The organism is Xanthomonas sp. D-109 (assembly GCF_017746095.1).
Taxonomy (GTDB): Bacteria; Pseudomonadota; Gammaproteobacteria; order Xanthomonadales; family Xanthomonadaceae; genus Xanthomonas_A; species Xanthomonas_A sacchari.
In genome coordinates this window covers 102,959-160,629 of the sequence record NZ_JAGHWV010000027.1, presented here as the reverse complement: position 1 = coordinate 160,629, position 57,671 = coordinate 102,959, and the positions used below count along the sequence as shown (strand labels likewise).

Sequence of the window (57,671 nt, the reverse complement as noted above, 5' to 3'; positions counted from 1 at the left end):
TCAGCGGCAGCCGCGGCGTGTGGCTGGGCGTCCTGCTGCTGCTGGTGGTCAGCGCGCTGTGCCTGCGCTGGCGCGACAGCGCGACCCGGCTGATGATCCTGGGCGCGTGCACCGTGCTGGCGGCGGTGCTGGTGCTGAGCGTGCCGGCGCTGACCAAGCAGACCCGCCTGGCCGAACTGCACCACGATGTGCAGCGCTACGAGCGCGGCGACAGCGATTCCTCGGCCGGCGCGCGCATCGAGCGCCTGCAGGTGGCGGCGGCGACCTTCGTCGAACACCCCGTGGTCGGGGTCGGCGTGGGCCGTTTCGACAACGCCATGCTGCGCCTGCCCGACTGCCGCAAGGGCTTCGTCGAGCGCTGCCACCTGGGCCACGCGCATAACGACCTGGCCGAGTGGAGCGCGACCCAGGGCCTGCCCGGTACCGTGCTGATCCTGATGGTGTACGGGGTGCCGCTGTGGCTGCTGCTGCGCCTGTACCGCCGCCGGCCGCAGCCGCAGTTCCATGGCGCGGCGGCGGCCGGGATCATGGTGGTGGCGGCCTACGTCCTGTGCGGCATGACCCAGTCGATGTTCGCGCACCAGGTGAGTACCGGTTTCTACGTCGCGCTGGTCGGCGTGCTGATCGGGTTGGCCGCACGCGAGGCGGAGCCGGGCCCGGGCGCTGAAGGCGCCCCGCGAAGCCGGTAGACTGCCGATCCCGCATCGCCGGGCGGCTAGGCGCCGGGCGCCGACCGCCGGCACCGCGCCTGACTTCCGGATACCGCGCGCCATGGCCGACGCTGCCGCCGCCACCCTGCCGCTGAGCCTGGTGGTGATGACCTACAACGAGGCCGCCAACATCGCGCGCTGCCTGGACAGCGTGCCGTTCGCCGCCGACAAGCTGGTGGTGGACTGCGGCAGCACCGACGATACCGTGGCGATCGCCCGCGCGCACGGCGCACGCGTGGTCGAGCAGGCCTGGCTGGGCTTCGGCCCACAGCGCAACTTCGCCTCCACCCAGGCCGCGCACGACTGGATCCTGGTGCTGGACGCGGACGAGTTCCTGTCCGACGCGCTGCGCGCCGAATGCCAGGCGAGGCTGCCGCAACTGCTCGCCGAGGACCGCGTGGATGCGGTGTGGCTGCGTCGCAGCACCTGGTACATGGGCGCGCCGATGCGCTGGTACAAACCGATGGTCGGCGAGCGCCTGGCGCGGCTGTACCATCGCGGACGCGCGCGCTGGAGCGATGCGCGGGTGCACGAGTCGCTGCGCTTCGACGGCGCCAGCGCCGCGTTCGCGCCGCCGTTCAACCACCTGCACAACCCGACCCTGGTGCACAAGCAGCTCAAGGTGCTGCGCTACGCCGAACTCAAGGCGCTCGGCTGGCGCGACAAGCGCAAGCCGGTGAGAATGTGGCAGAGCCCGTTCGTGTTCGCCGGCGCCTTCCTCAAGGACTATCTGCTGCGGCTGGCCTTCCTCGACGGCTGGCGCGGCTTCGTGGTGGCGCAGACCGCGGCCAGCTACGCGCTGTACAAGCGCATGCGCTACTACGAGATGCAGATCAACCCGGCCTCGGTGGAGCAGGCGCGGGCGCAACTGCAACGGCACGATCTGGAGCACTGATGAGCAAGCACTACCTGCTGTACGGATCCGAGCGCTATGCGCTGGCGATCCTGCGCCCGCTGCAGGCGGCGATCCGCGCGCGCGGCGACCAGGCGGCATGGTTCTTCGACGGCCCTGGCGCCGAGGACCTGAGCGCCGACGAGCGCCACCTGGCGACGGTGGAAGAAGTGCTGGCGTGGGATCCGTACGCGGTGATCACCTCCAGCAACGCGGTGCCGCATTTCTTCCCCGGGGTGAAGGTCGAGACCTTCCACGGCTTCGACGCCGGCAAGCCACGGCACATCTACGTGCGCGGCTTCTTCGACCTGTACTGCACCACCGGCCCGCGCGACACCGCCGCGTTCGGCGCGCTGGCGCGCAAGCTCGGCCACTTCGCGGTCAAGGAAACCGGCTTCCCCAAGATCGACCCGTTCATGCGCGAGATCGGCGCGGAACTGGCGCCGGTCCGGCAGCCGCCGGTGATCCTGTATCACTCCACGTTCTCGCCGTCGTGGAGCGCAGCCGGCATCCTCCACGACGAGGTCGCGCGGCTCTCGCGCAGCGGCGAATGGCGCTGGATCGTCACCTTCCATCCGAAGATGGACCCGGCGATGGTCGCGCGCTACCGCGCGCTGGAGAGCGAGTACCTGCGTTTCGCCGACAACGACAACATCCTGGAACTGTTCCCGCAGGTGGACATGATGTGCTCGGACACCTCGTCCGCGCTCAACGAGTTCCTGCTCACCTACAAGCCGGTGGTGACCTTCAAGAACCGGCGTCCGGGGCCGCAACTGATCGACATCGACGATCCGGCGCAGTTCGAACCGGCGATCCGTCGCGCGCTGCAGCGGCCGCCGGAACTGATGGCGGCGATCCGCGAATTCGCCGATGGCCTGCATCCCTACCGCGACGGCCAGTCCAGCGAGCGCGTGCTGCGCGCGATCGACGACTTCGTCGCCGAGGGCGCGCGCAACCCGCGGCGCAAGCCGCTGAACCTGTGGCGCAAGCTGAAGATCCGCCGCCGCATCGGCTACTGGGGCCGCGGCGCGCGGCGCTGACGCGTACTGCCGCCGCGCCCGCTCACCAGCGCAGCCGCCGCTGCGCCAGCGCCTGGCCCAGTTGCCGGTACAGCGCCCGCGCCTGCGCGTCCGGCAGCAGCCGCACGCGCAGCGGCGGTTCGCCGTGGCGGGCGCCGGCGGTGTCCAGCCACAGCGTCGCGGTGCCGCAGCAGCGGTCCAGCGGCGAACGGCTCAGGTGCAGCGTCTGTAGCTTGTCCAGTTCGGCCAGCCGCCACCAGCGCCGCCACCAGCCGCCGCGCACCGCCACGTAGCGCGCGTCCAGCGCGTAGCCCATGCGCTGCGCCTGACGCCAGGACTTGAACGCCGACCACGGCAGCCACAGCAGGCCCAATGCGGCCCACGCGCCGAGCGTGGGCCACAGCCCGGCGCACAGCAGCGGCACCAGCAGCAGCGCCGGCAGCGACAGGCGCCACCAGTGGCGCGTGGCGATGCCGTGCCACTGCGCCGGCGGCCAGGCGATCTGCGGCAGCAGCCGCTGCAGCAGCGCATCGCAGGCGGCCGGCGTGGCCAGCGGTGCCAGTTCCGTCAGTGCGTGGTCGTGGCCGTGCCCGTGGTGCGACTGGATCACCGCGGTGTCGATGTGCAGGCTGCGCCGCCGCAGCAGCCGCTGCAGCACGCTCTCGTGCAGGGTCCAGGCCTGGATCCGGCGCCGCGCCACGCTGCTGCGCAACCGCGTCAGCAGGCCGCGCTCCACGGTCAGCCGACGCTCGCTCTCGCTCAGCCGGAAGCCGTGGTACTGCACGATGGCCAGCCCCATCGACAAGGCGCGCATCAGCAGCAACAGCGTCGCCAGCATCAGCGCGAAGGTCACCGCGCCGGCCATCCAGCCCAGTTGCAGGTGCGTGGCGTAGCCGAACAGTTGCCGCCCGTAGTGCTCGATCGCGTTGGAGATCATGCGCTCGGGGAACAGGTGGTAGGTGGCGCCGAACGCGGTGAGCAGCACCACCATGCCGCGGTTGGAGATCAGGCCCTGGCGCAGCACCTCGGCGGTGGGCAGGGCCAGCAGCAGCTCGCTGTCCGGCACGGCGGGCGCGGCGCCCGCGTCGTCGCCGGCCTGGGCACGCTCGCCGGCAGGCGCGCGGTGGCGGATCTGCTGTTCCAGCGCCAGCGCCTGGTCCAGCCGCAGCACCCGCATCTGCGCCTCGGGCTTGGTGCCGCCGGCCGATTCCAGCCGCACCTCGGCCACGCCGAACAGCCGGTGCAGCAGCGACTGGTGCACCACCACGTTGTGGATGCGCGCGAACGGGATCTCGCGCAGGCTGCGTTCCAGCCAGCCGCTGCGGATGCTCAGGCTGTCGTGGCCGATGCGGTACTGGTAGGTGAGATAGCGCAGCAGCGACACCGCCACCAGCCCGCTGCACACCGCGAGCATCACCAGGTGATCGGCGTGATCGCGATGGCCGTCGCGGCTGCCGAACACCAGCAGCGCCAGCAACGGCAGCAGGAAGTGCCTGAGGTGCTGCAGCAGCACGAACAGCCACGACCACGGATGCAGGCGCCGCACCGGCGTGGCGTGCTCGGTGTCGGCGAGGTCGCTCACAGCGCGTCGTCGTCGTGGTCGAGCTGGTGCGCCAGGCGCTCGCGCAGGCGCTGCGCGTCGGCCTGGTCCAGCCCGGGCACGGCGACGGCGGTATGCCGGGTGCCGGCGGTGTGCACGACCAGGGTGGACAGGCGCAGGGCGCGTTCCAGCGGACCGCGGCGCAGGTCGAGGTGCTGCACGCGCGAGATCGGCACGTGCGTCTCGCTCTGCCACAGGCGCCCGCGGAACACGTCCAGGCCCTGGGCATTCAGCCGCCAGCGGATGCGCCGGTGGCGGACGAAGCCGACCCAGGCGCCGCACAGGCTGCCCACCGCCGCCGCCACCGCGCCCAGGGCCAGCGCATGCAGGCTGTGCAGGCTGAGCCCGACGATGCCGGCGGCGATCACCAGGCTCAGCCCGAGCATGCAGCCGCCGCCGAGCGCGGCCAGCCAGGCACCGCGCAGCGGCACCGGCTGCCAGTCGGCCGGCGGCCAGTCCGCGGGTGCCAGGGCGGCGGCGCGCGCGCTGGGCGCGGGCGCGGCGGGGGAGTCGTCCATGGGCGGCGGTGCGATCACGTCGGGGTCTCGGGGCGCGGGCGCGCGGCGTGGCCTGCGATCCTAACGCGGCGATGGCGGGCGTGCGCTGTCCGCTGCGCGGTTTCCGTCCCGATTCGATCAGGTGGTGTGAGGCACCGACCTGCGTCCGTGCGTCAGCGCGCCGCGCGCAGCAGCGCGTCCACGTCCAGCGCGTGGCCGGCGCGGGCGGCCTTGGTGCGCAGGTAGCCCTCGTTCTCGGCGGTGATGGTGCCGGTGACCGGGATGCGCTCGGTCACCTCGATGCCGGCCGCGCGCAGGCGCTCGGCCTTGTTCGGGTTGTTGGTGAGCAGGCGCACGCGGCTGATGCCGAGTCCGCGCAGCATCGCCACGGCACTGCCGTAACGGCGCTCGTCGGCACCGAAGCCTAGTTGCGCGTCGGCATCGATGGTGTCCAGGCCGTCGTGCTGGTAGCCGTAGGCGCGCATCTTGGTGGCGATGCCGGTGCCACGGCCTTCCTGGTCCAGGTACAGCAGCACGCCGCCGCCCAGCGCCTTGAGCTTGGCCAGGCCGTGCCGCAGTTGGTCGCCGCAGTCGCACTTGAGCGAGCCGAACAGGTCGCCGGTGAGGCAGGAGGAATGTACGCGCACCGGGACCGGCGCGCTCAGGTCAGGCTGGCCGATCACGATCGCGACCTGGTCGCGCTGCGCCACGCCGCCGCGGAACACCACGAATTCGCCAGGGCCCAGGTCGCGCAGCGGCACCTGGGTGCGGGTGACCAGGGTGTAGCTGTCGGAGGCGGCGAGGGCGCAGCCGTGTTCCAGATCGTCCAGGCGCAGCGACTGGCAGCCCTGGAAGGCGCTGCTGTCCGCGCCCAGGTCGGCCGCGACCATTGCCGGCAGCAGCAGGCCCAGGCGCGCGATCTCGGCGGCGCCGGCATCCAGCGCGTCGCCGGGCTGCCACTGCGCCGGCACCGGTCCGTCGCGCAGGTAGGCCAGCGCTGCCAGCGCGTCGTAGGAGTGCCCGGCCAGGGCGATGCGCGCGCCCTGCGGCGCGTCCAGGCCCAGCACCTGCGCGCGCGGCGGCGTCACGAACAGGTAGTGCCGCTGCCCGGTGGCCTCGGCGAAACCGAGGTAGGACGGTTCGGTGCTGCTGTCCAGCGCCATCACCGCACGGGTGCGGCCGTTGCCGTCTTCGAGCAGGACCGGGCGCCCGGCACGCAACTCCGATGCCGCGCGTTCGCTGCGGATCGCGGCAGGATCGCCGAAGGCGTGCGCGGAAGGGGCGGTGGGGCTGGTCATGCACGACTCCAGATGGGGGATCGGCGGCGCCGCTTCAAGGCTGCCGCATCCGGTCGCGGCGGCACCGGCGCGGCGCCGGCAGGCGCATGGCGCCCGACGCCATTGTCGCGCGCTTTGCCTGTCTCGCCAGCCCGCGGGCGATGGAACGCACTGTGCCCGGCCGCACTGCATCGCCGATGCAACCGGATGCGGCGTTCCCGGCAATGCCGCCGGCGCTGGGCGGGTGTGCACGTGCCGCTGGTTGCTTGCTACTGTGCGGCCTCGCGTCCCTCCGGCCCCCAACCGCATGCAGCTCGTCGATTGCACCGAACCGCGCCACGCGATGGCGATCCTGGAGATCTTCAACGACGCCATCGTCCATTCCACCGCGCTGTACGACTACCGGCCGCGCCCGCCGGAGAGCATGGCGGCCTGGTTCGCGACCAAGCGCGCCGGCAACTTCCCGGTGCTGGGCCTGGAGGACGCCGACGGCACCCTGCTCGGCTTCGCCAGCTACGGCACCTTCCGCGCCTGGCCGGCGTTCAAGTACAGCGTCGAGCACTCGGTCTACGTGCACCGCGACCATCGTGGCCGCGGCGCGGGGCGGCGCTTGTTGCAGGCGCTGATCGAGACCGCGCAGGCCCGCGGCGTGCACGTGCTGGTCGGCGGCATCGACGCCAGCAATGCCGGCAGCATCGCCCTGCACGAGCAACTGGGCTTCGTGCACGCCGGCACCGTGCGCGAGGCCGGCTTCAAGTTCGGCCGCTGGCTGGACCTGGCGTTCTACCAGCGCATCCTCGCCGGCCCGGCGCAGCCGCACGACGACTGACGCGGGTTCCGCCTCGGGCGAACGCGCTAGTGCGGATGGCGCTCGGTGGCGTAGGGATTGGGCTCGGCCGGGTCCGGGCGCAGGGTGTAGCGCTTGTAGGTCCACTGGTACTGCGCCGGATCGCGCCGCGCCACCCGCTCCACGCCCGCGTTGAGCGCGGTGGCCGCGCGCAGCGGGTCGGCATCGGCGATGTCCGGCGGCGCCGGCTGCACGTGCAGGGCGAACTCCAGGTCGTTGCCGACGCGCTCGCACCAGGCGAACAGCACGGTGGCGCCGGTGCGCTCGGCCAGGCGGTTGACCAGGGTCATGGTCAGCGCCGGCACGCCGAAGAACGGTGCGAACACGCCGTCGCCGGCCTTGGGCTGCTGGTCGGGCAGGATGCCGACCGCGCCGCCGTCCTTGAGCGTCTTGAACAACTGCCGCACCGCCGGGCCCTCGGCGCGCACCTGGCGCACCCGTTCGCCGCTGCGCACCAACTGCAGGAAGGCATCGCCGACCGCCGACTCCGGCGCCCGGTAGACGATGGCGATGTCGCCGCGCGAGGCCAGCCACTGGTTGAGCAGCTCCCAGTTGCCGAAATGCGGCGCGGCCACGATCACCCCGCGGCCGGCGGCCAGCGCCGCGTCGTACAACTCCTGGCCGTGGCGCAGGCGCAGCCGCGCCAGGTTCTGTTCCGGTGGCCGGGTCCACAGCGCCAGGGTCTCGAACGCCTGCCGCGCGGTCGAGCGCAGCACGTCGCGCTGCAGGGCGACGCGCTCGCTGGGCAGCAGCTCCGGATAGGCCAGCTCCAGGTTGCGCCGGACCACCCGGCTCTCGCGCGCGTCCAGGCGCAGCCACAGCCCGGCCAGGCCGTCGGCCAGGCGGCGCAGCCACGGCCACGGCAGGCGCGCCACGGCGGCGGCGCAGCGATACAGCAGAGAAGCGAGCGTGGCGGGTTTCATCGGCCCAGTTTATCCGCTCGGCGCATCTGGCCTGCCCGACGGGTGTCGCGGATCGCGCCGCCTGCGTGCCTTGTCGCTTTCTCAATCTCCCCCATTCGGCGATGATGCCGCACGATCGCAACCGTTCGTCGCGGCGCGACCAATGACGAATCCCTAATCCCCAATCCCCAATCCCCAATCCCCGCCCAATGCTCTCGCTGATCCAACGCGTCACCCAGGCCTCGGTCAGCGTCGATGGCGAGGTCGTGGGCCAGATCGGCCCCGGCCTGCTGGCGCTGGTGGCGGTGGAGCCGGGCGACGACGAGGCCAGGATCCGGCGCATGGCCGAGCGCCTGCTCGGCTACCGGGTGTTCTCCGACGCCAGCGGCCGCATGAACCGCTCCCTGCGCGACACCGGCGGCGGCCTGCTGCTGGTCAGCCAGTTCACCCTGGCCGCCGATACCGGCTCCGGCATGCGGCCGAGTTTCACCACCGCGGCGCCGCCGGCGGAGGCTGAACGCTGCTTCAACCGATTGGTGGAGGTGTGCCGCGCGCAGCACCCGCCAGGGGTGGAAACCGGTCGCTTCGGTGCCCATATGGTCGTCAGCCTGGTCAACGACGGCCCGGTCACTTTCCTGCTCCGGCCGTAGACGCCGGCGCGTTCCTGGCGGAGCCGTTCAGGCTCCTCGTCCGGCAAGCGGCGGTCCGGGCTGTTATAATGCTAGGTTCACTCATTCACCTACCTGCCGGTGGCGCGAGCACTCATGGCCAACGAACGTCCTGCCCAGCAATCCGACATCAAGCAACTGATCAGCAAGGGCCTGGAACAGGGCTATCTGACCTACGCGGAAGTCAACGACCATCTTCCCGACGATCTGGTCGACCCAGAACAGATCGAAGACATCATCGGCATGATCAACGGCATGGGCATCGATGTCCATGAAGTTGCGCCCGATGCCGAAACCCTGCTCCTCAACGACGGCAACACCGGCAACCGCGAAGTCGACGACACCGCGGCCGAAGAAGCCGCCGCGGCGCTGACCGCGCTCGACACCGAAGGCGGCCGTACCACCGACCCGGTGCGCATGTACATGCGCGAGATGGGCACAGTAGAACTGCTGACCCGTGAAGGCGAGATCGCCATCGCCAAGCGCATCGAGGAAGGCCTCGGCCAGGTGCAGGCCGCGCTGGGCGCGTTCCCGCTGGCGGTGGAGACCCTGCTCGAGGACTACGAACAGCACAAGGAAGGCAAGAAGCGCCTGGCCGAGATCGTGGTCGGCTTCAACGACCTGATCGAGGAAGAGCCGGCGCCGCCGGTCGCGGTGTCCGACGACGACAGCGCCACCGATGCCGATGCCGACGAGGATGACGACGACGACGTCGACACCGCCGAAGAGGACGCTGGCCCGACCGGTCCGGATCCGGCCGAGGTCGCGCGGCGCATGGAAGTGCTGGCCACCGAGTACGCCAAGTTCAAGAAGGCCCACGCCAAGAACGGCGCCGAGCACAAGCTGGTCACCAAGCTGCGCAACGACATCGCCGAGGTGTTCGTCACCCTGAAGCTGCCGCTGCCGCTGACCGACGTGCTGGTGCGCAAGCTGCGCGACACCATGGCCCAGGTCAAGGACCACGAGCGCCGCGTGCTGCACCTGGCCACCCACGTGGCACGCATGCCGCGCAAGGACTTCATCCGTTCCTGGGAAGGCAACCAGACCAACGTGGCCTGGGTCGACGACGCGCTCAAGCGCAAGCAGAAGTGGTCGTCGGCGCTGCGCGACGTCAAGGACCAGATCATCGCCGAGCAGGAAGCCACCGTGGCGGTGGAGCAGGCCACCTACCTGAGCCTGGCCGAGCTGAAGGAAATCAGCCGCGCCATGGCCTACGGCGAAGCCAAGGCGCGCAAGGCCAAGAAGGAGATGGTCGAGGCCAACCTGCGCCTGGTGATCTCCATCGCCAAGAAGTACACCAACCGCGGCCTGCAGTTCCTCGACCTGATCCAGGAAGGCAACATCGGCCTGATGAAGGCGGTGGACAAGTTCGAGTACCGCCGCGGCTACAAGTTCTCGACCTACGCCACCTGGTGGATCCGCCAGGCGATCACCCGCTCGATCGCCGACCAGGCGCGCACCATCCGCATCCCGGTGCACATGATCGAGACGATCAACAAGTTGAACCGCATTTCCCGGCAGATGCTCCAGCAGTACGGCCGCGAGGCCACCCCGGAGGAGCTGGCCAAGGAAATGGACATGCCCGAGGACAAGATCCGCAAGGTGATGAAGATCGCCAAGGAGCCGATCTCGATGGAAACCCCGATCGGCGACGACGAGGATTCGCATCTGGGCGACTTCATCGAGGACACCAACGTGGAGTCCCCGATCGAGAACACCACCAACATCAACCTGTCCGAGACCGTGCGCGACGTGTTGGCCGGCCTCACCCCGCGGGAAGCCAAGGTGCTGCGCATGCGCTTCGGCATCGACATGAACACCGACCACACCCTCGAGGAAGTCGGCAAGCAGTTCGATGTCACTCGCGAGCGCATCCGCCAGATAGAGGCCAAGGCGCTGCGCAAGCTGCGTCACCCGAGCCGCTCGGAACAGCTGCGCAGCTTCCTCGATATCGACTGATCGAGCGCGGTTCGCGGCAACGAAAAAGCCCCGCCACGTGCGGGGCTTTTTTGTGCGTGGAAGAGTGAGCCGCTACCTTGCGTGTGGATGCTGCCATGTGACGCGGCGCCGCCGCCCGGCCGCTCCTACGACCGACACATACGGCGCCGGATCGCCGGCGCCCCTGTGCAGGTCGCATCCGCTTACGCGAACGCCTTGCTGCCGCGCATCACCGCCAGCACGTCGTGGCAGGCGCCCATGGTGTGGTAGTCGGTCTTGCCGGCCGGGCTCTTCTCGTCGCTGTAGCTGCGGTTGTCGCGGCTGAGGATGCGGAACCAGGCGCCGTAGCGGTGGTCGACCAGGTGCTCCCAGGAGTACGCCCACAGCCTGTCGTAGGCGGCGCGATACGCCGCATCGCCGGTGGCGGCCAGCAGCCGCGAGGCCGCGGCGATGGCTTCGGCCTGCACCCAGAAGTACTTGTCGTCGTCGCAGAAGTAGGTCGGCGCCGCGGCCACGTCCGGCACGCCGACCACCGGCGCCTCTTCGGTGCCGGAGGCGAAGCCGTAGACGATGCCGCCATGCTGCGCGTCCCAGCCGTGCGCCAGGGCGGTGTCGAACAGGTGCCGCGCCGTCGGCAGCAGCCACGCCGGCGCGGTGCCGGTGGACGCCTGCAGGTGCCCGTGCAGCAGCACCAGCAGCTTGGACCACTCGACCTGGTGGCCGGGCTGGAAGCCCCATGGCCGGAACAGGTGCTTGGGGTTGTCGCGGTTGTAGTCCCAGTCCACCTGCCAGTCGGCGTCGTAGTGCTCCCACACCAGGCCACCGGCCAACGCCGCCTGGCGGCGGGTGATGTGGTCGGCCAGCAGCAGCGCGCGCTGCAGGTAGCGCGGCTCGGCGCTGGCCTCGTAGGCGGCGATCAGTGCTTCGCACAGGTGCATGTTGGCGTTCTGGCCGCGGTAGCTGGAGAACGTCCACTCCGGCGTGGCCTCGTCGCGGTACAGGCCGGCGGCGGCATCCCAGTAGCGGGTTTCCAGCAACTGCCAGGTCTCGTCCATCCACGCGTCGGTGTCCAGGCCGGCCTTCTTCGCGGTGGCGTAGGCCAGCAGCACGAAGGCGGCGCCGTAGGCGTGCTGGGTGCGGTCCTCGGCCACGCCGTCGCGCAGGGTCCACACGTAGCCGCCGCTGGCGGTATCGCGGTGCACCTCGCGCAGGTAGCGCAGGCCGTGGCGCGCGGCGTCCAGGTACTCGGCGGCCAGCGGCGAGTCGGCGAACTCGATCGCCGCCATCGCGTAGTTGAAGACGAAGCGGGTGCTGCTGACCAGGTGGCGATGGCCGGCGTCGTACACGCTGCCGTCGTCGCGGAAATAGTGGAAGAAACCGCCCGCCGGGTCGATCGCGCGCGGGTGGTAGAAGGCCATGGTGTCGGCGATGTGCGCGCGCAGGACGGCGGCGTCGGCGAAGTCGGGCAGGGGCGTGGCGGGCAGGTTCATGCGGTTGGCTGGCGAGCTGGGTGAGGGAAGGGAAGACGGCGGCGCACGGCGGCAGCGTGTGCGCCGCCGTGCCGGGAACGGATCGGCGGATCAGTGCATCACGCGCGCGGTGGGCGCGGTGGTCGGCGTGGTCGCCGCCAGCTCCGCCGACAGGCGCGAGCCACGCAGGCCGTACCAGACGATGTAGGCGTAGCACAGCAGCGGGATCACGAAGGCATGCTGGATGCCGATGGCGTCGGCCAGCGCGCCCTGCGCCAGTGGCACCAGGGCGCCACCGACAATGCCCATGATCAGCAGGCTGGAGGCCTTGCTGGTGAGCACGCCCAGGCGCTCGATGGCCACGGTGAAGATGGTCGGGAACATGATCGAGTTGAACAGGCCGATCGCGATCACGCTCCACATCGCCACATGGCCGGTGCTGAGCATGGTGGCGATCAGCAGCAGCGAGGCGATGCCGGCGAAGGTCGCCAGCAGCTTGCGTGCCGGGACGAACTGCAGCAGGGCCGCACCGGCGAAGCGGCCGACCATCGCGCCGCCCCAGTAGAACGGCAGATAGTGGCTGGCAGCGGCTTCGGTCAGGCCACCGGTGGTGGGGCCGGAGATATAGTTGATCAGGAAGCTGCCGATCGACACTTCCGCGCCCACGTACATGAAGATCGCCACCACGCCCCACAGCAGGTGCGGGTGGCTCAGCGCGTCAGCGAAGCTGTGATGCGATTCGGTGCTGGCATCGTTGTCCTCGCGCAGCGACGGCACCCGCATCACCAGCACGAACACCGCCAGCAACAGCAGGCCGCCGGCCAGCATCAGGTAGGGGATTTCCACCGATCGCGCCTGCTCGATCCGATAGGCGGACAACTGCTCGGGGTTCATCGCCGCTAGCTGGTCGGCGCCGAGCACCGCGCCGGCCAGGATCAGCGGGCCGATCAGCCACGGGAACACGGTGGTGCCCAGCGAGTTCAGCGCCTGGGCAAAGTTGAGCCGGCTCGGCGCCTTCTCCGGCGCGCCGATCAGGCTGATGTACGGATTGGCCGCCACCTGCAGCAGGGTAATGCCGCTGGCCAGCACGAACAACGCGGTCAGGAACAGCGGATAGGAGGGCAGGCGCGCGGCCGGGTAGAACATCGCCGCGCCGATCGCCGCCACCACCAGGCCGATGACGATGCTGGCCTTGTAGCCGGTCCGCGACACCACCGCGCCGGCCGGCACCGACATCAGGAAGTAGGCGCCGAAGAAGGTGAACTGGATGAGCATCGACTGCGCGTAGTTCATCTGGAACACGGCTTTCAGATGCGGGATCAACACGTCGTTGAGGCTGGTCAGGCCGCCCCAGGTGAAGAAGATCATGCTGACCACCGCGATGGCGGCGGTGTTGGACAGCGGGCGACGGCTCATGCAGCGACTCCGGGAACGGGCGAGAGGGCGACCCGGCTGCTGGCGCGCAGGCACAGCCGGGCGGGGGCGATGGTAAGCGCAGGCAGGGCCTGGCGGTGGCGCAGCGCGTCCAGCACCAGGCGCGCGGCCTGCATGCCGCGCTCGCGCGGGGCGACGGCGACGGTGGACAGCGGCGGGGTGGAGACGGCGGCTTCGGGGATGTCGTCGAAGCCGATCAGCGCGTAGTCGCGGCCGGCGATGCGGCCACGTTCGGCCAGGCCGCTGGCCAGGCCCAGCGCGACCACGTCGTTGTAGCAGACCAGCGCGGTCGGCAGCGGGTCGCGCGCGCACAGCGCGCCGGCCTGGCGCGCGGCTTCCAGCCGGGTCGGCGCGCATTCGATCAGCCACGCCGGGTCCACCGCGATGCCGGCGGCGGCCAGCGCCTCGCGGTAGCCGGCGCGGCGCTCGGCGCAGGAACTGGACTGGCGGTGGCCGCCGAAGAAGGCGATGGCGCGGTGGCCCTGCGCCAGCAGGTGCTCGGTGGCCAGGCGCGCGCCGCGGCGGTTGTCCAGCGCCAGCAGCGGCCAGTCGCCGTCCAGCGCGCGGTTGAACAGCAGCACCGGCAGGCGTGGCCCCAGCAACTGGCGCAGCCGCGTCGCGTCGGTGTTCTCGGTGGGCGAGAGGATCATCGCCGCCGGGTGGTGTTCGATCAGCGAGGCCAACACGGTCTGCTGGCGCTCCGGCGATTCGCCGGTGCTGCCCATCAGCATCACGTAGCCGGCCTCGGCCAGCGCCGCGTCCACGCCACCGGCGAACTCGGCGAAGAACGGATTGGCCAGGTCGTTGACCACCAGCGCCACCGCATTGGACGCGCGGCCGCGCAGGCTGGCCGCGCCGCGGTGGTAGACGTAGCCCTGGCGGGCGATCTCCGCCGCCACCCGCGCGCGCGTGTCCGCATGCACCAGCGGGCTGTTGCGCAGCACCAGCGACACGGTCGCCCGCGACACGCCGCAGGCGGCGGCGATGTCGGACACGGTGACGCGTTTGTCGGCGGAAGACGGCGCCACGGCGCATTAGACCGGTTCAAAAAGGTCGCTCATCCTGCGCCGTCGTGATCCGATCCGCATTTTGCAGTGCAGCAAGGCATTGACGGGGCTTTGTGCTATCCGTTTGGATCGATTCGATACGGGGAGCCTGCCATGCGCAGCTCGAGGAAGCTGGGCGGCGCGGCCGCGCTGCTGCTGGCCGCGCTGTGGCCGACCGCACCCGCCGTCGCTGCAGCCGGCGCCACGGCCGGCGAGCGCGCGGTGGCCGCGGTGGACCCCTTCATCGGCACCGGCGGCGAGGGCCACACCTATCCCGGTGCCACGGTGCCGTTCGGCATGGTCCAGCTGAGTCCGGACACGCGCATCCAGCCGCGCAAGGACGCCTACGGCTGGGCGGCGGGCTACCGCTACGACGACCGCAGCCTGGTCGGCTTCTCGCACACACATTTCTCCGGCACCGGCCACTCCGACCTGGGCGACGTGCTGTTGATGCCGATCAGCGGCGCGGTGCGCCTGGAACGTGGCGACCCGGACAAACCCGGCAGCGGCTACAGCGCGCGCTTCCGCCACGACGACGAGCGCGCCGAGCCGGGCTACTACGCGGTGACCCTGGACGACTACAAGGTCCGCGCCGAACTCACCGCCAGCGCGCGCGTCGGCGTGCACCGCTACAGCTACCCGGCCGGCCAGCCGGCGCACGTACTGGTGGACCTGCGTACCAGCCTGTACGACTACCCGGGCAAGATCAGTTGGTCGCGGCTGCGCCTGCGCGCCGACGGTACCGTCACCGGCTTCCGCGAGACCCGCGGCTGGGCGCCGGGGCGGCAGCTGTACTTCGCCCTGCGCTTCTCGCAGCCGCTGCGCGGCCACGCCTTCCACAACACCGAGCAGGACATCCCCTACAAAGGCTTCCCGCCGCCGGGCGACAACGACCCCACCCAGCGCGCGCAGATCGAAGGCCGGCAACTGGTGGGATCGTTCGACTTCGGCGACGCCCTGCGCGGGCCGCTGCTGGTCAAGGTGGCGATCTCGCCGGTCAGCGAGGACAGCGCCATCGCCAATCTCGACGCCGAGGTGCCGGGCTGGGATTTCGATGGCGTGCGCCGCGCGGCGCGGGCGCAATGGGCGCAGGCGCTGGGCGCGGTGGAGGTGGAGGCGCCGCCCGCGCAGCGCACCCAGTTCTACACCGCGCTGTACCACAGCCTGCTCGGCCCGACCCTGTTCATGGACAGCGACGGCCGCTACCGGGGGCCGGACAATGCCGTGCACCAGGCGCAGGGCTACACCCACTATTCGACGTTCTCGCTGTGGGACACCTACCGCGCGCTGCATCCGCTGCTGACCATCGTGCAGCCGCCGCAACGCACCAACGACATCGTCAACTCGCTGCTCGCACACCAGCGCGAAAGTCCCTACGGCGTGCTGCCGGTGTGGGCGTTCCACGGCCTGGAGACCTGGTGCATGATCGGCTACCACGCGGTGCCGGTGATCGCCGACGCGTACATGAAGGGCATCCGCGGCTACGACACCGACGCCGCGCTCAAGGCCATGGTGGCCAGCGCCAACTACGGCCCCTACGACGGCATCGCCCAGTACCGCGAACTCGGCTACGTGCCGATCGACGAAGAAGGCGAGGCCGCCTCCAAGACCCTGGAATACGCCTTCGACGACTGGACCATCGCGCGCATGGCCAAGGAGATGGGCCGCAGCGAGATCGCCGCCACCTTCGCCAAGCGTGCCGGCAACTGGCGCAACGCCTTCGACCCGGACACCGGCTTCATGCGCGCGCGCAAGCGCGACGGCGCCTTCCGCACCCCGTTCGATCCGGATGCCAGCGGCTACGGCACCGACTACACCGAAGGCAACGCCTGGCAGTACTCCTGGTACGTGCCGCAGGACGTGGCCGGCCTGGCGCGTGCGCATGGTGGCGACGACAAGCTGCTGGCGCGGCTGGACCAGGTGTTCGACGCCAAGGTCGATCCCAAGGTGTTCGCGCACATGGAGGACATCACCGGGTTGATCGGCTGGTACGCGCACGGCAACGAGCCCAGCCACCACGTCGCCTATCTGTATGCCTATGCCGGGCAGCCGTGGCGTACCCAGGCGCGGCTGCAGCAGATCATGCGCAGCCAGTATGCGGCGCGCCCGGACGGGCTGGCCGGCAACGACGACATGGGGCAGATGTCGGCCTGGTACGTGTTCACCGCGCTCGGCTTCTACCCGGTGGCGCCGGCCAGCAACCAGTACATCCTCGGCCGCCCGTTCCTGCCGCGCGCCACCCTGGCGCTGCCCAACGGCAAGCGCTTCACGGTGATCGCCGACGGCCTGGACGATGCGCATCCCTACGTCGGCAGCGTCACGCTCAACGGGCGGCCGCTGAACCGTGCGTTCCTGCGCCACGAGGAACTCATGGCCGGCGGCGAACTGCGCTTCACCCTGCAGGCCACGCCCAACACCGCGTGGGCGGCGGCCGGCGCCGAGCGCGCCTATTCGATGAGCGAATGAAGGGCGCTCCACCTATTTCCGGGAGATGTCCCGTAAGAGCGGCTTCAGCCGCGACAGGGCATTCCCGGTCGAACTCTGTCGGCTGAAGCCGCTCCACTGAGGCTTGCGGCGAGCCCGCCCGGTGCACTGTGGTAGGGACTTCCGTCCCGACTGCTGTAGCAATCTTGCATCGGATGGCTTCACTCGTCGCGACTGAAGTCGCTCCCACAGGGGCTTGCGGCGAGCCTGCCGGGTGCACTGTGGGAGAGACTTCAGTCCCGACGCATTGCGCCATCGGAAAGCACAGCACTTCGCGTGTCGCGGCAGCATGACAGTTAGCTCCCAAAGCGCCAGCGGCATCCGGTTGGGGTGTAGCGGCAGCAAGGTCGGAGAAGCGTTGAAGCCGCGCTGGCGTGAGTCTGAGCATGGATGACGGCCACGGCCACGGCCTCTGCGCCGCGCCGCGCTGAGGCCTCGTGCGCGACGCAAGCGCGAGCGTCAGCATCGCGTGAATTCGGCGTGACCTGCATTGCGTTTGGCATCGCGCAGCGTGCGCCGCTACGCCCCGTCACCCCGCGTCGCATCACATGCACGCGTATTTAATGTCATCCACACATTCCATTTGCGGCGTTCGTGGTCTTGTAGCGCGGCTGCATCGCATCGCGCGGACCGGGTGCGCCGGCACCGTCGCGGGTTGTCGAAGCGCGACCGCGTGCAGGCCCATCCCATTCCGATGCCGCTGCCATGCGACGGCGCGATCGGCGCTGCCGGCAACGGCGCGCAGAGGCGACGTGTCCTTCTCATTCGTCGAACGGGATCTTCCGAATGCATGTCTGCCTGCTGTCCCTCTTTCCTCCTCACGATGCGGCCGCGCTGGACGCGGCCATGGCGGCGGCGCAGGCACAGGGCTGCGATCACATCGTCTTGCCCAATCCGTTCGCACAGGATGCGCAAGGCCGTCTGCACGACCCCGCAGCCGACGACGCGGCGGGTCAGACACAGTTGCGCCAATGGCTGCAGCGGGCCGAGCAGCATGGGTTGCGCGTGCTGCTGGATCTGCGCATCGACGAGATCGGCGGCGGCAGCCGCCTGCTGCAGGAGCACCCACACTGGTTTCGCGCGCGCAGCTCGGCGCTGCCGGATCCGCGCGCCGAACGCGCCGCGGCGGACATTGCGGTGGGCCGCTTCGCCTCCGCCGAAGAAGGGGCGGGTCTGGCGCAGTGGTGGAGTGCGCGCCTGGTCGACTGGCTGCGCAGCGGCGTGGCCGGCTTCCGCGTGCTGCAGCCAGAGCGCGTTCCGGCGCCGTTGTGGCGCACGCTGATCGACGAGGTCCACGCACAGGCGCCGCAGGCGCGGCTGCTGGCCTGGACGCCTGGATTGGGCCTGGACGCCTTGCGCGGGCTGGCCGGCGCCGGTTTCGATGCCGCGTTCTCTTCGCTGGCCTGGTGGGACGGCCGCGGTGACTGGTTCTTCGACGAGGACAGCGCCCTGCGTGCGCTGGCGCGTTGCGTGGTCGCCACCGTCGACGCCGAGACGGCCTCGGATACGCCGCTGCCCTTGCCGCGCGCGCAGCGGCAGCGCCTGGCCGCCGCGTTCGGTGGGGCCTGGGCGATCTCAGCACAGGACACATTGACGGAACACGGGCAGCCCGCGCCTGCGCAGCACGGCACCTCCGAGGGCGATGCGTCCACGTCGGCTGCGTCGTTGCCCGACGCCACCGCAGCGCTGCGCCTGCGCCCGCTGCTGCGCGACGGCGCGCTCACCGCGGTGGCGGTGGAGCCGCTGGACGCCGCGCCGTGGCTGGTGCTGCTCAACAGCGACCGTGACCACCTGCTGCCGGTGCCCGGGCCGGCGCTGCTGCGCCTGCTCGGCGACAGCGAGGGCCTGCTTAGCGACCACGGCGAGCCGATCCAGGGCGAGCAGGGTGGGACGCTGGAAGCGGGCGAGGTGCGCATCTACCGCAGCCTGCCGGCGCGTCCGGTGCTGACCGCGGCACGGGCACGCACGCCGGCCGAGGTCGCCGCGGGCGAGGCGCGGGTGTGCATCGAGGCGGTGACGCCGTCGGTGGACGACGGCCGCTTTCCGGTCAAGCGCACGGTCGGCGACCGCGTGTGCGTGGAAGCCGATGCGTTCTGCGACGGTCACGATCGCATCGCCGTGGCCCTGCTGTGGCGCGCCGCCGATGCGCGCACCTGGTCGAGCGCGCCGATGCGCGCGCTCGGCAACGACCGCTGGCGCGGCGAGTTCCCGCTGCAGCGCCTGGGCCGCTACGAGTTCCGCATCGAAGCCTGGCGCGATGTGTACGCCACCATCCATGCCGACCTGGAAAAGAAGCGCGCCGCCGGCACGCTGCTGCCGGTGGATGTGCAGGAGGCCCTGGCCCAGGTCGAGGCGGCGCGTGGGCGCAGCCGCGGCGCGTTGGCGACGCGCTTGAAAGCCATCGCCACCCGCATCGCCCGCACCGACGACCTGGCCGAGAAGGCGCAGCTGCTGCTCGAACCCGACACCGCCGACGCGATGGCGCGCGCCGACGCCAAGCCGTTTCGCACCGAATACCCGATGACCTTCCGGGTCGAGGCCGAGCGCCGCGCCGCGCACTTCGCCAGTTGGTACGAGTTGTTCCCGCGCTCGCAGAGCGGCGATCCGCAGCGCCACGGCACCTTCGACGACGTGATCGCGCGGTTGCCGCACATCCAGGCCATGGGCTTCGACGTGCTGTACATGCCGCCGATCCATCCGATCGGCGAGAAGAACCGCAAGGGCCGCAACAACGCGGTGACCGCCGAGCCGGGTGAACCCGGCAGCCCGTATGCGATCGGCTCGGCCGAGGGTGGGCATACCGAGGTGCATCCCGAGCTGGGCGGGCTCGACGGTTTTCGCCGTCTGCGTGCCGCTGCAGCCGAGCACGGCCTGGAACTGGCGCTGGACTTCGCCATCCAGTGCGCGCCGGATCATCCGTGGCTGCGCGACCATCCGGACTGGTTCACCTGGCGCGCCGACGGCTCCATCCCGTACGCGGAAAACCCGCCGAAGAAATACCAGGACATCGTCAACGTCGACTTCTACGCCAGCGGCGCGGTGCCGGCGCTGTGGAACGCGCTGCGCGATGCCGTGCTGTTCTGGGTCAACGAAGGCGTCACCCTGTTCCGCGTCGACAACCCGCACACCAAGCCGTTCCCGTTCTGGGAATGGCTGATCGCCGAGGTGCGCGGGCGCCATTCGCAGGTGGTGTTCCTGTCCGAGGCCTTCACCCGGCCCAAGCCGATGTACCGGCTGGCCAAGGTCGGCTTCTCGCAGTCCTACACCTACTTCACCTGGCGCCAGCACAAGGCTGAGTTGCAGGCCTACATCGAGGAGCTCAACAGCGGCGCGCCCAGCGAGTGCTTCCGCCCGCATTTCTTCGTCAACACGCCGGACATCAATCCGCTGTTCCTGCAGCACAGCGGGCGCAGCGGGCACCTGATCCGCGCCGCGCTGGCCACCACGCTGTCCGGGCTGTGGGGCATGTATCAGGGCTTCGAGCTGTGCGAGGCCACGCCGCTGCCGGGCAAGGAGGAATACCTGGACTCGGAGAAATACCAGTTGCGGGTGTGGCCGGAGCGCGCGCCGGGCGACATCGTCGAGGAGATCACCCGCCTCAACCTGCTGCGCCGCCAGCATCCGGAACTGCAGTCGCACCTGGGCACGCGCTTCTACGTGGCCCAAAACGACCAGGTGCTGTACTTCGGCAAGTTCCTCGACGCCGCGCACTTGGCGCGCAGCCGCAGCCTGGTGCTGGTGGCGGTGAGCCTGGATCCGCATGCGGCGCAGAACGCGCAGATCGAAGTGCCGCTGTGGGAACTGGGCCTGCCCGACCACGCCAGCGTCGCCGTGCGCGACCTGTGGGACGGCCACGACTTCGCCTGGCACGGCAAGACCCAACACATCCGCCTCGATCCGTCGCGGCCGTTCTCCCTGTGGCGCATCCGCGCCGGAGCTCCTGCATGAATGTCGCCGCGCCGTCGTCCCCACACCTCGAGCCGCGCGCACCGGCCGGCGATGCGCGCTGGTACAAGGACGCGATCATCTACCAGGTGCACGTCAAGTCCTTCTTCGACTCCAACGACGACGGCATCGGCGACTTCCCCGGGCTGATCTCCAAGCTCGACTACATCGCCGACCTGGGGGTGGACACCATCTGGCTGCTGCCGTTCTACCCCAGCCCGCGCCGCGACGACGGCTACGACATCGCCGAGTACATGGCGGTGCATCCGGACTACGGCAGCATCGCCGACTTCCAGCGCTTCGTGGAGCAGGCGCACGCGCGCGGCATCCGCATCGTCACCGAGCTGGTGATCAACCACACCTCCGACCAGCATCCCTGGTTCCAGCGTGCGCGCATGGCCCCGGCCGGCTCGCCGGAACGCGCGTTCTACGTGTGGTCCGACAGCGACCAGGACTATGCCGGCACCCGCATCATCTTCTGCGACACCGAGAAGTCCAACTGGACCTGGGATCCGGAGGCCGGCCAATACTTCTGGCACCGCTTCTACTCGCACCAGCCGGACCTGAACTTCGACAACCCGGCCGTGCTGGAAGCGGTGCTGGAAGTGATGCGCTTCTGGCTGGACCTGGGCGTGGACGGGCTGCGCCTGGACGCGGTGCCGTACCTGATCGAACGCGACGGCACCTCCAACGAGAACCTGCCCGAGACCCACGCCATCCTGCGCCGCATCCGCGCCACGCTCGATGCCGAATATCCCGACCGCATGCTGCTGGCCGAAGCCAACATGTGGCCGGAAGACACCCAGCAGTACTTCGGCGAGAACGCCGACGAATGCCACATGGCGTTCCACTTCCCGCTGATGCCGCGCATGTACATGGCGATCGCGCGCGAGGACCGCTTCCCCATCACCGACATCATGCGCCAGACCCCGGAGATCCCGGAGAGTTGCCAGTGGGCGATCTTCCTGCGCAACCACGACGAGCTGACCCTGGAGATGGTCACCGACTCCGAGCGCGACTACCTATGGCAGACCTACGCGGCCGACCGCCGCGCGCGCATCAACCTCGGCATCCGCCGGCGCCTGGCGCCGCTGCTGGAGCGCGACCGCCGCCGCATCGAACTGATGACCTCGCTGCTGCTGACCATGCCCGGCACGCCGGTGCTGTACTACGGCGACGAGATCGGCATGGGCGACAACATCCATCTTGGCGACCGCGACGGCGTACGCACGCCGATGCAATGGTCGATCGACCGCAACGGCGGCTTCTCGCGCGCCGATCCCGCCGCCCTGGTGCTGCCGCCGATCATGGATCCGCTGTACGGCTTCCAGGCGGTCAACGTGGAAGCGCAACAGCGCGACCAGTACTCGCTGCTGACCTGGACCCGCCGCGTGCTGTCGGTGCGCAAGCGCTACCGCGCCTTCGGCCGCGGCGCGCTGCGCTTCCTGTATCCGGGCAACCGCCGCCTGCTCGCCTATCTGCGCTGCCACGAGGACGAGACCGTGCTGTGCGTGGCCAACCTGTCGCATACGCTGCAGGCGGTGGAACTGGACCTGTCCGAGTTCGAGGGCCGCGTGCCGGTGGACATCCTCGGCGGCGGCAGCTTCCCGCCGATCGGGCGCCTGACCTATCTGCTCACCGTGCCGGCGTTCGGCTTCTACGCCTTCCAACTGGTCGGCAATGCCACGCTGCCGGACTGGCATGTGCCGGCGCCGGTGCCGCTGCCCGACTACCAGACCCTGGTGCTGCGCAGTGGAACCGACAGCGCCGGCCTGCAACCGCACCTGCCGACGCTGGAGCGCGACATCCTGCCGACGTGGCTGTCCACGCGGCGCTGGTTCGCGGCCAAGGACCGCGCGCTGCGCAGCGTGCGCATCGCCCGGCGCACGCCGCTGTCCGGCGGCGACGGCCTGACCCTGCTGGAGATCGAGGCGGAGCTGGACGACGGCGCCCACGAGCGCTACATCCTGCCGCTGGGCATCGTCTGGGAGCGCGATCAGCCGAGCGTGCTGGCCGAGCAACTGGCGCTGGCGCGCGTGCGCCACGGTCGCGAGGTCGGCTACCTCACCGACGCCTTCGCGCTGAAGCCCTTCACCCTGAGCATGCTCGCCGCATTGCGCGACAAGGCGGAACTGCGCGTGGACGGCGAGGCCGGCACCGAAGCGACCGCGGAGCGCATCCGTTTCTGCCCGACGCCCGCATTGCAGCGCGTGGACATCCCCGCAGATCCGGAGATCCGCTGGTTGTCGGCGGAGCAGAGCAACAGTTCGCTGATCGTCGGTGATGCGGCGGTGTTCAAGCTGCTGCGGCGCGTGTCGGCCGGCATCAATCCGGAGATCGAGATCGGCGAGCGCCTCACCGCGTTGGGCTATGCCAACGCCGCGCCGCTGCTGGGGCATGTCGCCCGCGTCGAGGCCGACGGCAGCGAGACCACGCTGGCGCTGCTGCAGGGCTTCGTGCGCAACCAGGGCGACGCCTGGCGTTGGACGCTGGACCACTTGTCCCGCGGTGCCGAGGAATACGACGCCGCCCAGGACGATGCCGCGCGGCTGGAGAGCGTGGCCGGCTACGACGCCTTCGCCGCTCTGGTCGGCCGACGCCTGGCCGAGCTGCACGCGGTACTGGCACAACCCACCGACGCGCCCGCCTTCGCGCCGCAGCCGGTGGACGCGGCCGCGGCGCAGCAGGTGGTGGATGGCGTGGTGCACGAAGTGCAGGCGATGTGGGACACGCTCATCGCGCATCGCGACGCCAACGACGACCCGGCCGAACATGCCGCGGTGGACAGCCTGCTGGCCGAGCGTTCGCGCCTGGATGCCTGGCTGCAGCAGGCGCCATCGCTGTTGTCCGGCGCGCTGCTGACCCGCGTGCATGGCGATTTCCACCTCGGCCAGATCCTGGTCGCGTTCGACGACGTGGTGCTGATCGACTTCGAAGGCGAGCCGGCCAAGTCGCTGGACGAACGCCGCGCCAAGGCCAGCCCGCTGCACGACGTGGCCGGCTTCCTGCGCTCGCTCGACTACGCCAGCGAAGTCTCCGCGCGCGGCGAGGAGGGCACTGCCGCACGCGTCGGCGCCGGCCTGGACACCGCGCAGGAGCAATACCTGGCCGCGTTCCGCAGCCGCGCCAGCGCCGCGTTCCTGGCCGCCTACCGCGCCGTGCTCGACGCCAGCCCGCACCCGTGGGTGGCACCGGCCGCGTTCGAGGCCACCACCTTGCTGTTCCTGATCGAGAAAGCCAGTTATGAAATCCGCTACGAGGCCGCCAATCGCCCGGCATGGATCATGGTGCCCATACAGGGACTGTTGCGCATACTCGAGCGCTTTCCCGCGCCCCAGGAGTCGATTCGATGAGTGATGCCGTCCACGTCTGGGACGACGCGACGCAACGCGCCTTTGCCACTGCCCGTCATGGCGACCCGTTCGCCGTGCTGGGCGCGCATCGCCTCGGCGAGGCGCGGGTGCTGCGCAGCTACCAGCCGGGCGCCGACGCGGTGCTGGCGGTGCTGGACGACGGCAGCGAAGTGCCGCTGCAGCAGGGGCCGGAAGGCTTCTTCCAAGCCGAACTGCCGGGCGAAGGAAGCTACCGCCTGCGCATCCGCTGGCCCGGCGGCGAGCAGGACACCGCCGACGCCTACGCCTTCGGCCCACAACTCAGCGACTTCGACCTGCACCTGATCGCCGAAGGCCATCACCTGCGCCTGGCCGATGCGCTGGGCGCCAACGTGGTCGAGGTCGACGGCGAGCGCGGCACCCGCTTCGCCGTGTGGGCGCCCAACGCCTCGCGCCTGGCGGTGATCGGCGACTTCAACAGTTGGGACGCGCGCCGCCACCCCATGCGCCTGCGCCACCAGGCCGGCGTGTGGGAGCTGTTCGTGCCGGGTGTCGGCCCCGGCGCGCGCTACAAATTCGCGTTGCGCGGCCCGCGCGGCGAAGAACTGCCGGCCAAGGCCGACCCGGTCGCGCGCCAGGCCGAACTCGCGCCCGGCACTGCCTCCATCGTCGCCGACCCCACGCCGTTCCAATGGCGCGACGACGCCTGGATGGCCACGCGCGCGCGCCGCCACGCCCCGCAGGCGCCGATCAGCGTGTACGAAGTGCACGCCGGCTCGTGGATGCACGCCGCCGATGGCAGCATGCTGGACTGGGACGCACTGGCCGAGCGGCTGATTCCCTACGTGGCCGACATGGGTTTCACCCACATCGAACTGCTGCCGGTCACCGAGCATCCGTTCGGCGGCTCCTGGGGCTACCAGCCGCTGGGCCTGTTCGCGCCGACCGCGCGCTTCGGCAGCCCGGAAGGCTTCGCCCGCTTCGTCGACCGCTGCCATCGCGAGGACATCGGCGTCATCGTCGACTGGGTGCCGGCGCACTTCCCCACCGACGCGCATGGCCTGGCCCACTTCGACGGCACCGCGTTGTACGAACACGCCGACCCGCGCGAAGGCTTTCACCGCGACTGGAACACCCTGATCTACAACCACGGCCGTCGCGAAGTCTCCGGCTTCCTGATCGCCAGCGCGCTGGAATTCCTGCAGCGCTACCACGTCGACGGCCTGCGCGTGGACGCCGTCGCCTCCATGCTCTACCGCGACTACAGCCGCAACGCCGGCGAGTGGGTGCCTAACATCCACGGCGGCCGCGAGAACTACGAGAGCATCGCCTTCCTGCGCCGGCTCAACCAGGTGGTGGCCGAGCAGGCGCCGGGCGCCATGACCATCGCCGAAGAATCCACCGCCTGGCCCGGCGTCACCGCCGACCTCGCCCACGGCGGCTTGGGCTTCGACTACAAGTGGAACATGGGCTGGATGCACGACAGCCTGCACTACATCGAACTGGACCCGATCTACCGCCGCTACCACCACGGCGAGATGACCTTCAGCATGGTCTACGCGTATTCCGAACGCTTCATGCTCCCCATCTCCCACGACGAAGTGGTGCACGGCAAGCGCTCCCTGCTCGGACGCATGCCCGGCGACGACTGGCAGCGCTTCGCCAACCTGCGCGCCTACCTCGGCTATATGTACACCCACCCCGGGCGCAAACTGCTGTTCATGGGCTGCGAGATCGCCCAGCCCACCGAGTGGAACCACGACGCCGCGCTGCCCTGGCACCTGCTCGACCAGCCCAACCACCGCGGCATCCAGCGCCTGGTCCGCGACCTCAACCGCCTCTACGCCGAACACCCGGCGCTGCACGCCCGCGACGACGAACCCGAAGGCTTCGCCTGGGTCATCGGCGACGACGCCGGCAACAGCCTGTTCGCCTACCTGCGCAAGGCCCGCAGCGGCGACACCCCGCTGCTGGTGGTGGCCAACCTCACCCCGCAGGTGCACCACGGCTACCGCATCGGCGTACCCCGCGCCGGCCGCTGGCGCGAACTGCTCAACTCCGACAGCGAGATCTACGGCGGCAGCAACACCGGCAACGGCGGCAGCGTGCGCGCCGAGAACGTCGGTGCGCATGGGCATCCGGCGTCGCTGGTGCTGACGGTGCCGCCGCTGGCGGTGCTGGTGCTGGGGGTCGAGGAGTAGGGCGAGAAAGCAGAAGGGGCCGCGGCGAGAGGGCGGAAACAGCCGGCTGTTCGGAGAGAAGCCGGCTGTTGTGGGAGGGACTTCAGTCCCGACGCTGTCCCGATCCACTGTCGGCACCCGAGCCGCAAGCACCCGAGATGCCAAGGATGCGCACCGATCACGTGCAGTCCTTGGCGCTCAGTTCGCTGAGGCCACAGGCGAGAGCAATTCTCGGCCCCGTCTACCGCCCCGGGCAGACAGCCCACCTCCCCGACCGGTAAACTCACGCCCGCCTCGGCGCCTTCCTCTGCATGCACGCCAGAGGCGCCAAGCCGGCGGCCGACGCATCGCCCGCCCGCTCCGGACGCGTCCGGGCCTATAGCTCAACGGTTAGAGCAGAGGACTCATAATCCTTTGGTTCCAGGTTCGAATCCTGGTGGGCCCACCAGTTAATTCAATGACTTGCTCCTCTAGGGCCCTTGGTGTAACCCGCGGACTCCTGTCGGTGCCATCTGTCCAGCGAGCGCTAGCTTGTGCACACAGTAGCTCGCACCTGTCTGTGCTCCGTGTTCAGGCTATTGAAGCAAGCAAATAAATTTTTCTTGTGCTTGCTTTTGCTCTGCAGTTCTCGGATTATGCAAGCATAACAATGCGCGAGATGCTTGCAATGGCTAAAAAAAATCCGGCAAAGGTGGCATCTTCTGGGTCTGGGCGAGCGAAAGGGGGCGTTGCCGTTGCTAATAAGATGACGGCAGATGAAAGAACGGCGAGGGCGAAGAAAGGTAGTGCTGCGCGTTGGGGTTTGCGAGCTACGCACAAAGGCTCCTTCAAGCAGGAATTTGGCTTGGACGTAGACTGCTATGTGCTTAATGACGCCAAGAAGACGGCAGTGATCACACAGACTGGCATGGGCGAAGCCATTGGGCTGAGCGCCCGCGGCGATTCAATCCGGAAGTTCGCCAACGGCCGAGTGATGGCCTCCTTTGTCGGTGCCGAGCTGCTCCAAAAACTTGAAAAACCTCTTAAATTTCAATGGCGCCCCGTCGGCACCGAGAACCTAGTTGTTGAGGGCAACGGCTATGACGTAACGCTGCTGATCGATATCTGCAAGGCAATCATTTCTGCCGATCTGGAAGGGCGCCTGTCGGAGCGGCAGAGGCCCATGGCTCGTCAAGCTCAGATCATCATGAGCGCTTCGGCGAAGGCAGGTATCGAAGGGCTTGTGTATGCCCTTGCTGGCTACGACCGAACCAAGGAAGAAATCATCGAGGCGTACAAGATGTACGTCCGGGAAGAGGCACGTGAGTACGAGAGAGAATTCTCACCAGAGCTTTACGAACAGTGGTATCGACTCTATGGGCTTGCTAAGCCGGAGCGAGGCCGCCCTTGGGAATTCCGCTATCTCACGATCGATCACATCTACAAACCGCTGGCCAACAGCCAAGGAAAGGTGTTTGATCTGGCAAAAAGCAGCAAAGCCGCAAAAGGTGAGCCAGGGAACAAAATTCATCAGTTCCTTTCTGAGGTAGGAGTCAAAGCGCTTCGGACACAGGTTGGCAAGATCATTGGTATAGCGAGCGTGTCAAACAGCCGATCCGAGTACGAAAAGTTTATCGCCGAAAAGGTACATGGCCAAGGATCATTTCCCTTCTAGTGGATAGCGATACCCCGCTCCGGCAAGGTTTGCTTTAAGATGAGCAGGCGCAAGGCCGCGCCTGCCCGCTGGCTATGAACCGACAGCCATGAGCGCCAACATGGCGCTCGCCCGCCTTACGCAGATGCAGAATTCACTTGTCGCTTAGTCCTCACTTTGCGCGTCTGCTAAAAGCGGGGGGAATTACCGTGACTGCCCAACGATGATTATGACAAACAGAGTTGCTGGACGGAGCGGCGATTCAAGGGCATGTCCGAAGCGCTCCATCAAGCAAGCTCTGGACTGAGGCAAGATCTCATTGTGAGTCAGTGGGTAGTGCCAGCGCCGGTTTTGTAGCGCTTTGAGCTTAAATGCACTTCTGGCTGCCCGGAGATGGACATGTGCTAGCACATCCGCGTCGCTGTCAAGGCTTCCTCATCATTGGATCGAGACAAGGCCCAAAACTACGGGGGGCGGGTGAAGCTACGGACTAAAAATCACGCAGCGGCAGAAAGTGCCATTCCGAAGCCCGGGGATGTATAACGTTTTGCCTCCGTCTTCATCACGGCTTTGAGCTTGTCGCTACCAGGATTTGCCATCATTTCGCGGATAACAATATCGCTGGCTCTAACTCCTATATTCTGCTCGTCGCCTCTCCTCAACGAAGAGGCCGCCACGCTCCATGCCTTGCAAATCCATTTAAATACGAACTCACTGCATATTGCTAATGCAAAAATGCTGCTGAGGATCACTGATTTGGTAATGAGTAGACGCACCATATGTACCATCGCCTGCCGCATCACACCATCGACAAGCTTTCGCGCCTCGGGATCAAGGCGGTCAAATGCAGCATCCCATTCCTTTGTACTGACTTTTTGCTTGCGGACCTTCGCAACCAGCTGAGTGGTCAACATTTGCATCAGGCTCATATCATGCGCGTACCGAATGAACCCATTGATCATCTGACGGCACGCCTTGTAGCCAGGGCTCTTAAAGTCTAGCTTTCCTTCAGCGCCCAATGCGAACAACTCATCTCGCAGTTCGAAAAGGTTGTAGCGTGCTAGAGCGATTGCAGAATGCGGATAGACGTTGAATACAACGTGCCAGATCGCCGAGATCAGAGCGATTGCAAACACTGCAGTAATTAGGGTGATCATAGTCTGTCCCTTTCGTGGGTCTCTCCGTCGTGACCTAAGTTGCTGCTGGATCTTTCGGGATCGAGTTCGGTCTCATGGTCTCTTGTAACCTTCGAGCCCTTCTGAACGTGGCCGGCGATTACCATACGGAGTCGGCGGTTAGAGCGAATGAAGAAGGGCCAGGCCGCCAACGTCGCTATCTGGATCCACCATGCTGGTGCAAGTTCCTTAATTATGTCTCCTACGCTGCCACAGACATCAACGGCAGCATTCAGGATCGTTGTTTGCCCAGCAAGATACTTCACGCAAAGAACGGCCCCGCCACAGAGGAAGCCGTACTTGATCAAGTACCTGACGGTTGCGGCGATATTGCTGCTCAACCTAGAGGTCTGCATAGCTCGCAGCCTCTCCTTCAGGCGTTCGTTTTCCCTAACGAGGTCTTCTCGTGAAGACGGTCCTTGTCTCTTGCTCAAGCTATGCCCCCCGTGCGTGAGCGAACTCTAGCTGCTTCTATGGCAATTTTGTAAAAAAAACATTAAATTTACAAAATTAGCGACGGACGGTTGTCGGCGTCCTATCTGAGAGGGCTTCCCGTTGCGTTATGAAGGTGAAGCCGCCGGGCTTTCATACCTCAGACGTGAGTTAAGTCCAGTTGTGAAGCATCGCCTCCTCAAAGTACTCATACCCCGGATATCGGTGATCAGGTTCGCTTACATTCTCACCGGCAGGATGCTGCTACAGATGTCTACGGGCATCATGCTTTAAGGGTTGACAGCTTCTTTTGACCGAGTAACTATCCAGTAGCCACGGCAAATTCCGCGGCCGGGATTGGTCTCCCGAAATCTACAAGGCGCACCAGCGCCCATCTTCGATGTCCGGCGCTTTTTTGTTGCCCGGGTTTGAGACGGGGCAGGGCTTGCAGCTTTATGGCGGGCGGTGCGCGGGGGCCTTCGGGCCCGCCGGTTGCCTTGTGGCCGGTAGACCAACCCGCACCGTCCGCCACCTTTGATTGGTCTCGGGGATGGCGGACTCCACCACAAGGAGAACGTCATGCCCCGTCAGACTTCCGTTCGTTCGAACACTCCATCCTCACTCAGTAGTGGCAAGGCACCGCTTCGCCATTCCAAGGCCGAAGCGGCTGCGCCTATTTTGGTCGCGTCCAATGAGTCGCCCCAGCCTTGGCCCGATGTTGCTTCGGCATCGCCTGCGCCCACCGAGGCCGACGACGCCCCAGCCGCCAGGCGGCTCATCCCCCGCCGCCCCAAGCAATGCACCATCGGCTACCGATACTACGACGTGGAGCGCAATGGCATGCGGGTCGGCCGGCAGGTGCCGAGCCTGCGCTTGTACGGGCTGTGGCTGGAAGGCATCGGCTTTGCAGTGGGTGGCAAGGTACGGATCACCATGGCCAATGGCGCACTGCTGATCACGGCCGTTCCGGCGGTGTCGCCGCATGCGGCGAAGAAGCGACGCAGGTGCGAGGTGACACCGTAGCCGCTTGGTTTTGAGGTGGCTTTTGCCGGGAAAACGGTGGGCTTGTGTGGAAGCGTTTGACGGTGGAGACGGCGCGGTACCCGTCGCGTCGTCGCCACACGTCAGCCTCTTTAATGTAGGTTGCCTCCCATACGTGGGGCATCGGCTGTCCCGGTGGGCAATGCGGACGCCGTGCGGCGATTGGCCGGCACAATCACCGCAGAAAGTGCGGTGATTGTGCCAAGGAGGTGGAGGCGCCCGGGTGCCGATGCAGTAGGCCGAGGACATCGCCTATCGATTCCCAGCAAATTCCGCTATTGGCAGGCGCGTCATGCTAGCGCGCTTGGCGCGTTCGCCAACTCAGCCCGCCCCCGCCGTCCACTGCACCGCATCTCCTTCGTGAGGCATGCGCAGACCATTCGGCACCCGGCGTCTTCGCGGGAGGATCGTGCACATCAATCGAATTACCCGAATATCAGCTATTCGAATTTTATTCGCTTTGCAGGTATTTTTCGTTTAGCTGGATGACGGGTACACCCCAATGCCGACACGTCACGTTCTGGTCACCGCGACGCAACTAGGCGCGACACTGCAGTCCGCACGCAAGCCCAGGGGCTGACGCAGGCTGCACTGGCCGGCCGTCTCTGCCTGAGCCAGTCGCGGGTTTCCTATCTGTAGTTGAATGCTCATGCGTTGAGCGCCGAACAACTCTTGGCCTGGTGTGCGGCGCTGGGGTTGGAGCTGACCATTGGCATCCGCGATGACTCCACCGCCGCCAACGCGCAAACGGAATGGTGAGATGGGGCGCCGATCGCACAGGCGCAGCCTCTCCATCTGGGCCAATGGCGTTCGCGTGGTGCGATGGAAGCTGCCTGCGCGCGGGGAGATGGAACTGCACTACGACGTGGACTGGGTTGGCGCGGACATCGGCCAGCCGCTGTCGCTTTCGCTGCCGCGGCGCTCGAAGGGATGACTGCATAGCCAACGAAAAATGGGGAGAGGGCGTAGAGTGAACTTATTCGCATCAGTTCCGAATGAGCAAGGACCCAAGTCCATATGGTGTGAGATCTGCTCTGACCCCAGGCTTCTACCCGTAGGCCATACTGCGCAGATGAACATCCTTCGATTGATCTTATGCCTCAGCTGGCTCTTGATCGCTGGCCCCGCCTTCGCAGGGGCCAGCCGCTGCGATCTGCACGAATTCACCAGCTCGGGTGAGTTGCGCCGGTTCCTGAGCCTTCGCGCCGTTGACGTCCTCAGGCAGGCAGAAAATTCCGGTAGTGGACTCGCGGACCTGGTGGCCCCAATGGCCACTTTTAACCTCGGTGCTGGTGACGTGGGTCGTCCGTTGGGCACAGGCATCGACGGCGCTCGTGCGCTTGCGCGAACCATGCACGCCGACTCGTACCGTTTCCTCGGTTGGGACTACATGGACATGGCGCCGAATGTCTGCTCAGAGCGTGAGGTGGACGTCGAGGTCGAGTTCATCGACAGCCAAGGCAAGCGCGTTTCCCGCGTGAAGTTCACGTTCGAGGTGGAGCGCGTTCGCTTGGTGAGTGCCGTGGGCTGGGAAAGATCGTTCGAAGCGGGTCAGTTGTAGAAGCGATTCGAGCAGCGCTGATTAAACCGGGGTGTCACGACACTCATAACCCTGGTTGCGCGTAGCGCTGCTCACAGGCGGCAGGGGGAGGCCGCCGGTTGAACCAAGCGACATTTGTGGATGGTGACGGCCGTGGGAAGGCGCGCTCAGTCGCGCTCGAAGCGCTGCAATTCGTCCAGTTGCGCCAGCGCCTTGCGCAGGCAGCCGCCGCTCAAGGAGTCGTCCATCTTGCGGCCGAACTCGGCGCGTTGCGGGCGGCGTGCCCAGCGGTGGAACCACCAGGTGCCTAACAGGCCGGCGACGCCGATGCCGTAGCCGCTCCACACCAGCGCGGGGGCCTTGGCCAGCAGATCGACATCGCCCAGGCCAGCCAAGGTCTGCAAGACCGCGATCCACAGGAACCACCACGGTAGACCGGCGACCATGCCGCTGCGGATGTACAGCGTGCGTGCGCGCAGCAATTGCTTCTGGATGCCGACGACCGGTTGCGCATAGTCGATGTTGCCGAGTCGCCCCAGTACCACACCGGCCGCGACGATCGTCAGCACGCCATACGCCTGCACCAACACGCCGGCGACGATGGACGAAGCATGCGCCGGCTGGCTCATCCACAGCAGCGACGCGAGCAGGACGAACGCAATGCCGAACAGGATCTGCATCACCTGGCCCCAGTACAGCGGGCGCAGGCTGCCGCGCGTCCGGTCCAGTTTGCGCTCGCGCAATTCGTGCAGCTTCAACGTGTTGTCCAGTTGCAGCCGGCGGTCCAGCGTTTGCCAGGCCGATTTGAAGTCGTCGAGTTCCATCGTGGTCTCCATGGCGTGGTTTAGCGAAATTCGTCGCGGATGCGCTGTTTCAGGCGTCCGATCTTGGTGGAGACATTGCTTTCGGTGATGCCGAGGATCTGTGCGATCTCGCGTTGCGGGCGGTCTTCGAGGTAGAGCAGCAACAGGGCGCGGTCCAGCGGCGGCTGGCGGGCGATGACGTCCTGCAGCAGGCGAAGCCGCTGTTCGTTCTCCGGGTCCGCGGCGTTGCCGTCGGCCACGTCGTGGAGGGTTTCGTCCAGCGGCATTGCGTCGTGGCGCTGCCGCAGTTCGCGGTTGCGCAGGTGGCTGATCGCCACGTTCAGCGCGATCCGGTACATCCAGGTGCTGACGCTACGCGCGGGGTCGTACGTCGGCCAGGCGTGCCAGAGCTGTGCCGCGATTTCCTGGGCCAGATCGGCGCGGTCCTCGGCACCGCGCGCATAGCTGCCAGCGACCTTGAACACGATGCCTGAATGGCGCTGCAGCAGCGCGCTGAAGGCATCTCGGGCGTCGTTCGCGGTCATGGCGGTTGCGATGGTATCCATTGGTTCACCGGCGCGACCTTCGCGCCCCTCGACACCATGATTCGCGCCAGCGCACGGAATCTCACACCGCGCCAGCAAGAATCTTCAAGGAGATGCCGGCCCCGGGTCCATCGGTGATCACTTGCAGCACGCCGGCGATGCCGCTGGGGGCTTACTCCAGTGGCACAACTGCCAGGCGCGCCATGCGAACGCACCTGAGGCGGCCGTCGGCTCATCCCGCCTCCGCCGCCCACTGCACCGCATCCGCCCCGGCCGGCAGATACAGCGGCGTCGACGGATCGGTCGCCGCGCGCCACACGGCTTCGGCGACATCGTGCATGTGTGTCCCTGGGCCGGTGGACTCGGCCATCCGCGCGATGGTGTGGCGCATGAAGTCGCCATAGACCGCGTCGTCCATGCCGCGCAGGCGGGTGCGGGCGGTGTCGCGAAAACGCGTCTCGCCCGAGGATCCGGGCAGCACGAGGCGCACGCGCACGCCGAACGGTTCGACTTCGCTCGCCAGCGATTCGGTGAAGGCATTCACCGCCGCCTTGGCCGCACGGTAGATGCCGACCAGCGGCAACGGCTTGTAGGTGGCGCTGGAGGTGACGTTGACCACGACGCCGCCACCGCGCGCCCGCATCTGCGGCAACACCGCTTGGGTGAGCGCCATCGTGCCGAAGGTGTTGGTATCGAACAGGGCGCGCACGGTGTCCATGTCCATCAACTCGAACGGGGCAGGTGCGCCGAAGCCGGCGTTGTTGACCAGCACGTCGATCGGGCCGGCCGCCGCGACGGCGGCGCGGATGCTCTGCGCGTCGGTGACGTCCAGCGGCAGCACGCGCAGCTGTGCCGATGGCGGAAACAGGTCCTCGCGCGGGGTGCGCATGGTGGCGAGCACCCGCCAGTCGCGGGCGAGGAAGTAGCGGGCGGTTTCCAGGCCGAAGCCGGAGGAGCAGCCGGTGATCAGGACGGTCTTCAAGGGAATTCCTTTGCGCGTGGACGAGAACCCACGGTAGATTGCCGCGCCCGTACTCGCTACGATCCGGAGTCCCTGATTCGTTTGCGAGCGTCCAGCGATGGTGGATCCCCTTGCCGAGGTGGTGATGCTGCTGCAGCCGGCGGCCCGGTTCTCCAAGCACGTGGTCGGTGCCGGTGCCTGGCGCATCCGGCGCTCCGACGCCGGGCAGCCGTTCTACTGCGCGGTGCTGGAGGGCGGCTGCCACATGGCGCTCGATGGCGGCGCGCCGATCCTGCTGCAGGCAGGCGATTTCGTCCTGGTGCCCGCGGCTTACCGCATCACGATGTCCAGCCTTGCGCCGCACGCGGACGTGGCCGAGACCATGCCGGCCGCATTGGGGAACGGCGTGTTCCGGATCGGCGCGCAGGACGGCCCGACGGACCTGCGCATCCTGGCCGGCCACTGCAGTTTCGGCTCGCCGGATGCGGCGCTGCTGGTGTCGCTGCTGCCGCAGATGGTCTATGTGCACGGCGAGCACCGGCTCGCCACGCTGGTGCACCTGGTGAGCGAGGAGTCGCGCGAGGCGCGGCCGGCACGCGAGGTGGTGCTCTCGCATTTGCTGGAAGTGCTGCTCATCGAAGCGCTGCGCTCGGCAGCGGGCACGGCGGCGTCGCCGGGCCTGGCGCGCGGGCTGGCCGATGCGCGCCTGGCCGCGGCGATCCGCGCGATGCACGCGCAGCCCACGCGCGCATGGACGGTGGCGGCCTTGGCGAAGGAGGCCGCCTTGTCGCGCTCGGCGTTCTTCGAGCGCTTCGGCCGCACGGTGGGCATGGCGCCGATGGAATACCTGCTCGCCTGGCGCATGGCCTTGGCCAAGGACCTGCTGCGCCGCAACGAGTTCGGCATCGCCGCGATCGCCGAGCGCGTCGGCTACAGCTCCGCGAGCACCTTCAGCGTCGCGTTCGCCCGCCATGTCGGACAGCCGCCGACGCAGTACGCGCGTGCAAGCGGACGCGGCGCGGCGCGCGGCGAACCGTCGTTCTCCGAAGAGGTCGAGGGCGTGCAGTAGGCACCCGGCGGGCCTACCGCTTCCGGGCCGGCGGCTTCGTGGGAGGCGGTGCGGGTTGCGCAAGGATCGCGCCAGTCACGAGTTCGAACAGGCGCTCGGCGCGCTTGGCATGCGACGGCTGTTCCCGCAGCCAGGCCAGTGCCGCGATCAGGTCGAACAGTTCGTCGCCGTCCATGTCGGCGCGGGCCTTGCCATCGGCCTGCGCACGCGCCAGCAAGGCCGCGCCCGCGGAGCGCAGCCGCACGCACGAGGCGTGCAGCGCGGAGGCGTCGTCTTCGATGGCGGACATCATCGGGGCAAGGATGCCGCGCTGGCGATGGGTGAAGGCGATGATCTCCTCCAGCCAGGCCAGTAATGCCTGGTCCGAGGCCGCGGCTGTGCGCAGGGCGTCGGCCTTGGTCGCCAGGTCCTCGAAGTCGTTGCGCAGCAAGGCTTCGAGCAGGGCCTCGCGGGTGGGGAAGTGGCGGTACAAGGTGCCCAGGCCGACCTCGGCGCGGCGGGCGATGTCGCGAAGCGAGGTGTCCGCACCCGCTTCGGCCAGGGCCTCGCGGGCCACGTCCAGCAGGCGTTGGTAATTTTTCTGGGCGTCGGCGCGCATGTTGTCCTTTACAAGTGGAGCAGTGCTCCGTATATTCGGAGCACTGTTCCGATCAGGATACGTCATGCACAGTTCCAAAGAAACGCCGCTCACCATGAAAGCGGTCCGCCAGCGGGCGTTCGGCGGTCCCGACGTGCTGCAGTACGAGGACGCGCCCGTGCCCGTTGTGCGGCCCGGCGAAGTGCTCATCCGGGTTCACGCCATCGGGCTGAACCCGCCAGATCTCTATCTGCGCGAGGGCTACAGCCGCCTGCCGCCGGAATGGCGCCCGCCGGTGGCGTTCCCGCTGATCCTGGGCACGGACGTGTCGGGTGTGGTCGAAGCGGTCGCGGAGGACGTGGAAGGGCTGTCGCCAGGTGATGCCGTGTACGCGATGGTGCGCTTTCCGAGCGGACTGGCTGGCGGCAGTCAGGCGTATGCGCAGTACGTCGCCGTGCCCGCCAGCGAGGTCGCGCGCAAGCCGGTCGGGATCGACCACGTACACGCGGCGGGCGCGCCGATGTCGTTGCTGACGGCGTGGCAATTCCTGATTGCGCAGGGCCACGACGTGGCCAATCCGCTGCAGCCCATGCCGCATGTGCCGGTGCCGTTGCAGGGCAAGACCGTGGTGATCAACGGGGCGGCTGGCGGCGTCGGCCACTTCGCACTGCAACTGGCCAGGTGGCAAGGCGCGCGCGTGATCGCGGTCGCCTCCGGCAAGCACGAGGCGTTCGTGCGCGGGTTGGGCGCCGAGACCTTCGTCGACTACACCAAGACGGCGCCGGAGGATGTGCTGCACGACGTGGACCTGGTGGTGGACGCCGTCGGCGGCGCCGGGGCCGGCAAGTTCCTGCGCACGCTCAAGCGCGGCGGCGCACTGTTCCCGATCTTTCCGCTCGGCTTCGATGGGCACGATGCGGCGGCGGCGCTGGGCGTGACGGTGTCCACCACCCAGGTGCGCTCCAGCGGCGCGCAACTCGGCGAACTCGCGGCACTGCTGGACGCCGGTACGGTACGCGTGGCGATCGACAGCACCTTCGTGCTGTCGCAGGCGCGGCAGGCGCACGAACGTGCGGAGCGTGGGCACGTCCAAGGCAAGATCGTGATGACGGTTGAGTGAGGCCTGGATCGCGGCGTTGCCACCCGCATCGAATGGCTCAGCGACTCGGCGATGCGTCGATCGCCGAGCCGCGAATCACGTTGCCCTAGTCGCTACGGGTCGTGGTATTGCCGTAGGAGTCTGTGCTGCTGCGTGTCACGCTTCCGTCGTCGCCGCGGCAGGTTTTGTTGCCGTACGAGTCCGAAGAGCAGCGAATCGTGTTGCCCCGGTCGTCGCGGGTCGTGGTATTGCCGTAGGAGTCCGTGCTGCTGCGCGTCACGCTTCCGTCGTCGCCACGACAGGTTTTGTTGCCGTACGAATCCGAAGAGCAGCGAATCACGTTGCCCTGGTCGTCACGGGTTGTGGTATTGCCGTAGGAGTCTTTGCTGGTGCGCGTCACGCTTCCGTCGTCGCCGCGGCACGTTGTGTTGCCGTACGAGTCCGTCGAGCAGCGTGTTGTGTCGGCAAGTGCGCTCGATGTTGCCAGCAGTCCAGCCAACATTGCGAGTGTGGCGATTCTCATTTGAAACCCCCTGTGTGTGGAGCGATCTGACGCCGACGATTGTAGCCATTGATAAACAGTCAAGCAGGTCGCGCGCGCAATCGCCTTTCATTCGCTTCTTGCCGGGTGACTGCCAGGAAAATCGGGCCAGGAAAAATTGGGGTCAGATTGCACTTACCGCATCAATTTCCATAGGACAACGTCCAAGACAGATGGAGCAGGAGATGTACGTTGCCCCATGGTTTCCTGATCCCAGCGTCCGCAAGCGTCTGATCATCAACGTACCCCGCCGCGGAGCCTCGATAAAAGAAGATGCTCAGCGCGACTGGCCGTTGCGCGGAAGGTCAAGCCGCGCCGCAACGCGGCGTCGGCTTGAATGCAGCGTCAGGCCGCTTACCGGCAAGTCTCGACGCGATAGGCATCGGTCGTGCAGCGCGTCATGTTGCCCTTGCCATCGTTGCACGTCTTGACGCCGAAAGAATCGTTTGTGCAGCGCGTCTGGTTGCCCTGGGTGTCGAGGGTCGTGGTCGTGCCGTAGGCGTCTGTCGTGGTGCGCGTCAAGCTTCCGTCGCTGCCCTGGCACGCCTGGGTGCCGTAAGCGTCGGTAGTGCAGCGCGTCTGGTTGCCCTGGTTGTCACGGGTCGTGGTCGTACCGTAGGCGTCTGTCGTGGTGCGCGTCGTGCTTCCGTCGTCGCCGGTGCATGTCTTCACGCCGAACGCGTCGGTTGTGCAGCGTGTCCCGGCGAATGCGCTCGACGTTGCCAGCAGTCCGGTAAAAAGTACCAGTGCGACTGTCTTCACTTAAAAACCCCCTGATAGTGTGTGGAGCGATCTAACGCTTTGACAGTTTAGCCGTTGATACATCGGCAAGCAGGCCGCTCCATTGCCTCTAGCCGCTCCTCATCGCGGGACGGTTCAGCGTCATCTCTCTTCGTATTCAACGTAGCGCAGTGACGCTAGATCGCGTGTCCATCTGCAGACGAACTGTTGCGCAGCAGCATGCAACTCATCAAAAGGCGTGTTACTTCTAGCTCGGTTGGATCGATCCAAAGCCGTTGATGCAGCGCATCCTTGGGGAAAACGGCGGGTAGGGATCGCGTGCGACGAGTTTGCCGACGCCTGCTCTCCAGTCCGCATGCATCTGCGGTCGTGAAGCAGTGCTGGATGCCGACTTGAGCGGCGATCCCTCGGGGCGATCCGGTCCACGTTGCGTGCCTTCGCTGCACGCCGTTGCCACCGGAAGTGCGTGACGCCACGCGTCGCGGCACAACCGATCGAGAGAGTTGGGGAGCCTGCCATGCCAATCCGTCTGCGCTTCGCGCATCCGCCTGAGTCTTCGCGCCGGTGGTGGGCGTCCGTCGCTGCGTCGGCGCTGTTGTGCGCGAGTACCGGTGTGGCATGCGCGGCCGATACCGGCTTCGCGTCTTCGTTCGAGCGGGGCGAACCCGCGCCTGCATCGGCCACGCAACCCCACAACACAGGCGTCCAAGTCGCGGTCGGCACTGGGCCAGAGCAGCCCTACGCGGCCAAGGCTGGCGTGGGCTATACCGGTCTGCATGCACTGCACTATCGCGCCAATGCCGGCGGGCACGTGCAGTTGTTCGCGGTCGATCTGCCGGTGGAGCCGGACACGGTGCTGTCGTGGATGGTGCTGCCGGAGATCGTCGACGGCGATGCGGTGGCGTCGACCGGTGTGGCGGTGGATCTGCTGTTCGACGACGGGCGCCGCTTGTCCGAGTTGGGCGTGGAGGATCAGCACGGTGCGCTGGTCGGTGCGGCGGGGCAGGCGGCGTCGAAGACGCTGTATCCGCAGCAGTGGGCGCTCAAGCAGGTGCGGCTGGGTGATGTGGCGGCCTTGCGCGGCAAGCGCATCCTTGCCATCGAGTTGCAGGTGCAGCCTGGCGCCGGCAAGGTCGCATCGGGCTGGATCGATGATGTCGTGGTGCGCCGTGAAGCGGCGCTGCAGGCGGCGCGGCGGCCCAGCGACGAGGTGGTGACCACGCGCGGCACGCAGTCCAACGGTACGTTCTCACGCGGCAACAACATCCCGGCCACGGCGATGCCGCATGGCTTCAATTTCTGGGTGCCGGCGACCGATGCGGGGACGCTGAGCTGGCTGTACCGCTGGAACGAGCAGAACGGCGAGGACAACCGGCCGCGGTTGCAGGCGCTGTCGATCAGCCACGAGCCCAGTCCGTGGATGGGCGATCGCCAGACCTTCCAGGTGATGCCGTCGTCCGCGCGCGGGGTGCCGGAGGCGGATCGCGCCAAGCGCGCGTTGTCCTTCAGCCACGACCACGAGGAGGCGCGCCCGCATCTGTACCGGGTGGACTTCGACAACGGCATCCGCGCCGAACTGACGCCGAGCGAGCGCGCGGCGATCTTCCGCTTCCGCTTTCCCGAGGGCGGCGATGCCAATCTGCTGTTCGACAACGTCGATGCACGCGGCGGGCTGACCCTGGATGCGGCGACGCAGACGTTGCGCGGCTACTCGGATACGCGCAGCGGGCTGTCCAATGGCGCCACGCGGCTGTTCGTGTATGCGCGCTTCGATCGCCCGTGGACCGCCAGCGGCAAGATCGCCACCGGGCGCCCGACCGGCTACGTGAAGTTCGCGCCGGGCGCGGACCGCACGGTGGTGATGCGCATCGCCACCTCGCTGATCTCGGTGGAGCAGGCGCAGCGCAATCTGCAGCAGGAGATCGGCGACGCCGGGTTCGAGCTGGTGCAGGCGCGTGCGCAGGACGCATGGGACGCGGTGCTGGGCCGGGTGCAGGTGCAAGGCGCCAGCCACGACCAGCGAGTCACGGTGTATTCCAATCTGTACCGGCTGTTCCTGTATCCGAACATCGCCCACGAGAACGTCGGCGACGCGGCGCATCCGGATTGGCGGCATGCCGACCAGAACAATTGGTCCAAGGACAACATGGGCGGCGATGCCGAACGCACGTCCGCGCCGATCCTGCCGGGCAAGGTCTACGTCAACAACGGTTTCTGGGACACGTTCCGCACCAGTTGGCCGGCGTATGCGCTATTCGCGCCGGAGCAGGCCGGGGCGATGATCGATGGCTTCCTGCAGCAGTACCGCGATGGTGGCTGGGTGGCGCGCTGGTCCTCGCCGGGCTATGCGGACCTGATGGTCGGCACCAGTTCCGATGTGGCGTTCGCCGATGCCTGGCTGAAGGGCGTGCGCGGGTTCGATCCACACGAGGCCTATGCGGCGGCGCTGCGCAATGCCACGGTGGTGCCGCCGGTGTCGAATGTCGGCCGCAAGGGCCTGGCCCACTCGATGTACCGTGGCTACGCCGCCAACGATGTGCACGAGGGGTTGTCGTGGACGCTGGAGGGCGCGCTCAACGATTTCGGCGTGGCGCAGATGGCGCAGGCGCTGGCGGATCAGGAACAGGATGAGCAGCAGGCGCAGCGCTACCGCGAGGAGGCCGAATACTTCCGGGCGCGCGCCACCGACTACGTGTATCTGTTCGATCCGGCAACCCGCTTCTTCCGTGGGCGCACGCCGGCCGGCCAGTGGAGCACGCCTGCGTCGAAGTTCGATCCGCGCGTGTGGGGCGGCGACTACACCGAGGCCAATGCGTGGACCTTCGCCTTCACCACGCCGCACGACGCGGCGGGCCTGGCCGGGCTGCTCGGCGGCGAGGACGCCATGGCGGCGCGCCTGGACGAACTGTTCGCCACGCCGGAGACCGCAGACAAGCGTTTTGCCGGCAGCTACCGCGGCGTCATCCACGAGATGACCGAGGCGCGCGACGTGCGCATGGGCATGTACGCGCACAGCAACCAACCCTCGCACCATCTGCCGTGGATGTACGTGGCGGCGGGGCAGCCGTGGAAAACCCAGCGCCTCACCCGCGAAGTGTTGCGCCGTCTGTACCTGGGCAGCGAGATCGGCCAGGGCTATCCGGGCGACGAGGACAACGGCGAGATGTCGGCGTGGTACCTGTTCGCCATGCTCGGGCTGTATCCGCTGCGGATGGGCGCGCCGGAATACGTGATCGGCTCGCCGGCGTTCCCGCGCGCCGAGGTCGATCTCGGCAACGGCCGCAAGCTGGTGGTCATCGCGCGCAACAACAGTGCACGCAATGTCTACGTGCAGTCGCTCACGCTCAACGGCAAGCCGTGGAACACCGCCTGGCTGCGCCACCAGGACATCGCCGACGGCGCCACGCTGGAGTTCGTGATGGGCGCGACGCCCTCGCGTTGGGGCGCTGGTGACGATGCGCTGCCGCCGTCGCTGACGCCGCCGGGCAGTGCGCCGCGCGGGCTGGAGGATGTGGCGTCGCAGGCCGTGGCGGTGTCGTTGGAAGGACAACCCAAGGCCACGGTCTTGATCGACGACGATGCGACCACGGCGCTGTCGCTGCCGGCCGGGCGCAGTGTCGACCTGCGCTTCGACACGCCGATGCCTGCCACGTACTACACGCTGACCAGCGGCGATGCCGCCTTATCTGGCCTGGCGTGGACGCTGGAAGGGCGCAACGGCGATGGCGCGTGGACCACGCTGGACCAGCGGCGTGCGCAGACATTCGCCTGGGCGCGACAGTTGCGGCCGTTCCGCATCGCCACGCCGGGCGCGTACAGCGCGTACCGGCTGCGCCTGGACGCGGGCGAAGGCGTTGCGCTGGCCGAGATCGAACTGCTGCAGCCGGTGACACGGAAGGCCGTGCCGTGAGAGGGCGGCAACGTGGCGTGTGCGTGCTGCAGCGTGCATGCGGTGGGCGACACTCCATGCACTAGACCTGTTGCGCGGCAGCATGCGTTGCAAGGAAGGCTGTGGTACTTAGTTTTTCCACTGCATTAGAACGATCCAATTCAGTTTCTGCAGGACAGAGGGGGAAGCATCGCAAGGCCGGCTCGCCGCAATGGCGCCGGATATTTTCGTGTCACATCGCGCGGAGTTCTTGCCCGATCTTTGGATCGATAGAAACCCGCCGCAGCCGATCAATCTTTGGGAGAGGATGATTGAAATGAACTGCATGCCATTCGCACGCAATCGCAGCACGCTGTCTGCCGGCATCGCCATCGCCTTGTTCGCCAGTGCCGCGTCCACCACCGCCTTCGCCCAGCAGGCCGACGGCACGCCGGTCCCCACGGGTCAGGCGGAGGTCAAGGCCACCGACCTGGACGCGGTGACGGTCACCGGCTACCGCTACGCGATCGAGAAGAGCCTGGAGCAGAAGCGCAACGCCAATGCCGTGGTCGATGTGATCACCGCCGAGGACGTGGGCAAGTTCCCCGACAAGAACGTGGCCGATGCGCTGCAGCGCGTGCCCGGCGTGGTCATCACCCGCGACGGCGGCGAAGGCAAGAACGTCAGCGTGCGCGGCCTGTCCTCGGAGCTGGTGCTGACCGAATTGAACGGCAACTACATCGCCACCGCCGAGTCCAACGGCGACCCGACGCGCTCGTTCAACTACACGCTGCTGCCGTCGAACCTGCTCGGCAGCGCCGAGCTGTACAAGACACCGGAAGCGCGCATCGACGAAGGCGGCATCGGCGGCACGGTGATCCTGCAGACGCGGCGCCCGCTGGAGCTGGAGCCAAATTCCGGCTTCCTCTCTGCCGAGGGCGTGTGGTCGGACAGCAGCAAGAAGACCGATGGCCAGTTCTCCGGCTCGTACTCGTGGCACGACCAGGACAACCGTTTTGGCGTGTTCGTCGGCTATACGCAGCAGAAGCGCACCGCGCGCACGCTCAACGCCAGCACCGAGAGCTGGCAGTGGTACGGCCGCGACGAAGGCGGCCCGGCGGTCGACGTCAACGGCAATCCGTCGGACTTCAACGCCAACTGGTGGGGCGGCACCGGCTTCTGGGACCAGAACGGCAAGTACTACACCCGCTTCATGATGCCCACGGCCGTCAGTCTGGACGTCAAGCAGGAGGAGCGCGAACGCAAGGGCGGCCAGCTGACCTTCCAGTTCAAGCCGACCGACGACTTGACCCTGACCGCGAACTACTTCCGCTTCGACCTGTCGCAGAACTCGCAGACCAATACGGTCAAGATCCCCGAGTGGAACATCGCCCGCTACTACGGCGACGGCAACTGGCGCGGCGGCCGCCTGCTCGACGGGCTGCAGTTCGATCCCAGCGGCACCATCGTCACCGGCGCCAACTATAGTCTGCATCCGGGCAAGGCCTACTACTGCAGCGAGGCGCAGGCCGCCGCCGCCGGCCTGCCGCCGGGCGGCTGGGGCTCGGACGACTGCACGGTGCCGACGCCGCAGATCACCGGCAGCTACAACATCGAGAAGTCGCTGTCGCAGACAGTGGACCTGGGCGGCGAATGGCGTGGCGAGAAGGTGGACGTGTCGTTCAAGGCCGGCCGCACCTGGGCCAAGGGCGGGCCGGAACTGCAGTTCTCGCTGCCGATCAAGCCGCGCCGCCAGAACGCCGACGGCAGTTGGACCAATGGCAACTTCGCCAGCGCCTGGGACCTGACCGGCACGCCGACCATGACCTTCTCCCCGGAGCTGATGCAGAACCTGCGCGACGGCATCCTGCAGGTCGACCTGGGCTCGACCGGTTCGTCCTGGACCCGCAACACCAACCAGCAGCAGTACGCGCAGATCGATACCACCTGGCACATGGACGGCGCGTTCTTCGACTCGCTGCAGTTCGGCCTCAAGCGCCGCGACGGCGGTATCCACCGCAACACCGGCAACAACTACTGGGTGTGCCCGGGCACCGACCCGAGCGACTACAACAACCGCTACTGGAACGGGCGCTGCAACGCGCTGGCCACGCAGTTCTCGCCGGACCTGCTGTTCCCGCTGGACAACCTGGCCGGCGGGGTGAAGTCCAGCGCGTTCCCGGCGATCAACTTCCCCGGCTACATCGGCTATTTGAACCAGACCTACGGCGCGATGCAGACCCGCAACGAAGACAACTTCGTCTACAACGTCGACGAGAAGATCTATTCGACCTACCTGCAGCTCAACTTCCACACCGAGCGCCTGCGCGGCAACGTCGGTGTGCGGGTGGCGCGCACCGGTCAGCATGCCGATTCCACCGACAAGGTGACTGCCTACAACGATTATTTCTTCGACGGCGCCGACGGCAATCCGCTGGCCTGCCAGCAGGGTGCGGCCATGCCCGCCGGCGCGCCGGCCGATACCTACTGCGGCACCGAGGGCTATTGGCGGCTGTCCGACACCGAACAGCGCACGGAGTCGTTCGTGGTCAGTGCGCTGGACCGCAAGTACACCGACGTGCTGCCGAGCTTCAACCTGGCCTACGACCTGACCGAGAACCTGCTGCTGCGCGCGGCGGCGTCGAAGGTGATCGCGCGGCCCAGCTACAACGCCATCGCCGCGCCCGGCAGCCTGGAGTACTACAGCCCGGAATACGTGGCCGACCGGCGCCTGACCGGCGGCGCCAGCGAGCAGGGCTGGTACGGTTCGGGCAGCAACAAGAAGCTGGAGCCGTACAAGGCCAACCAGTTCGACCTGGGCCTGGAGTGGTACTTCCAGCCGGGCTCGGTGGCGGGCGTGGGGCTGTTCCGCAAGAACGTGGAGAACTTCTCGGTCGACGTGATCAGCGACGTCAACATGCTGATCAACGGCCAGACGGTCACGGTGCAGAACTACAGCACCAAGGCCGGCGGGCAGGATGCGGTCTCGCAGGGCGTGGAACTGTACGCGCAGCACACGCTGCCGTCCGGCCTCGGCGTGCAGTTCAACTACACCTACAACGATGCCAGCAAGGCCGCGGTGCGGCTGGAGGACGGCACCGAGGTCGGCAAGACCTCGATGCCGGGCAGCGCCAAGAACCAGACCAACCTCACCGTGTTCTACGAGACCGACCGGCTGCTGCTGCGCGCCTCGTACAACCGTCGCGGCGAGCTGGTGCAGGGCCTGGTCAACGGCTTGAACGTGTACGAGGAGCCGTACTACCAGATCGATCTCAACGCGGCGTACAACATCACTCCGGCGCTCAGCCTCACCGCGTCGGTGCTCAACCTGACCAAGCAGGAGTCGCGCCAGCACCTGGGCGACGACACCCGGGCGCGCTTCTACACCGGCGGCTACGCCGGGCGGCTGGCGTACCTGGGGCTGACCTACAAGTTCTAAGCTACCGCGTGTCGTGCCCATGCCTGCCGCGCGGCGGACGGCATGGGCGCGACGGCCCGGCGATGGCCGGGCCACCGTTTCCGCCGTCCACGACCGCGCCGTCGCGCCGGTCGTGGTCGTTCACCACAGGACCCATCGCATGACGTGTTCCCCGTTGCCTTCCCTGCTGCGCGCGCTCGCCCTGTCCTTGCTGCTGGTGACGCCGGCACTGGCCGCCGCGCCGCGGCTCAGTGCCGAGGTCAACACCTTCATCGGCAGCAAGGACGACGGCAACACCTTCCCGGGTGCGTCGGCCCCGTTCGGGATGATCCAGGTCAGCCCGATCGGCGCGCACTACGCCGGCTGGCGCTACGACGATCCGCAGATCCGCGGCTTCGGCCATTCCTTCCTGTCCGGCGCCGGCTGCTGGGAGCAGGGCGGCCAGGTCTCGGTGCTGCCGGTGACCGGGCGCATCGGTCCCGGCGGCGCGTTCGATACGGGCGACCCGAAGGTGTTCGACCACACCCGCTATGGCGCGCGCTACCAGCACGACGGCGAGCGCGGCCAGGCCGGCTACTACAAGGTGCGGCTGACCGATTACGGCGGCATCGATGCCGAAGCCACCGCGCTGACCCGCGCCGCGGCCGAGCGCTACACCTTCAGCACCTCGGGCGAGGGCCACGTGCTGGTCAATATCGGCCAGGCCAACGCCCGCCACACGGTCACCGGCAGCACCCTGACCGTGGTCGGCGACCGCGTGGTCGAAGGCAAGCTGGTGACCCAGAGCTTCTGCGGCGGCCACCAGTACACCACCTGGTTCCGCCTGGAGTTCGATCGCCCATTCAAGGCGTTCGGCACCTGGGGCGAGGCCGGCGGCGTGCCGGGCTCGCGCCATGGCATGGAGGGCGAGGGCAAGCCCAGCGGCGCGTGGCTGACCTTCGACCTGAGCAAGGGCCGCGCGGTGACCGCCATCTCGGCGATCTCGCACGTGGACGCCGAGGGCGCGCGCAACAACCTGCGCAGCGAGGGCATGGCCAATGGCCGCCTGCTCGGCTTCGATGCGATGCGCGCCCGCGCGCAGCAGGCCTGGGACAAGGAACTGGCCAGCGTGCGCGTTCAGGGCGCCAGCGGCGACGACCGCGTGGTGTTCTACACCGCGCTCTATCACGCGCTACTGCAGCCGCTGACCGGCAGCGACGCCGATGGCCGTTACCGCGGCTACGACGACGGCGTCCACCACGCCGACGGCTGGACCTATCACGAGTTCTTCTCGCTATGGGACACCTATCGTGCGCAGAACCAGTTGCTGGCGTTGCTGCGGCCGCAGCGCGCCGCCGACATCGGCCGCTCGATCCTGGCGATCAATGCACAAGGTGGCTGGCTGCCGCGCTGGGGCTATGCCAACTTCGAGACCAACGTGATGACCGGCGATCCGGTCACGCCGTTCCTGGTCGACCTGTGGCGCTTCGGCGCGCTGCAGGGGCGCGAGGCCGAGGCCTACACCGCACTGCACCGCAATGCGTTCGAGATGCCGCCGTTGAATTCGCGCCACGCCGGGCGTTCCGGCAATGCCAACTACCTGGCGCAGGGCTTCGTGCAGTACGACCGCGCGTTCCCGTCCAAGGGCATGGATGTCGACCCGCACCACGGCGGCTCGGCCACGCTGGAGTACGCACTGGCCGATTGCGCGCTGTCGACGATGGCCGGTGCGCTGGGACATGCCGAGGACGCGGCGGTGCTGAACCGCCGCGGGCGCAACTGGCGTTCGATCTGGGATCCGTCGGTGCGCGATACGCAGACCGGCTTCACCGGCTTCCCGCGGCCGCGCACCGAGGACGGGGCGTGGTACACGCCGCCGGACGGGCATTACGATCCGCGCTCGCAGCATGGCTTCCACGAGGGCACGGCCTGGCAGTACCAGTGGCTGGTGCAGCAGGACGTGCCGGGCCTGGTGGAGGCGATGCACGGGCCGGAGCAGACCGCGCGCCGCCTGGATACCTTCTTCGCCTACGACGCGTTGCTGGCCGACCCGGCCGGCGCCGCGCGCAAGGAATGGGTGATGGGGCCGTACAGCTACTACAGCCAGTTCCGCTACAACCCCAACAACGAGCCGGACCTGCATGCGCCGTGGATGTACACGCTGATCGGCCAGCCGTGGAAGACCAGCACCGTGCTGCATGCGGCGCAGACGCTGTTCACCAATGCGCCCAACGGCGTGACCGGCAACGACGACCTGGGCACGATGTCGGCGTGGTACCTCTTCAGCGTGATGGGCCTGTACCCGGCGGTGCCCGGCACCGGGCAGTTCCTGCTGCACGCGCCGCGCTTCTCGCGCATCGAACTGGATGTGGGGCCGGGCCGCACGCTGCGCATCGATGCGCCGCAGGCCGGCGACGGCAAGCTGCGCTACGTCGGTGGCGTGTCGCTGGATGGCCGCGCGCACGCGCCGGTGTGGCTGGACTGGGCGCAGCTGCGCCAGGGCGGGCGTCTGCGCTTCGACCTGCGCGATGCGCCGCAGCCGCAGGGCTGGGGCACACAGCCGCAGGACCTGCCGGTGTCGCCGTGCGCGGCGCCGGCGACCCCCACCGCCAGCCTGGGCTGGCGCTGAGCCCATGCCGTCGCGCGGCAGCGGCGTGCAGCCGATGGTTTAGGCTGCGCGTCTCGTCCGAAAGGAATCGATCCGATGCGCCAGAAGCGTCCATCCCGTGCCGGATCCGCAGGCTCCACGCCGACCAAGGCAGCCAAGGCCGCGTCGCGCAGGGCGGCGCCGGCTGCGGCAGAGCGTGCGGACAAGGCGAACAAGGCCACGAAGACCGCACCGGCCGCCGCCGCACGCGACCGCCAGCGGGTGGTGACCGTCACCGACATCGCCGATGCGGTCGGCGTCTCGCGCGCGACCGTGTCGCTGGTGCTGCGCGGTAGCCCGCTGGTGCATGCCGACACCCGTGCGCGGGTGGAAGCGGAGCTGAAGCGGCAACGCTACGTCTACAACCGCGGCGCCGCCAATCTGCGCCGGCGCACATCGACCTGCGTGGCCCTGGTCATCAACGACCTGGCCAATCCGTTCTTCGCCGAGTTCGCCGCCGGGGTGGACGAGGCGCTGGGCGAGCAGGGCTACGTGACCCTGCTCGGCAGCACCGGCGAATCGCCCGCGCGGCAGCAGGCGGTACTGGCCTCGCTGATGGAACACACTCCGGCCGGCGTGATCCTGTCGCCGGCCGAGGGCAGCGACGCCGCCGAACTGCACACGGTGCTGGACGCGCGCGCGAACGTGCTGCTGTTCAATCGCGAACTTGCCGGCGCCGACGACTGGGGTTTCCTCGGCCTGGACAACCAGCGCGGCGCGCAACTGGCCACCGAGCACCTGATCGCGCTCGGCCACCGCCGCATCGCCTTCTACGGCGGCCATGCCGATTCCAGTTCCTGCCGGCAGCGTCGCGCCGGCCACGCGCAGGCGATGCGGCAGGCCAGGCTGCCGGTCGACCCGGCCTGGCTGATCGAGTCCGCGCCCAATCGCCTGGAAGCGGCCGCGCGCCACGGCGAACTGTTCGCCCATGACGCACCGCCCACCGCGGCGGTCTGCTACAACGACACGGTCGCGCTCGGCCTGATGCTGGGCCTGCTGGCGCGCGGCATCCGCCCGGGCCAGGACTTCGCGATCACCGGCTTCGACGATATTCCCGAGGCCGCGGTGAGCACGCCCGCGCTGACCACGCTCGCCGCGCAACCACGCGCCCGCGGCCGCCAGGCGGCACAGCTGGTGCTGGAGCGGCTGGACGCGGCCGTACTGCCGCGCAGGACGATCGTGCCGGTGAGCCTGTCGGTGCGCGAGAGCAGCGGCGCGCCGCTCGTGCGCACGCGCACCTAACGCTGCGAACGCGGCGGCGGCCGCAGCGACGATGCGCGATGGCACTCGGCGCGCGCAGTGCCATCGCGACGCCCTCTAGACAGGGGCGGGCAGATAGTGGGTCGCACCCTCACAGCGGCACGTCCCGCGGGTTCGTGCTGAGCGAGCGCTTCGCCCCCTCCTTCCTTCGTCGAGAGCCGTCTCATGCATCTGCAGACTGCACCGCGCCGTTCCGTGGTGGCCAACGCCTTCTACGGCCTGCTCAATCCCATTCCGTTCGGCTGCTTCGTCGCCGCGCTGATCTTCGACATCGTCTATGCCCGCAGCGGCGTGATCCTGTGGACCAAGGCGGCGGCCTGGCTGATCGCGATCGGGCTGGTCATCGCCATCGTGCCGCGCCTGATCAACCTGGTGCAGGTCTGGATCACCGCGCGGCGCTCCACGCTGCCGGTGGAACGGCTCGACTTCTGGCTGAACCTGCTCGCCATCGTCGCCGCCATCTTCAATTCCTTCGTGCACAGCCGCGACGCGTATGCGGTGGTCCCGGCAGGGCTCTGGCTCTCGATCGTCACGGTCGCGCTGTTGGCGATCGGGCATGTGCTCATCGCCATCCGCACCACGCCGCGCGAGGGTTACGCCCATGGCTAAGCGCCTGTGTCTGTCCGTTTTCGCGCTGAGCGGCGCGGTGGCCCTGGCCGCCTGCAGCGGCAAGGCCGCGCTCGAGCCCAGCCAGCAGGCGGGCAACGCGCCGCCGCTGCCGCAGCCGCGCAACTTCCTGCTGCCGCCGATGCAGGTTCCCGAGGGTGTGGGCTGGAAGGAGGGGCAGGCGCCCACGGTGGCGGCTGGCCTGAAGATCGAGAAGATCGCCGGCGGCCTGAAACATCCGCGCCAGCTGTACGTGCTGCCCAACGACGACGTGCTCGTGGTGGAGGCCAATTCGCCGGGGATGGAACCCGTCACCACGCCCAAGCAACTGATCGCGGGGCTGGTCCAGAGCCGGTCCGGCAAGAGCGCCAAGGGCGGCAACCGCATCACCCTGCTGCGCAGGACCGCGGACGGCCGGTGGGAGCAGCATGCGTTCCTGAAGGGGCTGCACTCGCCGTTTGGGGTGCAACTGATTGGCGATGCGCTGTACGTCGCCAACACCGACAACATCATGAAGTTCCCCTACGTCCCCGGCCAGACCGAGATCACCGCGCCCGGCACGCTGTTCGCCGATCTCCCCGGCACGATCGAGCACCATTGGACCAAGGCACTGCTGGCCAGCCCCGACGGGCGCAAGCTGTACGTCGGCGTGGGCTCCAACAGCAACATCGGCGAGAACGGGCTGGATGTGGAATACCGCCGCGCGGCCGTCCTGGAAGTGGACGTGGCCTCGGCCAGCAGCCGCATCTTCGCCTCGGGCATCCGCAATCCGACCGGACTGCAGTGGGAACCGCACACCGGCAAGCTGTGGGCGATCGCCAACGAGCGCGACGAGATCGGTGCCGACCTGGTGCCCGACTACCTGACCTCGGTGCAGGACGGCGGCTTCTACGGCTGGCCGTACAGCTACTACGGACAGAACGTGGATGTGCGGGTCAAGGACCAGCGCCCGGACCTGGTGGCCAAGGCGATCAAGCCGGACTACGCGCTGGGCTCGCATGTGGCCGCGCTCGGCCTGTGGTTCTCCCGCGGCGATACGCTGCCCGCGAAGTACCGCGAGGGTGCGTTCGTGGCCGAGCACGGCAGCTGGAACCGCTCGCCGCTCAGCGGCTACCAGGTGGTGTACGTGCCGTTCCAGCAGGGCCGGCCGGTCGGCCCGCCGCAGACCGTGGTCAGCGGCTTCCACTCGCAGGACGAGTCGCAGCTGTTCGGCGCCCCGGTCGGCCTGGCGCAGGACAAGTACGGCGCGCTGCTGATCGCCGACGACGTCGGCAACAGCGTCTGGCGCGTGCGCTTCTGACCGGTCGCACGACGCCGCCCACCGGTATGTGGGTGGCGTCGTCTGTACGCGATGCCGCCTCGGCGTGGGTGCCGGCCGCTGCCGGCGCGGTGCAGTATGCGCGTGGCCCGTCCGCGCGCCTGGATTGTGGAAAAGGAAGAGCTGATCTACAGCCGCACGTCCACTAGACCAAGTGCGTCGTAACACGCCCTGGCAGCGCGGCGCTCAGCCCAAGCTGATCCAGTCCAGCGCCAGCAGCATGTCGATCGCCGCTGCCGCCGCGCGTTGCGCTTCTTCCGATGCCTCGATGGCGTGTGCGTCGCACAGATGGGCAAGCAGCTGCGCGGCGTCGCACGACTGCCCGGGATGCGCCGCCTGGAGGCGGCGAGCGGCCTGGAACACCGTCATGATGTCCTCGGCGTGGTCGGTGTTCCTGATCCGCGCGAACAGCTCCGCCGCCTTGGCGATCTCGGCATCGTAGGGCGCGTACGCCGCTGCGAACCGGGCGTGCTCCCGGAGGTACTGGGATGAGGCGCGCAGTGCCATCGTCCGCCCCTGCGGCTGCTCCTGCAGCCAGTTGCGGTTGGCCAGGTCGGTCAGGATGGACCGGACATCGCCCTGGCGCGGCCCGCGGCCGGCATTGCCGAACGCCAGCCCGGTCGGCACGCCCAGTTCGGTCATGGCCCAGCAGAGCGTCTGGAACAGCGTACGCCCGATCGGCCGCGCCTCCGATCGGGCCTGCAGCCGCCGCAGCACTTCCATGATCGCGATCCAGCCGGGCTGGGGCGCGATGCGCTTGCCCGTGCTCTCGGCCGACGTGCGCGCAGGCCGTGCCAGAAACGCCGGTTCGAGCTGCGCCAGCGGCGTGCCGTACGGCGCATAGACCTCGATATCGACCGGCAGGTGCGCGAGTCTGCGGTAGATCAGCGGACCCACCTCGCTCCAGGCCAGGCCGCCATTGCCGCAGCCCAGCGGCGGCAGGGCGAGGCTGTGCACGTCCCATTCGCGCAGATGCGCTACGAGGTGGTCGAGTCCCGCTGCGATGTCCTGCAGCCGCGACGGCGAGCGCCAATGCCGCTTTGTGGGGAAGTTGAGAATGCGCAGGCCGCTGGCATCCTGGTAGAGATAGGGTTCGCCGATGCGCATGCGGCCCTCCCGGCAGCGCGCTGCATAGTCTTCGAACATGGCCGGGTAGCGCCGCTTGAATTCCTGCGCGATGCCCTTGCCCATGATGCCGGCGCAATTGACCGCGTTCGCGTAGACCTGGGCTTGGCTGGCGAACAAGTCGCCGATACGTGCCTTGAACATGGTGCGCTCCATCGATGGAGAAATTCGCGGGGTGGCGCCTATCGCTTGCCCGCAATGGCAGGCGCCGCGTGTGCGGATGGCGCTGTCCACGGCTTGTTCCAGACAGGCCGGGCGAGGTACTGCTGACGTCAGCGCATGTGCGCATCTGACTGTCCTGCAGCAGGGGCGCCAGGGAGGCAGCGGGGAGCGCGCAAGCATGCGGCAGCGGCGTCTCACCTTCTGAGATCGGGCGAAGCCAGGAGAAGACGTGCGGCTTAGCGCCGATCAACGGCAACGATCCTCGGCTGTAGGAGCGGCTTCAGCCGCGACGGTTTACCGGCAATGCCTCGCGGCTGAAGCCGCTCCTGCGGGTCCATCTCCTCTGGGCCAACCAGCAAACTGGGTGACTTGCTGGCTGTATATGAAACGTATACGATATATATACATTCGCCACGTCGGGAGCCACCATGGGCATCGTCAACATCGATGACGACCTGCACGACCAGCTGCGCCGCGCCTGCACGGTGACCAGCCGGTCGATCAATGCGCAGGCCAATTTCTGGATCAAGGTCGGCATGCTGTGCGAGATGAACCCGGAGCTGTCGTTCCAGGACATCGTGGCGCGCGAGTTGCGTGCGGCGGGGGTGCGGCCGCAGGCGGTGACACCGGGGCGGACGTGATCAAGCAGCCGGACGAGCTGGCGCGGCTGGCCGAGTCCGGGCGCCTGTTGGCGCAGGTGTTCGCGCGGCTGGACGGGATGTCGCTGCTGGGCCGAAGCACGCTGGAACTCAACGACCTCGTAGAGCGGATGATCGTGGACGAGCTGGGTGCGCGGCCGGCGAGCAGGGGCCAGTACGGGTTCCCGTTCGTGCTCAATGCCTCCATCGACGACGTGGTCTGCCACGGTGTGCCGTCGGCCGACGCGGTGCTGCGCAACGGGCAGATCGTCAATCTGGACATCACCCTGGAGAAGCACGGCTATATCGCCGACTCCAGCACCACCTACCTGGTGGGCGAGGTGGCCTATCCGGCGCGGCGCCTGGTGCAGGCCGCGTACCAGGCGATGTGGAAAGGCATCGCCGCGGTGCGTCCCGGCTCGCGGCTGGGCGACATCGGCCACGCCATTGCGCGGCATGCGCGTGCGCACGGCTATACCGTGGTCAAGGAATACTGCGGCCACGGCATCGGCCGCGCCATGCACGAGGAACCGCAGATCCTGCACTACGGGCATGCCGGCACCGGCCTGGAGTTGCGCGAGGGCATGGTGTTCACCATCGAGCCGATGCTCAACCAGGGGCGCGCAGCGATCCACTCGCAGCCGGAGCAATGGCCGGTGCACACGCGCGACGGCAAGCTGTCGGCGCAGTTCGAGCACACCGTGGCGGTCACCGCCAGCGGCGTGCAGGTGCTGACCTTGCGGCCGGGGGAAGTGCCGTTGTGCCGGGTGGGGTAAGGACGGCGATCGGTAGGGTGGTGCGGGTGCGCGCGATGCTGCGCAACGCTGGGGACGATCTCCGTGTCGTGCTTGGTCGCGTCGCGGCTGAAGCCGCTCCTACGGAGAGAGGCGGCAGCGCCAGCGGCGCGTTGGCTCGAAGCATGGGCATGCCGGTCTAGTTTTCGGCCGACGCGCCACCGCCGCGCCGCGCACGCCAGCGCGCCACGCGCTCCTGCAGCCCCACCACGCAGACGAAGAACGCCGGCACGAAGAAGATCGCCAGCACGGTGCCGCTGACCATGCCGCCGAACACGCCGGTGCCGATGGCGTGCTGGGTTTCGGCGCTGGCGCCGCTGGCCAGCATCAGCGGCACCACGCCCAGGGCGAAGGCCAGCGAGGTCATCAGGATCGGGCGCAGGCGCAGGCGCGCTGCGTTGGTCGCGGCCTCCACCAGACCATGGCCGTCGCGATGCAGTTGCCGCGCGAACTCGACGATGAGGATGGCGTTCTTCGCCGACAGGCCGATGATGGTGATCAGCCCGACCTTGAAGAACACGTCGTTGGGCAGGCCGCGCAGCATCACCGCCGCCACCGCGCCAAGCAGGCCCAGCGGCACCACCAGCATCACCGACAGCGGGATCGACCAGCTTTCGTACAGCGCCGCCAGCACCAGGAACACCACCAGCGCCGACAGCAGCATCAGCAGCGGCGCTTGCGCGGCCGATTGCCGCTCCTGCAGCGATTGCCCGGTCCAGGCCACGGCGAAGCCGGGCGGCAGTTGCGCGGCCAGCCGCTCGATCTCGGCCATGGCCGCGCCGCTGGACACGCCGGGTGCGGCGCCGCCGGCGATGCGCACGGCGGGGAATCCCTGGAAGCGCATCAACTGTTGCGGGGCGTCGGCCCAGCTGGCGCGCACCACTTCGCGTAGCGGCACCATGCCACCGCTGTCGCTGCGTACGCGCAGGTCCAGCACGTCGTCCAGTTGCATGCGCGACGCGGCGTCGGCCTGCAGGATCACCTGCTGCATGCGCCCGGCGTTGGGGAAATCGTTGACGTACAGCGAGCCCATCGCCGCCGACAGCGTGTTGCTGACCGCGGCGAACGACAGACCCATGGCCTCGGCCTGTTGGCGGTCGATCTCCAGGTGGATGCTCTTGCCCGGCGGCAGGCCGTCGGCATAGACATCGCTGACCACGTCGCTGCGCGCGGCCAGGTCCAGCAATTGCGCCTGTGCGGCCATCAGCGCCGCCTCGCCGCGGTTGCCGCGGTCCTGCAGGTACACGGTGAAGCCGGAGGAGGTGCCGAGCTCGTCGATGGCCGGCGGCAGCAGGCTCATCACGGTGCCTTCGGGCAGGGTCGCCATGGCCTGCTGCGCGCGCTCGGCTTCTTCGCGCGCGCTGGCGCCGTTGCGCTGGTCCCAATCCTTGAGCATGGTGAAGGCCATGGCCGCGTTGCTGCCCGAGCCGGAGAAGCTGAAACCCAGGATCACCAGGTTGGAGGCCAGCGCCGGGCGCGTGGCGACGTGCCGCTCGAACGCCTTGACCACGTCCAGGGTGCGCTCGCTGGTGGCGCCGGTGGGCAACTGGATCGAGGTCATGAAGTAGCCCTGGTCCTCTTCCGGTAGGAACGCCGAGGGCAGCACGCGCATCGCCAGAAACAGCGCCACGCACAGCGCCGCGAACACCGCCATCACCCGCCCGCCGCGGCGCAGCAGCCAGGTCACGCGTGCGGCGTAGCCACCCGCAAGGCGCTCGAAGCCACGGTTGAACGCGCCGAAGAAGCCGCGCCTGGCGTGGTGGCCGGGCGCGACCGGGCGCAACAGGGTGGCGCACAACGCCGGGGTCAGGGTCAGCGCCAGGAACGCCGAGAACAGGATCGACACCGCCATCGCCAGGGTGAACTGCTGGTAGATCACGCCCACCGAACCGCTGGCGAAGGCCATGGGGATGAACACCGCGGTCAGCACCAGGGTGATGCCGACCACCGCGCCGCTGATCTCGCGCATCGCCTTGGTGGTGGCCTGGCGCGGCGGCAGGCCTTCGCTGGCCATGATCCGCTCGACGTTTTCCACCACCACGATGGCGTCGTCGACGATGATGCCGATCGCCAGCACCATGCCGAACATGGTCAGCACGTTGATCGAGAAGCCGGCCAGCAGCATCACCGCGAAGGTGCCGAGCAGTGCGATCGGCGCGACGATGGCCGGGATCAGGGTGTAGCGCACGTTCTGCAGGAACAGGTACATCACCAGGAACACCAGCACCATCGCCTCGAGCAGTGTCTTGAGCACCTGCTGGATGGATAGCTTGACGAACGGCGCGGTGTCGAACGGGATCGAGTAGGCCATGCCGGCCGGCATGCTCGCGGCCAGTTCCGCCAGCCGCGCCTTCACCGCCTGCGCGGTGCGCAGTGCGTTGGCGCCGGGCGAGAGCTGGATCGCCGCGCTGGTGGCGGCGGCGCCGTTCTCGCGGTTGGAGAAGCCGTAGGACTGCGCGCCCAGTTCCACTCGCGCCACGTCGCCCAGGGTCACCCGCGCACCGCCGCTGTCGGCGCGCAGCACGATGGCGGCGAACTGCGCGGGCGTGGTCAGTTGCCCGGCCACGGTCAGCGGCACGGTCAGGCGTTGCCCGCGTACGGCCGGCTCGTCGCCGAGGCGGCCGGGCGCGATCTGTGCGTTCTGCTGCTCGATCGCCTGCGCCAGCTCGGTCATGGTCAGGCCGTAGGCGATCAGCTTGTCCGGATCCACCCACACGCGCATCGCCTGCTCGGCGCCGAACAGCTACACGCGGCCGACGCCGTCGATGCGCCGCAGTTCCTGCACGATGTTGCGGGCCAGGTAGTCGTTCAGCGCCACTTCGTCGTAGCGGCCGTCGGGGGAGGTCAGGCCGACCAGCATCAGGAAGCCGGAGGCGGCCGATTCCACCTGCAGGCCGTTCTGCCGCACCGCCTGCGGCAGCCGCGGCTCCACGGCCTTGAGCCGGTTCTGCACGTCCACCTGCGCCAGCTCCGGGTCGGTGCCGGGCTTGAAGGTGGCGGTGATCTGCGCGCTGCCCGAGCTGTCCACCGAGGACTCGAAATACAGCAGGTTCTTGACCCCGGACAGTTCGCGCTCGATCAGGCTCACCACCGAGTCGTTGAGCGTCTGCGGCGTGGCGCCGGGGTAGACGGCCATCAGCGACACCGAGGGCGGCGCCACCGACGGATAGCGCGCCACCGGCAACTGGCCGATGGCCAAGGTACCGAACAGCACGATGAACAGCGCGATCACCCAGGCGAAGACCGGGCGTTCGATGAAGAATTGCGGCATGGCGGCGTCCCCGGCTCAGTCCGTGCCCGCGGTCGCGACCGCCGGCGGCTGCCATGCGCGTGCGTTCACTCGCGCGCCGGCGCTGAGCCGGTCGATGCCTTCGACCACCACGCGCTGCCCGGCCTGCAGGCCGGCGACGACGCGGTAATGGCCCTGCACCAGTTCGCCCAGTTGCACCGTCGCGCTGC

At 68.1% G+C, this 57,671-nt stretch carries 40 protein-coding genes, 1 tRNA gene and 1 pseudogene (2 of these 42 running past the window's edge); 24 read left to right on the top strand and 18 right to left on the bottom strand.

The window, feature by feature from the left end; translation table 11 throughout:
- The 3 genes from J7357_RS20260 to J7357_RS20250 form a co-directional block, all read left to right on the top strand.
- Positions 1–689, top strand: partial view of an O-antigen ligase gene (locus J7357_RS20260; RefSeq protein ID WP_209249278.1) — the 3' portion only. It extends 586 nt beyond the left edge of the window; only the last 689 of its 1,275 coding nucleotides appear in the window; its start codon lies beyond the left edge, outside the window; its stop codon occupies positions 687–689.
- A gap of 82 nt (positions 690–771) precedes the next feature.
- A complete protein-coding gene (locus tag J7357_RS20255) occupies positions 772–1,605 on the top strand; it encodes a glycosyltransferase family 2 protein (protein ID WP_010340695.1) in 834 nt (277 codons plus the stop codon).
- Positions 1,605–2,642 carry a CDP-glycerol glycerophosphotransferase family protein gene (locus J7357_RS20250; RefSeq protein WP_017909257.1) on the top strand — a complete coding sequence of 346 codons (1,038 nt, stop codon included), beginning with the start codon at positions 1,605–1,607 and terminating at the stop codon, positions 2,640–2,642. Before J7357_RS20255 ends, J7357_RS20250 begins: the two co-directional genes overlap by 1 nt.
- 22 nt (positions 2,643–2,664) lie before the next feature.
- Here the strand turns inward: J7357_RS20250 and J7357_RS20245 are convergent, their stop codons facing one another.
- The 3 genes from J7357_RS20245 to ribA form a co-directional block, all read right to left on the bottom strand.
- Positions 2,665–4,203 carry a PH domain-containing protein gene (locus tag J7357_RS20245; protein ID WP_343237441.1) on the bottom strand — a complete coding sequence of 513 codons (1,539 nt, stop codon included), beginning with the start codon at positions 4,201–4,203 and terminating at the stop codon, positions 2,665–2,667.
- Entirely contained in the window at positions 4,200–4,739 is a 540-nt protein-coding gene (locus J7357_RS20240; RefSeq protein WP_244667694.1) for a PH domain-containing protein, read from the bottom strand. The genes J7357_RS20245 and J7357_RS20240 overlap by 4 nt, the downstream gene beginning before the upstream one ends.
- Positions 4,740–4,891: 152 nt before the next feature.
- On the bottom strand, positions 4,892–6,016 hold the full coding sequence (ribA, locus tag J7357_RS20235; RefSeq protein ID WP_209249274.1) for a GTP cyclohydrolase II RibA: 1,125 nt from the start codon (positions 6,014–6,016) through the stop codon (positions 4,892–4,894).
- A 286-nt stretch (positions 6,017–6,302) separates the two neighbouring features.
- Here ribA and J7357_RS20230 point away from each other — a divergent pair, with 286 nt between their 5' ends.
- Positions 6,303–6,824: a GNAT family N-acetyltransferase gene (locus J7357_RS20230; RefSeq protein WP_209249272.1), complete on the top strand. Its 522-nt coding sequence runs from the start codon at positions 6,303–6,305 to the stop codon at positions 6,822–6,824.
- Positions 6,825–6,850: 26 nt separating this feature from the next.
- Here J7357_RS20230 and J7357_RS20225 read toward each other — a convergent pair whose 3' ends face one another.
- Complete coding sequence (locus tag J7357_RS20225) at positions 6,851–7,765, bottom strand: lauroyl acyltransferase (RefSeq protein WP_209249270.1); 915 nt, start codon at positions 7,763–7,765, stop codon at positions 6,851–6,853.
- Between the two features lie 188 nt (positions 7,766–7,953).
- Here J7357_RS20225 and dtd point away from each other — a divergent pair, with 188 nt between their 5' ends.
- Together dtd and rpoD are read left to right on the top strand one after the other, a co-directional pair.
- Entirely contained in the window at positions 7,954–8,394 is a 441-nt protein-coding gene (gene dtd, locus J7357_RS20220; RefSeq protein ID WP_209249268.1) for a D-aminoacyl-tRNA deacylase, read from the top strand.
- A 114-nt stretch (positions 8,395–8,508) separates the two neighbouring features.
- Positions 8,509–10,371, top strand: coding sequence for an RNA polymerase sigma factor RpoD (rpoD, locus tag J7357_RS20215; RefSeq protein WP_048490828.1), 1,863 nt, complete (start codon positions 8,509–8,511; stop codon positions 10,369–10,371).
- 182 nt (positions 10,372–10,553) lie between these two features.
- Here the strand turns inward: rpoD and J7357_RS20210 are convergent, their stop codons facing one another.
- The 3 genes from J7357_RS20210 to J7357_RS20200 form a co-directional block, all read right to left on the bottom strand.
- A complete protein-coding gene (locus J7357_RS20210) occupies positions 10,554–11,840 on the bottom strand; it encodes an AGE family epimerase/isomerase (RefSeq protein WP_209249266.1) in 1,287 nt (428 codons plus the stop codon).
- A gap of 90 nt (positions 11,841–11,930) precedes the next feature.
- Positions 11,931–13,235 (bottom strand): sugar MFS transporter, encoded by a 1,305-nt coding sequence (locus J7357_RS20205; RefSeq protein WP_209249264.1) that lies wholly within the window; start codon positions 13,233–13,235, stop codon positions 11,931–11,933.
- Positions 13,232–14,281 (bottom strand): LacI family DNA-binding transcriptional regulator, encoded by a 1,050-nt coding sequence (locus J7357_RS20200; protein ID WP_209249262.1) that lies wholly within the window; start codon positions 14,279–14,281, stop codon positions 13,232–13,234. Before J7357_RS20200 ends, J7357_RS20205 begins: the two co-directional genes overlap by 4 nt.
- 132 nt (positions 14,282–14,413) lie before the next feature.
- On the opposite strand from J7357_RS20200, the gene J7357_RS20195 reads away from it, so the two are divergent.
- From J7357_RS20195 to J7357_RS20170, 6 genes are all read left to right on the top strand, one after another.
- On the top strand, positions 14,414–16,765 hold the full coding sequence (locus J7357_RS20195) for a GH92 family glycosyl hydrolase (protein ID WP_209249260.1): 2,352 nt from the start codon (positions 14,414–14,416) through the stop codon (positions 16,763–16,765).
- 864 nt (positions 16,766–17,629) lie between these two features.
- A complete protein-coding gene (locus tag J7357_RS20190) occupies positions 17,630–20,731 on the top strand; it encodes a maltotransferase domain-containing protein (RefSeq protein WP_244667705.1) in 3,102 nt (1,033 codons plus the stop codon).
- A complete protein-coding gene (gene treS / locus J7357_RS20185; RefSeq protein WP_209249256.1) occupies positions 20,728–24,081 on the top strand; it encodes a maltose alpha-D-glucosyltransferase in 3,354 nt (1,117 codons plus the stop codon). The genes J7357_RS20190 and treS overlap by 4 nt, the downstream gene beginning before the upstream one ends.
- Complete coding sequence (gene glgB, locus J7357_RS20180) at positions 24,078–26,261, top strand: 1,4-alpha-glucan branching protein GlgB (RefSeq protein WP_209249254.1); 2,184 nt, start codon at positions 24,078–24,080, stop codon at positions 26,259–26,261. Before treS ends, glgB begins: the two co-directional genes overlap by 4 nt.
- A 351-nt stretch (positions 26,262–26,612) precedes the next feature.
- Positions 26,613–26,688: transfer RNA gene (locus J7357_RS20175), tRNA-Ile, on the top strand.
- 201 nt (positions 26,689–26,889) lie between these two features.
- Positions 26,890–27,894, top strand: a complete 1,005-nt coding sequence (locus J7357_RS20170) for a P63C domain-containing protein (protein WP_209249252.1) — start codon at positions 26,890–26,892, stop codon at positions 27,892–27,894.
- A gap of 476 nt (positions 27,895–28,370) precedes the next feature.
- Here J7357_RS20170 and J7357_RS20165 read toward each other — a convergent pair whose 3' ends face one another.
- Both J7357_RS20165 and J7357_RS20160 read right to left on the bottom strand, forming a co-directional pair.
- Positions 28,371–29,030 carry a hypothetical protein gene (locus tag J7357_RS20165; RefSeq protein WP_209249250.1) on the bottom strand — a complete coding sequence of 220 codons (660 nt, stop codon included), beginning with the start codon at positions 29,028–29,030 and terminating at the stop codon, positions 28,371–28,373.
- Positions 29,027–29,482 carry a hypothetical protein gene (locus J7357_RS20160; RefSeq protein WP_209249248.1) on the bottom strand — a complete coding sequence of 152 codons (456 nt, stop codon included), beginning with the start codon at positions 29,480–29,482 and terminating at the stop codon, positions 29,027–29,029. Before J7357_RS20160 ends, J7357_RS20165 begins: the two co-directional genes overlap by 4 nt.
- A gap of 577 nt (positions 29,483–30,059) precedes the next feature.
- Here J7357_RS20160 and J7357_RS20155 point away from each other — a divergent pair.
- Both J7357_RS20155 and J7357_RS20150 read left to right on the top strand, forming a co-directional pair.
- The gene (locus J7357_RS20155; protein ID WP_209249246.1) at positions 30,060–30,503 is read left to right on the top strand and encodes a SymE family type I addiction module toxin; all 444 of its coding nucleotides are present in this window, start codon (positions 30,060–30,062) and stop codon (positions 30,501–30,503) included.
- Positions 30,504–31,593: 1,090 nt separating this feature from the next.
- On the top strand, positions 31,594–32,082 hold the full coding sequence (locus tag J7357_RS20150; protein WP_209249244.1) for a hypothetical protein: 489 nt from the start codon (positions 31,594–31,596) through the stop codon (positions 32,080–32,082).
- A gap of 146 nt (positions 32,083–32,228) precedes the next feature.
- On the opposite strand, the gene J7357_RS20145 is transcribed toward J7357_RS20150, so the two are convergent.
- The 3 genes from J7357_RS20145 to J7357_RS20135 all read right to left on the bottom strand — a co-directional run bounded on the left by J7357_RS20145 (position 32,229) and on the right by J7357_RS20135 (position 34,391).
- Entirely contained in the window at positions 32,229–32,885 is a 657-nt protein-coding gene (locus J7357_RS20145; protein WP_209249242.1) for a serine/threonine protein kinase, read from the bottom strand.
- Positions 32,886–32,905: 20 nt separating this feature from the next.
- Positions 32,906–33,409: a sigma-70 family RNA polymerase sigma factor gene (locus J7357_RS20140; RefSeq protein WP_026143219.1), complete on the bottom strand. Its 504-nt coding sequence runs from the start codon at positions 33,407–33,409 to the stop codon at positions 32,906–32,908.
- A gap of 232 nt (positions 33,410–33,641) precedes the next feature.
- The gene (locus tag J7357_RS20135) at positions 33,642–34,391 is read right to left on the bottom strand and encodes an SDR family oxidoreductase (RefSeq protein ID WP_209249240.1); all 750 of its coding nucleotides are present in this window, start codon (positions 34,389–34,391) and stop codon (positions 33,642–33,644) included.
- A gap of 97 nt (positions 34,392–34,488) precedes the next feature.
- On the opposite strand from J7357_RS20135, the gene J7357_RS20130 reads away from it, so the two are divergent.
- The gene (locus tag J7357_RS20130) at positions 34,489–35,439 is read left to right on the top strand and encodes an AraC family transcriptional regulator (RefSeq protein WP_209249238.1); all 951 of its coding nucleotides are present in this window, start codon (positions 34,489–34,491) and stop codon (positions 35,437–35,439) included.
- A gap of 13 nt (positions 35,440–35,452) precedes the next feature.
- Here J7357_RS20130 and J7357_RS20125 read toward each other — a convergent pair whose 3' ends face one another.
- Positions 35,453–36,133, bottom strand: a complete 681-nt coding sequence (locus J7357_RS20125) for a TetR/AcrR family transcriptional regulator (RefSeq protein WP_244667693.1) — start codon at positions 36,131–36,133, stop codon at positions 35,453–35,455.
- Between J7357_RS20125 and J7357_RS20120 the strand changes: the two genes are divergently transcribed.
- Positions 36,132–37,136, top strand: coding sequence for an NADP-dependent oxidoreductase (locus J7357_RS20120; protein ID WP_244667692.1), 1,005 nt, complete (start codon positions 36,132–36,134; stop codon positions 37,134–37,136). The genes J7357_RS20125 and J7357_RS20120 overlap by 2 nt on opposite strands.
- 85 nt (positions 37,137–37,221) lie before the next feature.
- Here the strand turns inward: J7357_RS20120 and J7357_RS20115 are convergent, their stop codons facing one another.
- Both J7357_RS20115 and J7357_RS20110 read right to left on the bottom strand, forming a co-directional pair.
- Positions 37,222–37,638 (bottom strand): hypothetical protein, encoded by a 417-nt coding sequence (locus J7357_RS20115; protein ID WP_209249235.1) that lies wholly within the window; start codon positions 37,636–37,638, stop codon positions 37,222–37,224.
- Positions 37,639–38,010: 372 nt separating this feature from the next.
- Entirely contained in the window at positions 38,011–38,418 is a 408-nt protein-coding gene (locus tag J7357_RS20110) for a hypothetical protein (protein ID WP_209249233.1), read from the bottom strand.
- A gap of 496 nt (positions 38,419–38,914) precedes the next feature.
- On the opposite strand from J7357_RS20110, the gene J7357_RS20105 reads away from it, so the two are divergent.
- The 6 genes from J7357_RS20105 to J7357_RS20080 all read left to right on the top strand — a co-directional run bounded on the left by J7357_RS20105 (position 38,915) and on the right by J7357_RS20080 (position 51,475).
- Positions 38,915–42,307 (top strand): GH92 family glycosyl hydrolase, encoded by a 3,393-nt coding sequence (locus tag J7357_RS20105; protein WP_244667691.1) that lies wholly within the window; start codon positions 38,915–38,917, stop codon positions 42,305–42,307.
- Positions 42,308–42,602: 295 nt separating this feature from the next.
- Positions 42,603–45,704 carry a TonB-dependent receptor gene (locus J7357_RS20100; protein WP_209249231.1) on the top strand — a complete coding sequence of 1,034 codons (3,102 nt, stop codon included), beginning with the start codon at positions 42,603–42,605 and terminating at the stop codon, positions 45,702–45,704.
- Positions 45,705–45,843: 139 nt separating this feature from the next.
- Positions 45,844–48,291, top strand: a complete 2,448-nt coding sequence (locus J7357_RS20095; protein WP_209249229.1) for a GH92 family glycosyl hydrolase — start codon at positions 45,844–45,846, stop codon at positions 48,289–48,291.
- 75 nt (positions 48,292–48,366) lie between these two features.
- Positions 48,367–49,551: a LacI family DNA-binding transcriptional regulator gene (locus J7357_RS20090; RefSeq protein WP_244667690.1), complete on the top strand. Its 1,185-nt coding sequence runs from the start codon at positions 48,367–48,369 to the stop codon at positions 49,549–49,551.
- Positions 49,552–49,734: 183 nt separating this feature from the next.
- Positions 49,735–50,178: a DUF2231 domain-containing protein gene (locus J7357_RS20085; protein ID WP_209249227.1), complete on the top strand. Its 444-nt coding sequence runs from the start codon at positions 49,735–49,737 to the stop codon at positions 50,176–50,178.
- Complete coding sequence (locus tag J7357_RS20080) at positions 50,171–51,475, top strand: sorbosone dehydrogenase family protein (protein WP_209249225.1); 1,305 nt, start codon at positions 50,171–50,173, stop codon at positions 51,473–51,475. Before J7357_RS20085 ends, J7357_RS20080 begins: the two co-directional genes overlap by 8 nt.
- A gap of 204 nt (positions 51,476–51,679) precedes the next feature.
- Here the strand turns inward: J7357_RS20080 and J7357_RS20075 are convergent, their stop codons facing one another.
- On the bottom strand, positions 51,680–52,762 hold the full coding sequence (locus J7357_RS20075; protein WP_244667689.1) for a macro domain-containing protein: 1,083 nt from the start codon (positions 52,760–52,762) through the stop codon (positions 51,680–51,682).
- Positions 52,763–53,208: 446 nt separating this feature from the next.
- Between J7357_RS20075 and J7357_RS20070 the strand changes: the two genes are divergently transcribed.
- Together J7357_RS20070 and map are read left to right on the top strand one after the other, a co-directional pair.
- The gene (locus tag J7357_RS20070; protein WP_010340731.1) at positions 53,209–53,421 is read left to right on the top strand and encodes a ParD-like family protein; all 213 of its coding nucleotides are present in this window, start codon (positions 53,209–53,211) and stop codon (positions 53,419–53,421) included.
- The gene (gene map, locus J7357_RS20065) at positions 53,418–54,194 is read left to right on the top strand and encodes a type I methionyl aminopeptidase (protein ID WP_209249223.1); all 777 of its coding nucleotides are present in this window, start codon (positions 53,418–53,420) and stop codon (positions 54,192–54,194) included. Before J7357_RS20070 ends, map begins: the two co-directional genes overlap by 4 nt.
- 157 nt (positions 54,195–54,351) lie before the next feature.
- Here map and J7357_RS20060 read toward each other — a convergent pair.
- A pseudogene (locus J7357_RS20060) lies at positions 54,352–57,483 on the bottom strand (efflux RND transporter permease subunit).
- A 15-nt stretch (positions 57,484–57,498) separates the two neighbouring features.
- Positions 57,499–57,671: the 3' end of an efflux RND transporter periplasmic adaptor subunit gene (locus tag J7357_RS20055; protein WP_209249221.1), read on the bottom strand. It continues 976 nt past the right edge of the window; the window shows 173 of its 1,149 coding nt (coding positions 977–1,149); the start codon falls outside the window, past its right edge; it ends in the stop codon at positions 57,499–57,501.

What these genes read in the sequence shown, in the direction of transcription:
- J7357_RS20105 (WP_244667691.1), top strand. Translation starts at nt 38,915, where the DNA reads ATGCCAATCCGTCTGCGCTTCGCGCATCCGCCTGAGTCTTCGCGCCGG.
- J7357_RS20150 (WP_209249244.1), top strand. Translation starts at nt 31,594, where the DNA reads ATGAACATCCTTCGATTGATCTTATGCCTCAGCTGGCTCTTGATCGCT.
- J7357_RS20125 (WP_244667693.1), bottom strand. Translation starts at nt 36,133, where the DNA reads ATGGTGAGCGGCGTTTCTTTGGAACTGTGCATGACGTATCCTGATCGG.
- rpoD (WP_048490828.1), top strand. Translation starts at nt 8,509, where the DNA reads ATGGCCAACGAACGTCCTGCCCAGCAATCCGACATCAAGCAACTGATC.
- J7357_RS20165 (WP_209249250.1), bottom strand. Translation starts at nt 29,030, where the DNA reads ATGATCACCCTAATTACTGCAGTGTTTGCAATCGCTCTGATCTCGGCG.
- J7357_RS20195 (WP_209249260.1), top strand. Translation starts at nt 14,414, where the DNA reads ATGCGCAGCTCGAGGAAGCTGGGCGGCGCGGCCGCGCTGCTGCTGGCC.
- dtd (WP_209249268.1), top strand. Translation starts at nt 7,954, where the DNA reads ATGCTCTCGCTGATCCAACGCGTCACCCAGGCCTCGGTCAGCGTCGAT.
- ribA (WP_209249274.1), bottom strand. Translation starts at nt 6,016, where the DNA reads ATGACCAGCCCCACCGCCCCTTCCGCGCACGCCTTCGGCGATCCTGCC.
- J7357_RS20070 (WP_010340731.1), top strand. Translation starts at nt 53,209, where the DNA reads ATGGGCATCGTCAACATCGATGACGACCTGCACGACCAGCTGCGCCGC.
- J7357_RS20130 (WP_209249238.1), top strand. Translation starts at nt 34,489, where the DNA reads ATGGTGGATCCCCTTGCCGAGGTGGTGATGCTGCTGCAGCCGGCGGCC.
- J7357_RS20090 (WP_244667690.1), top strand. Translation starts at nt 48,367, where the DNA reads ATGCGCCAGAAGCGTCCATCCCGTGCCGGATCCGCAGGCTCCACGCCG.
- J7357_RS20230 (WP_209249272.1), top strand. Translation starts at nt 6,303, where the DNA reads ATGCAGCTCGTCGATTGCACCGAACCGCGCCACGCGATGGCGATCCTG.
- glgB (WP_209249254.1), top strand. Translation starts at nt 24,078, where the DNA reads ATGAGTGATGCCGTCCACGTCTGGGACGACGCGACGCAACGCGCCTTT.
- J7357_RS20155 (WP_209249246.1), top strand. Translation starts at nt 30,060, where the DNA reads ATGCCCCGTCAGACTTCCGTTCGTTCGAACACTCCATCCTCACTCAGT.
- J7357_RS20140 (WP_026143219.1), bottom strand. Translation starts at nt 33,409, where the DNA reads ATGACCGCGAACGACGCCCGAGATGCCTTCAGCGCGCTGCTGCAGCGC.
- J7357_RS20120 (WP_244667692.1), top strand. Translation starts at nt 36,132, where the DNA reads ATGAAAGCGGTCCGCCAGCGGGCGTTCGGCGGTCCCGACGTGCTGCAG.
- J7357_RS20205 (WP_209249264.1), bottom strand. Translation starts at nt 13,235, where the DNA reads ATGAGCCGTCGCCCGCTGTCCAACACCGCCGCCATCGCGGTGGTCAGC.
- treS (WP_209249256.1), top strand. Translation starts at nt 20,728, where the DNA reads ATGAATGTCGCCGCGCCGTCGTCCCCACACCTCGAGCCGCGCGCACCG.
- J7357_RS20240 (WP_244667694.1), bottom strand. Translation starts at nt 4,739, where the DNA reads ATGGACGACTCCCCCGCCGCGCCCGCGCCCAGCGCGCGCGCCGCCGCC.
- J7357_RS20100 (WP_209249231.1), top strand. Translation starts at nt 42,603, where the DNA reads ATGAACTGCATGCCATTCGCACGCAATCGCAGCACGCTGTCTGCCGGC.
- J7357_RS20080 (WP_209249225.1), top strand. Translation starts at nt 50,171, where the DNA reads ATGGCTAAGCGCCTGTGTCTGTCCGTTTTCGCGCTGAGCGGCGCGGTG.
- J7357_RS20170 (WP_209249252.1), top strand. Translation starts at nt 26,890, where the DNA reads ATGCGCGAGATGCTTGCAATGGCTAAAAAAAATCCGGCAAAGGTGGCA.
- J7357_RS20190 (WP_244667705.1), top strand. Translation starts at nt 17,630, where the DNA reads ATGGCGGCGGCGCAGGCACAGGGCTGCGATCACATCGTCTTGCCCAAT.
- J7357_RS20115 (WP_209249235.1), bottom strand. Translation starts at nt 37,638, where the DNA reads ATGAGAATCGCCACACTCGCAATGTTGGCTGGACTGCTGGCAACATCG.
- J7357_RS20210 (WP_209249266.1), bottom strand. Translation starts at nt 11,840, where the DNA reads ATGAACCTGCCCGCCACGCCCCTGCCCGACTTCGCCGACGCCGCCGTC.
- J7357_RS20250 (WP_017909257.1), top strand. Translation starts at nt 1,605, where the DNA reads ATGAGCAAGCACTACCTGCTGTACGGATCCGAGCGCTATGCGCTGGCG.
- J7357_RS20075 (WP_244667689.1), bottom strand. Translation starts at nt 52,762, where the DNA reads ATGTTCAAGGCACGTATCGGCGACTTGTTCGCCAGCCAAGCCCAGGTC.
- J7357_RS20095 (WP_209249229.1), top strand. Translation starts at nt 45,844, where the DNA reads ATGACGTGTTCCCCGTTGCCTTCCCTGCTGCGCGCGCTCGCCCTGTCC.
- J7357_RS20085 (WP_209249227.1), top strand. Translation starts at nt 49,735, where the DNA reads ATGCATCTGCAGACTGCACCGCGCCGTTCCGTGGTGGCCAACGCCTTC.
- J7357_RS20255 (WP_010340695.1), top strand. Translation starts at nt 772, where the DNA reads ATGGCCGACGCTGCCGCCGCCACCCTGCCGCTGAGCCTGGTGGTGATG.
- J7357_RS20145 (WP_209249242.1), bottom strand. Translation starts at nt 32,885, where the DNA reads ATGGAACTCGACGACTTCAAATCGGCCTGGCAAACGCTGGACCGCCGG.
- J7357_RS20225 (WP_209249270.1), bottom strand. Translation starts at nt 7,765, where the DNA reads ATGAAACCCGCCACGCTCGCTTCTCTGCTGTATCGCTGCGCCGCCGCC.